The organism is Pseudoalteromonas sp. D15MCD-2 (genome assembly GCF_038562745.1).
In the GTDB taxonomy this organism is placed as follows: domain Bacteria; phylum Pseudomonadota; class Gammaproteobacteria; order Enterobacterales; family Alteromonadaceae; genus Pseudoalteromonas.
The window spans coordinates 902,281-959,951 of sequence record NZ_JBCFQE010000001.1; the positions used below are offsets into that span (position 1 = coordinate 902,281).

Annotated in this window: 44 protein-coding genes, 7 tRNA genes and 1 other RNA gene (2 of these 52 only partly in view); 35 read left to right on the forward strand and 17 right to left on the reverse strand. The window is 41.4% G+C overall.

The genetic code is table 11. The features are described 5' to 3' along the window. The 3 genes from alaS to csrA all read left to right on the forward strand — a co-directional run. Nucleotides 1-1,011, forward strand: partial view of an alanine--tRNA ligase gene (gene alaS / locus AADY36_RS04105; RefSeq protein ID WP_342408539.1) — the end only. It extends 1,590 nt beyond the left edge of the window; only the last 1,011 of its 2,601 coding nucleotides appear in the window; its start codon lies off the left edge, out of view; the stop codon is at nucleotides 1,009-1,011. Nucleotides 1,012-1,017: 6 nt separating this feature from the next. After that, a complete protein-coding gene (locus AADY36_RS04110; protein ID WP_054551281.1) occupies nucleotides 1,018-2,235 on the forward strand; it encodes an aspartate kinase in 1,218 nt (405 codons plus the stop codon). A gap of 93 nt (nucleotides 2,236-2,328) precedes the next feature. After that, on the forward strand, nucleotides 2,329-2,520 hold the full coding sequence (csrA, locus tag AADY36_RS04115; protein ID WP_036970495.1) for a carbon storage regulator CsrA: 192 nt from the start codon (nucleotides 2,329-2,331) through the stop codon (nucleotides 2,518-2,520). 27 nt (nucleotides 2,521-2,547) lie between these two features. On the opposite strand, the gene AADY36_RS04120 is transcribed toward csrA, so the two are convergent. Further along, the gene (locus tag AADY36_RS04120) at nucleotides 2,548-3,015 is read right to left on the reverse strand and encodes a YcxB family protein (RefSeq protein ID WP_342408540.1); all 468 of its coding nucleotides are present in this window, start codon (nucleotides 3,013-3,015) and stop codon (nucleotides 2,548-2,550) included. 124 nt (nucleotides 3,016-3,139) lie between these two features. Between AADY36_RS04120 and AADY36_RS04125 the strand changes: the two genes are divergently transcribed. Continuing rightward, the gene (locus tag AADY36_RS04125) at nucleotides 3,140-4,063 is read left to right on the forward strand and encodes a hypothetical protein (protein WP_342408541.1); all 924 of its coding nucleotides are present in this window, start codon (nucleotides 3,140-3,142) and stop codon (nucleotides 4,061-4,063) included. 676 nt (nucleotides 4,064-4,739) lie between these two features. Here the strand turns inward: AADY36_RS04125 and AADY36_RS04130 are convergent. Both AADY36_RS04130 and AADY36_RS04135 read right to left on the reverse strand, forming a co-directional pair. Continuing rightward, the gene (locus tag AADY36_RS04130; RefSeq protein WP_054551284.1) at nucleotides 4,740-4,931 is read right to left on the reverse strand and encodes a hypothetical protein; all 192 of its coding nucleotides are present in this window, start codon (nucleotides 4,929-4,931) and stop codon (nucleotides 4,740-4,742) included. Nucleotides 4,932-4,982: 51 nt separating this feature from the next. Beyond that, nucleotides 4,983-5,156: a DUF1328 domain-containing protein gene (locus AADY36_RS04135; protein ID WP_064971747.1), complete on the reverse strand. Its 174-nt coding sequence runs from the start codon at nucleotides 5,154-5,156 to the stop codon at nucleotides 4,983-4,985. A gap of 534 nt (nucleotides 5,157-5,690) precedes the next feature. Between AADY36_RS04135 and AADY36_RS04140 the strand changes: the two genes are divergently transcribed. The 4 genes from AADY36_RS04140 (at nucleotide 5,691) to AADY36_RS04155 (ending at nucleotide 9,172) form a co-directional block, all read left to right on the forward strand. Next, nucleotides 5,691-5,939, forward strand: coding sequence for an OadG family protein (locus tag AADY36_RS04140; RefSeq protein WP_054560781.1), 249 nt, complete (start codon nucleotides 5,691-5,693; stop codon nucleotides 5,937-5,939). A gap of 15 nt (nucleotides 5,940-5,954) precedes the next feature. Beyond that, entirely contained in the window at nucleotides 5,955-7,727 is a 1,773-nt protein-coding gene (gene oadA / locus AADY36_RS04145) for a sodium-extruding oxaloacetate decarboxylase subunit alpha (RefSeq protein ID WP_342408542.1), read from the forward strand. Nucleotides 7,728-7,737: 10 nt separating this feature from the next. Further along, the gene (locus tag AADY36_RS04150; RefSeq protein ID WP_054560779.1) at nucleotides 7,738-8,868 is read left to right on the forward strand and encodes a sodium ion-translocating decarboxylase subunit beta; all 1,131 of its coding nucleotides are present in this window, start codon (nucleotides 7,738-7,740) and stop codon (nucleotides 8,866-8,868) included. A 127-nt stretch (nucleotides 8,869-8,995) separates the two neighbouring features. Beyond that, the gene (locus AADY36_RS04155) at nucleotides 8,996-9,172 is read left to right on the forward strand and encodes a hypothetical protein (RefSeq protein WP_200907848.1); all 177 of its coding nucleotides are present in this window, start codon (nucleotides 8,996-8,998) and stop codon (nucleotides 9,170-9,172) included. Nucleotides 9,173-9,295: 123 nt separating this feature from the next. Here the strand turns inward: AADY36_RS04155 and AADY36_RS04160 are convergent, their stop codons facing one another. Continuing rightward, nucleotides 9,296-10,612: a peptidoglycan DD-metalloendopeptidase family protein gene (locus tag AADY36_RS04160; RefSeq protein ID WP_054560778.1), complete on the reverse strand. Its 1,317-nt coding sequence runs from the start codon at nucleotides 10,610-10,612 to the stop codon at nucleotides 9,296-9,298. Nucleotides 10,613-11,011: 399 nt separating this feature from the next. On the opposite strand from AADY36_RS04160, the gene tyrS reads away from it, so the two are divergent. Further along, nucleotides 11,012-12,211 (forward strand): tyrosine--tRNA ligase, encoded by a 1,200-nt coding sequence (tyrS, locus tag AADY36_RS04165; protein WP_285220752.1) that lies wholly within the window; start codon nucleotides 11,012-11,014, stop codon nucleotides 12,209-12,211. Between the two features lie 59 nt (nucleotides 12,212-12,270). On the opposite strand, the gene AADY36_RS04170 is transcribed toward tyrS, so the two are convergent. From AADY36_RS04170 to folE2, 4 genes are all read right to left on the reverse strand, one after another. Further along, nucleotides 12,271-13,221 (reverse strand): cobalamin biosynthesis protein CobD/CbiB, encoded by a 951-nt coding sequence (locus AADY36_RS04170; RefSeq protein WP_285220753.1) that lies wholly within the window; start codon nucleotides 13,219-13,221, stop codon nucleotides 12,271-12,273. Between the two features lies 1 nt (nucleotide 13,222). Next, a complete protein-coding gene (gene mtnN, locus AADY36_RS04175) occupies nucleotides 13,223-13,930 on the reverse strand; it encodes a 5'-methylthioadenosine/S-adenosylhomocysteine nucleosidase (protein WP_342408543.1) in 708 nt (235 codons plus the stop codon). Between the two features lie 103 nt (nucleotides 13,931-14,033). Beyond that, the gene (locus AADY36_RS04180; RefSeq protein ID WP_054560775.1) at nucleotides 14,034-14,627 is read right to left on the reverse strand and encodes a DUF2726 domain-containing protein; all 594 of its coding nucleotides are present in this window, start codon (nucleotides 14,625-14,627) and stop codon (nucleotides 14,034-14,036) included. An 81-nt stretch (nucleotides 14,628-14,708) separates the two neighbouring features. Continuing rightward, nucleotides 14,709-15,629: a GTP cyclohydrolase FolE2 gene (folE2, locus tag AADY36_RS04185; protein ID WP_054560774.1), complete on the reverse strand. Its 921-nt coding sequence runs from the start codon at nucleotides 15,627-15,629 to the stop codon at nucleotides 14,709-14,711. A 173-nt stretch (nucleotides 15,630-15,802) separates the two neighbouring features. Between folE2 and arcB the strand changes: the two genes are divergently transcribed. Then, on the forward strand, nucleotides 15,803-18,130 hold the full coding sequence (arcB, locus tag AADY36_RS04190) for an aerobic respiration two-component sensor histidine kinase ArcB (RefSeq protein WP_054560773.1): 2,328 nt from the start codon (nucleotides 15,803-15,805) through the stop codon (nucleotides 18,128-18,130). Nucleotides 18,131-18,136: 6 nt separating this feature from the next. Here the strand turns inward: arcB and arcA are convergent, their stop codons facing one another. The 5 genes from arcA to trmB all read right to left on the reverse strand — a co-directional run bounded on the left by arcA (nucleotide 18,137) and on the right by trmB (nucleotide 22,992). Beyond that, on the reverse strand, nucleotides 18,137-18,853 hold the full coding sequence (arcA, locus tag AADY36_RS04195) for a two-component system response regulator ArcA (protein ID WP_054551295.1): 717 nt from the start codon (nucleotides 18,851-18,853) through the stop codon (nucleotides 18,137-18,139). Nucleotides 18,854-18,958: 105 nt separating this feature from the next. Further along, nucleotides 18,959-19,480: a YfiR family protein gene (locus AADY36_RS04200; RefSeq protein WP_054560772.1), complete on the reverse strand. Its 522-nt coding sequence runs from the start codon at nucleotides 19,478-19,480 to the stop codon at nucleotides 18,959-18,961. Beyond that, a complete protein-coding gene (locus AADY36_RS04205; protein ID WP_342408544.1) occupies nucleotides 19,480-21,102 on the reverse strand; it encodes an ATP-binding protein in 1,623 nt (540 codons plus the stop codon). Before AADY36_RS04205 ends, AADY36_RS04200 begins: the two co-directional genes overlap by 1 nt. A 118-nt stretch (nucleotides 21,103-21,220) precedes the next feature. Continuing rightward, on the reverse strand, nucleotides 21,221-22,249 hold the full coding sequence (rsmC, locus tag AADY36_RS04210) for a 16S rRNA (guanine(1207)-N(2))-methyltransferase RsmC (RefSeq protein ID WP_054560770.1): 1,029 nt from the start codon (nucleotides 22,247-22,249) through the stop codon (nucleotides 21,221-21,223). 17 nt (nucleotides 22,250-22,266) lie between these two features. Beyond that, on the reverse strand, nucleotides 22,267-22,992 hold the full coding sequence (trmB, locus tag AADY36_RS04215; RefSeq protein WP_054560769.1) for a tRNA (guanosine(46)-N7)-methyltransferase TrmB: 726 nt from the start codon (nucleotides 22,990-22,992) through the stop codon (nucleotides 22,267-22,269). Between the two features lie 218 nt (nucleotides 22,993-23,210). Between trmB and mutY the strand changes: the two genes are divergently transcribed. Both mutY and AADY36_RS04225 read left to right on the forward strand, forming a co-directional pair. Next, nucleotides 23,211-24,287 (forward strand): A/G-specific adenine glycosylase, encoded by a 1,077-nt coding sequence (gene mutY, locus AADY36_RS04220; RefSeq protein ID WP_446728732.1) that lies wholly within the window; start codon nucleotides 23,211-23,213, stop codon nucleotides 24,285-24,287. A gap of 15 nt (nucleotides 24,288-24,302) precedes the next feature. Further along, nucleotides 24,303-24,575 (forward strand): oxidative damage protection protein, encoded by a 273-nt coding sequence (locus AADY36_RS04225; protein ID WP_036970432.1) that lies wholly within the window; start codon nucleotides 24,303-24,305, stop codon nucleotides 24,573-24,575. Between the two features lie 40 nt (nucleotides 24,576-24,615). Here the strand turns inward: AADY36_RS04225 and AADY36_RS04230 are convergent, their stop codons facing one another. Further along, complete coding sequence (locus tag AADY36_RS04230) at nucleotides 24,616-27,381, reverse strand: ATP-binding protein (protein ID WP_342408545.1); 2,766 nt, start codon at nucleotides 27,379-27,381, stop codon at nucleotides 24,616-24,618. 263 nt (nucleotides 27,382-27,644) lie between these two features. On the opposite strand from AADY36_RS04230, the gene AADY36_RS04235 reads away from it, so the two are divergent. The 10 genes from AADY36_RS04235 (at nucleotide 27,645) to AADY36_RS04280 (ending at nucleotide 34,703) form a co-directional block, all read left to right on the forward strand. Continuing rightward, nucleotides 27,645-27,720: transfer RNA gene (locus tag AADY36_RS04235), tRNA-Phe, on the forward strand. A gap of 70 nt (nucleotides 27,721-27,790) precedes the next feature. After that, nucleotides 27,791-27,866, forward strand: a tRNA-Thr gene (locus AADY36_RS04240). A gap of 26 nt (nucleotides 27,867-27,892) precedes the next feature. Further along, nucleotides 27,893-27,968: transfer RNA gene (locus AADY36_RS04245), tRNA-Phe, on the forward strand. 57 nt (nucleotides 27,969-28,025) lie between these two features. Continuing rightward, nucleotides 28,026-28,101, forward strand: a tRNA-Thr gene (locus tag AADY36_RS04250). 26 nt (nucleotides 28,102-28,127) lie between these two features. Next, a tRNA-Phe gene (locus tag AADY36_RS04255) sits at nucleotides 28,128-28,203 on the forward strand. A gap of 51 nt (nucleotides 28,204-28,254) precedes the next feature. After that, a tRNA-Thr gene (locus AADY36_RS04260) sits at nucleotides 28,255-28,330 on the forward strand. Between the two features lie 87 nt (nucleotides 28,331-28,417). Then, nucleotides 28,418-28,493: transfer RNA gene (locus tag AADY36_RS04265), tRNA-Phe, on the forward strand. Between the two features lie 482 nt (nucleotides 28,494-28,975). Next, nucleotides 28,976-30,382 (forward strand): TolC family protein, encoded by a 1,407-nt coding sequence (locus AADY36_RS04270; protein WP_055022382.1) that lies wholly within the window; start codon nucleotides 28,976-28,978, stop codon nucleotides 30,380-30,382. Nucleotides 30,383-30,384: 2 nt separating this feature from the next. Next, entirely contained in the window at nucleotides 30,385-31,623 is a 1,239-nt protein-coding gene (locus AADY36_RS04275) for an efflux RND transporter periplasmic adaptor subunit (protein ID WP_055022381.1), read from the forward strand. Further along, nucleotides 31,623-34,703: an efflux RND transporter permease subunit gene (locus AADY36_RS04280; protein ID WP_342408546.1), complete on the forward strand. Its 3,081-nt coding sequence runs from the start codon at nucleotides 31,623-31,625 to the stop codon at nucleotides 34,701-34,703. Before AADY36_RS04275 ends, AADY36_RS04280 begins: the two co-directional genes overlap by 1 nt. Before the next feature lie 711 nt (nucleotides 34,704-35,414). On the opposite strand, the gene ssrS is transcribed toward AADY36_RS04280, so the two are convergent. Continuing rightward, a non-coding RNA gene (gene ssrS / locus AADY36_RS04285) (6S RNA) lies at nucleotides 35,415-35,598 on the reverse strand. Between the two features lie 194 nt (nucleotides 35,599-35,792). On the opposite strand from ssrS, the gene AADY36_RS04290 reads away from it, so the two are divergent. From AADY36_RS04290 to nagP, 5 genes are all read left to right on the forward strand, one after another. Next, the gene (locus AADY36_RS04290; RefSeq protein ID WP_054551315.1) at nucleotides 35,793-36,356 is read left to right on the forward strand and encodes a UPF0149 family protein; all 564 of its coding nucleotides are present in this window, start codon (nucleotides 35,793-35,795) and stop codon (nucleotides 36,354-36,356) included. Nucleotides 36,357-36,376: 20 nt separating this feature from the next. After that, nucleotides 36,377-37,702 carry a Xaa-Pro aminopeptidase gene (pepP, locus tag AADY36_RS04295; protein ID WP_342408547.1) on the forward strand — a complete coding sequence of 442 codons (1,326 nt, stop codon included), beginning with the start codon at nucleotides 36,377-36,379 and terminating at the stop codon, nucleotides 37,700-37,702. A gap of 8 nt (nucleotides 37,703-37,710) precedes the next feature. Continuing rightward, nucleotides 37,711-38,892, forward strand: a complete 1,182-nt coding sequence (gene ubiH, locus AADY36_RS04300) for a 2-octaprenyl-6-methoxyphenyl hydroxylase (RefSeq protein WP_342408548.1) — start codon at nucleotides 37,711-37,713, stop codon at nucleotides 38,890-38,892. After that, nucleotides 38,889-40,055, forward strand: coding sequence for an FAD-dependent monooxygenase (locus AADY36_RS04305; RefSeq protein ID WP_239963289.1), 1,167 nt, complete (start codon nucleotides 38,889-38,891; stop codon nucleotides 40,053-40,055). Before ubiH ends, AADY36_RS04305 begins: the two co-directional genes overlap by 4 nt. Nucleotides 40,056-40,263: 208 nt before the next feature. Further along, on the forward strand, nucleotides 40,264-41,568 hold the full coding sequence (gene nagP / locus AADY36_RS04310; RefSeq protein WP_342408549.1) for an N-acetylglucosamine MFS transporter NagP: 1,305 nt from the start codon (nucleotides 40,264-40,266) through the stop codon (nucleotides 41,566-41,568). A gap of 564 nt (nucleotides 41,569-42,132) precedes the next feature. Here the strand turns inward: nagP and AADY36_RS04315 are convergent. Next, on the reverse strand, nucleotides 42,133-44,283 hold the full coding sequence (locus AADY36_RS04315) for a TonB-dependent receptor family protein (protein ID WP_055022499.1): 2,151 nt from the start codon (nucleotides 44,281-44,283) through the stop codon (nucleotides 42,133-42,135). 923 nt (nucleotides 44,284-45,206) lie between these two features. After that, entirely contained in the window at nucleotides 45,207-46,052 is an 846-nt protein-coding gene (locus AADY36_RS04320; RefSeq protein WP_054560757.1) for a LysR family transcriptional regulator, read from the reverse strand. Between the two features lie 124 nt (nucleotides 46,053-46,176). Between AADY36_RS04320 and AADY36_RS04325 the strand changes: the two genes are divergently transcribed. From AADY36_RS04325 to AADY36_RS04360, 8 genes are all read left to right on the forward strand, one after another. Beyond that, the gene (locus tag AADY36_RS04325) at nucleotides 46,177-46,776 is read left to right on the forward strand and encodes a hypothetical protein (RefSeq protein ID WP_054560756.1); all 600 of its coding nucleotides are present in this window, start codon (nucleotides 46,177-46,179) and stop codon (nucleotides 46,774-46,776) included. Between the two features lie 180 nt (nucleotides 46,777-46,956). Further along, nucleotides 46,957-48,039: a glycine cleavage system aminomethyltransferase GcvT gene (gene gcvT / locus AADY36_RS04330; RefSeq protein WP_054560755.1), complete on the forward strand. Its 1,083-nt coding sequence runs from the start codon at nucleotides 46,957-46,959 to the stop codon at nucleotides 48,037-48,039. A 51-nt stretch (nucleotides 48,040-48,090) separates the two neighbouring features. Beyond that, the gene (gcvH, locus tag AADY36_RS04335; RefSeq protein ID WP_054551324.1) at nucleotides 48,091-48,480 is read left to right on the forward strand and encodes a glycine cleavage system protein GcvH; all 390 of its coding nucleotides are present in this window, start codon (nucleotides 48,091-48,093) and stop codon (nucleotides 48,478-48,480) included. A gap of 164 nt (nucleotides 48,481-48,644) precedes the next feature. Next, on the forward strand, nucleotides 48,645-51,536 hold the full coding sequence (gene gcvP / locus AADY36_RS04340; protein WP_217876115.1) for an aminomethyl-transferring glycine dehydrogenase: 2,892 nt from the start codon (nucleotides 48,645-48,647) through the stop codon (nucleotides 51,534-51,536). A gap of 439 nt (nucleotides 51,537-51,975) precedes the next feature. Then, the gene (locus tag AADY36_RS04345; protein WP_342408550.1) at nucleotides 51,976-52,731 is read left to right on the forward strand and encodes a hypothetical protein; all 756 of its coding nucleotides are present in this window, start codon (nucleotides 51,976-51,978) and stop codon (nucleotides 52,729-52,731) included. Then, nucleotides 52,724-55,015, forward strand: coding sequence for a UvrD-helicase domain-containing protein (locus AADY36_RS04350; protein ID WP_342408551.1), 2,292 nt, complete (start codon nucleotides 52,724-52,726; stop codon nucleotides 55,013-55,015). Before AADY36_RS04345 ends, AADY36_RS04350 begins: the two co-directional genes overlap by 8 nt. Before the next feature lie 349 nt (nucleotides 55,016-55,364). Next, nucleotides 55,365-56,369 (forward strand): hypothetical protein, encoded by a 1,005-nt coding sequence (locus AADY36_RS04355; RefSeq protein ID WP_342408552.1) that lies wholly within the window; start codon nucleotides 55,365-55,367, stop codon nucleotides 56,367-56,369. A 746-nt stretch (nucleotides 56,370-57,115) separates the two neighbouring features. Then, nucleotides 57,116-57,671, forward strand: partial view of a hypothetical protein gene (locus AADY36_RS04360; RefSeq protein ID WP_342408553.1) — the start only. The gene runs 1,313 nt beyond the window's last position; only the first 556 of its 1,869 coding nucleotides appear in the window; its start codon is at nucleotides 57,116-57,118; its stop codon lies beyond the right edge, outside the window.

Consider the following 57,671-nt stretch of genomic DNA (forward strand, 5'->3'; position numbering starts at 1 on the left):
GGCCGTATTGGTACAAACGATAAAGCAGAGGCAACAATTGATGCAGCACGTCGCGATAGCATCAAGAAAAACCACACTGCAACACACATTTTACATGAAACGTTACGTCAAATTTTAGGCGAGCACGTAAATCAAAAAGGTTCACTTGTTGACCCTGAGCGTTTACGTTTTGACTTCTCTCACTTTGAAGCGGTAACAAAAGACGAATTACGCCAAATCGAGCGCGCAGTGAACGATGAAATCCGCCGTAACTTTGCTCTTGAAACTGAGCTAATGGCTATTGAAGATGCTAAAGCAAAAGGTGCAATGGCATTATTCGGTGAAAAATACGACGACGAAGTTCGCGTAGTAACCATTGGTGACTACTCAATCGAGCTATGTGGTGGTACTCACGTTAAGCGTGCAGGTGATATTGGTTTATTTAAAATCGTATCAGAAAGCGGTATCGCAGCCGGTATCCGCCGTATTGAAGCGGTAACGGGTGCTGAAGCGGTTGCTTATGTAAGTGAGCAAGAGCAACAACTAAACGATGTTGCAGCACTAGTTAAAGGTGATAGCAGCACAGTACTTGAAAAAGTAACTGCGTTACTTGAGAAATCAAAAGGCCTAGAGAAGCAAATTGCACAGCTTAACGACAAGCTAGCAAGTGCGGCTGGTGCATCGTTACTTGACTCTGTTGTTGAAGTGAACGGTATTAAACTACTGGTTGCTGATGTTGCAGGTACTGAGTCTAAAGCACTTCGTGGCATGGTTGATGACCTGAAAACGAAGATTGGTTCAGGTGTTATTGCCCTTGGCGTAGCTAATGGCGACAAAGTAAGCCTAATTGCAGGTGTAACTAAAGACCTAACAGGTAAAGTGAAAGCCGGTGAGCTTGTAAATCACATGGCTGCACAAGTCGGCGGTAAGGGCGGTGGTCGTCCTGATATGGCGCAAGCAGGTGGTACTAAGCCAGAGAACCTAGCTGCAGCCTTAGAAAGTGTAACTGGTTGGTTATCTGAGCGTTCTTAACTACTAGTGGCACTTATCGTCCAAAAATTCGGTGGCACCTCAGTTGGCTCAATAGAGCGAATTGAGGCCGTCGCCGACCTTGTTGTAAAAACCAAGCAACAAGGCCATCAAGTTGTGGTGGTGCTCTCGGCGATGTCGGGAGAAACTAACCGTCTAATTGAACTCGCTAAACAAATCGATTCTCGACCCAGTGCTCGTGAGCTTGATGTATTGCTAACTACCGGTGAGCAAGTGTCAGTCTCTCTGTTAGCAATGGCTATCATTAAACGTGGTCACTCAGCGGTAAGCTTACTTGCTGATCAGGTCAACATTCGCACCGATAACATGTTTGGTAAAGCGCGTATTGAAGAGATTGCTGCGACTCGTCTTAAGCATGAACTTGAGCATAACCGAATTGCCATTATAGCGGGCTTTCAGGGCCGTGATATCGAAGGCAATATCACTACGCTTGGGCGCGGTGGTACAGATACCTCTGCGGTTGAGATTGCAGGCGCTATCAATGCCGATGAATGTCAAATTTACACCGATGTTGATGGGGTATACACGACCGACCCGCGCATTGAGCCAAATGCGCGACGTATGAGCCATGTCACTTTCGAAGAAATGCTCGAAATGGCCAGTCTTGGTGCTAAGGTTCTGCATATTCGTAGTGTCGAAGCCGCAGGGAAATATAATATACCGCTCAGAGTGTTATCGAGTTTTAACCCGGATCAAGGGACCTTGATCAGTTTTGAGGAGCCGGATGTGCAAGCAAACATTGTGTCGGGTATCGCCTTTAATCGTGACGAAAGTTTGATTTACGTTAATGGCGTGCACCAAGGAACGGAAAACCTTGCAAAAATTTTGAAACTTTTTGCAGAATTCGGCATCGAAATAGATATGATTAATCAAGTTAATCATAACTTTGAAAAAATAGACTATGCTTTTACTGTGCACACGAATGATTTTGAGCAAGCGCTTGAAATTTTGACCAGTAACCAAGATGGTATCAGCGCAGAATCTATTAAAGGGATCAGCAATGTTGCCAAGGTGTCTGCAGTAGGTGTAGGGATGAAATCTCACTCTGGTGTGGCAAGTTTATTTTTTAATGCCCTTGCCGATGAAAACATCAAAGTGATGCTTGTATCGACATCAGAAATAAAGATATCAGTTTTAATTGACGAAAAGTATTTAGAACTGGCTGTACGTGCGCTGCACAAAGTTTTTTTAACTGAAAATGAATAAGATCTAGAGTTTTTACTTACTTTTAAGTCTATATTTCATTAGAATGTTTTTGACGCGGAATCTTTTAATTTTTTGGAACATGGGAGCAAGAGAATGCTAATACTAACTCGTAGAGTAGGTGAAACCCTTATGATCGGTGACGAAGTAACAGTTACTGTTCTTGGTGTTAAAGGAAATCAAGTTCGCATTGGTGTAAATGCACCTAAAGATGTATCAGTACATCGTGAAGAAATCTACATGCGAATCCAAGCAGAGAAATCTAACCCAAATCCGGGCAACGTTTAATCAGCGACAGATATTTTTAAGAGCCACTCACTGAGTGGCTCTTTTATTTAGGTCTGCTGTCATTTCATCATTTAGCGCTTGTTTAGAAATATATTGCATACCGCGCTGAGCCTTTAAAATATAACCTCGCTCAGTTTCAATAATCTCACTAATTTGTTGCCAGCTTAACTGGTAGCTTTTATGCGGGTTTTCGGCTTTAACGCCTTCATCATCAAATACGACAGTCACTTCGCTACCCGATGCACGACTCATCATTTGTCTTGCGACCCACCATGGGCGTTTGTAGTAAAACGATAAGCACTCAACCACGGCAAGCATAATCATAAAGCTGCCTAAATAATGATTATCTAATTGATAAAAAGCTAATAAGCCTAAGGTTATTAATAATACCAATAGCGGGTATTTAGGCTTAGCTTGTGATGAATAAGGTAAAGACTCATCAAAGCATTCGTAATAATACGGTTTATCTAATTTGTAAGTTGTACTTAAAGTCATTTGTGGGCTCACTTAATTTGCTGGCGGCAGTTTAACATTGATAGAAAAAATCTTCCGTAGTTGGTTTTCATTTAGTTGTCATTGTGAGAGCTTAAGGTATGCGTATTTTAAAGGTGTAAGTTGTATGTTTGTTAGTTCAATGTCATTAGCACTTGCAATGACCACAAATACTTTTTTAGTTATGGGCGATATGCCATACACCCCGATTGATGAAATCAATCTCGCCAAAGACGGAAAAATTACCAAGGCAATCGCAGCAACACCTCATGGCTTTTTAATGCATCTTGGTGACATGAAATCGGGAGCGCTTGCTTGCACGAATAAACTTTTGCAAAGTAATAAAGCGTTATTAACGTCGTTGACCACACAGCCTTTTATTTATACCCCCGGTGATAATGAATGGACCGATTGCGACCGAGAAAAGCTATCGGTGCGTTTTGATGAGCTTGAACGCCTAAGCTTTGTTAAAGGCTTGATGTTCGACGATGCTTATACAAAAAAAGTACAGCAACTTCAGGGTTATGCAACCCAAGCTGAAGTGCTAGAAAATGCCCGCTGGCAGTTTGATGGTATTGAGTTTCGTACCTTACATATACCGGGCACTTTTAATGGTCGCTCACAAATTTTAAAAAGTGATAAAAACGCTGCACTAGATGCCGCCGACAAGCGTGATAAGTACAACTTAACTTGGTTAAAACAAGCGCTTGTTCAACAAGACGCTAAGGCCTATGTATTTGGTTTTCAGGCTGATATTTACCACCCGACCAGTAAACCTGCTTGCAGTGAATCACAACGCTCTAATTGTGATGCATTTAAAATATACCGAGATGCTATCAGCGATTTTGCAAAGCACACCAATAAGCCTGTACTTGTAATGCATGGCGATACCGGCCCATATTGCCAGCAGCAGCTAGCGAGTAACTTAACGCGTTTAAATGTACCTGGCGACTTTGCTGTAAGTGATGTCGCAAAGGTGAGTTTTATCGACGGCCAGTGGCATATAGCGAGTTTAACGACAAATGTGCCCCTCACTAAGGTATGTGAGTGATAACGTTGGGTAGATCGGAGACGCACTCAGAGCCATCAGCTTTCAGCCGTCAGCTATCAGATTAAAACCCAACAAGTTAGCGAGTTTGAGGCTCACGTAGGCGTGAAATTTATTTCGCGCGATGTTTCTTAAATCTACGTGTAAGTCGTAGGTCGGGCTTTAGCCCGTCAATGTTAACGGTTATGTGTCGCCATAAATGACGACCTACGTGACGTAGGTTAGAGCGGAGCTGAACCCAACAAGTTAGCGAGCTTCTAGGGGAAAGAGTAAAGTTAGCGAGTTTGAGGCTCACGTAGGCGTGAAATTTATTTCGCGCGATGTTTCTTAAATCTACGTGTAAGTCGTAGGTCGGGCTTTAGCCCGTCAAGTATGAGTGATAAAATATGTGTCGCCATAAATAGCGACCTACGTGACGTAGGTAGAACGGAGCGAAACCCAACAAGTTAACGGGTTTCTAGGGGAAAGAGTAAAGTTAGCAAGCTCCTTGACACAAGCAGCAGGCAGACTAGAGTTGCTAACTTGCTAACTTGCTAACTTGCTAACTTGCTAACTTGCTAACTTGCTAACTTGCTAACTTGCTAACTTGCTAACTTGCTAACTTGCTAACTTGCTAACTTGCTAACTTGCATACACAAAAAAGCGGCACTTGGCCGCTTTTCTTAAGTAAGGTGTGTTGTTAGCAGTTAGTTTCTTCTGCGTTAACACCTTCTTTTACTTCTTCACATGCATCTTCAACTGCATTTTGTGTATCAGTAATTGCTTCATCAATACGCTCACCTGCGTCTTCAGCAGAGTTGTCTTCACAACCCATGATGAATAAACCTGAAAATAGGGCGATAGTAGCGGCTTTTAAAGTTGAATTTTTCATAATGAAATTCCTTGTAAATTTAAAATAAAGTAAGTGGTTATCTGCTTTTAACTACTTAGGGACACTGCCTCTAAGTGCTCCTGATACCAGCGAAATAACTAGTAATACTAAAAATATAAAAAAGATAATCTTAGCGATGCCTGCAGCGGCTCCTGCGATACCGCCAAAACCTAACACTGCTGCGATTAACGCGATAACTAAAAAAGTAATTGTCCAGCGTAACATAGTGGTCTCCTTGGCTATTTAAATTTTCTTAAGTTCGATGTAACTAAAGCGAGTTCTGTGCCATAAGTTTTATTTTATATATTTCAACGGGTTGGGTGTTTTTGTTGTTCTTGAGAGGGTTCATCATTTGGTAACTTTTACGAGTAAGCATGTAACTTATTCATAGTGATATTTTTTCATATTGAGCTGAATGAAGAAAAAGAGTATTTCTGCGATTATTGGTAAGACCAATTTAACTTTATTGTAAGGTAATAGCTCTAACACCTTGTTGTGCGTGGTTTTTAGGCTTTTTACTATGATTGGTTAATAGCTGAACATATAACGTTTGGCTATATTGACTATTTATATCATCTATAACGGGGCTTTAAATGCGCTAATAGTAGGGTGTTAATTATATGTGCGTCATGTTATTTTAAATTTAATTGGTTTTACCAATTTACAATGGTGCTATACAAATGAATTTTGTTTGTTATTATTGGTGCATAATTATTTAACAAAAATAACTTTTTATTTTAAGTAAGCGAGGGGAGTCGTATGGATATAGGTGGATTACTCACCACTGCGGCCAGTTTGATGGTGACAGGCATGGTAGGCGTGTTTGTTTTTCTGACTATTTTGATTTCAGCAGTCACTTTAATGTCAAAGGTAGTGGGTCGATTTGATGATCCTGCAACTGCAGAACCTACGCGTACAGCAAAAATTCAACCTCAACAGGGTGTGCCACAGGCACATATTGCAGCAATCAGCGCTGCAATTGCTCAATTTCGAAATAAACAAAAATAACGGGGCAGCTTAAACATGGCTAAATTAAAATTAACCGAATTAGTATTGCGTGACGCACACCAGTCTCTTTTGGCAACGCGTATGCGCTTAGACGACATGCTACCCATGGCAGAAAAACTCGATAATGCGGGTTACTGGTCAATTGAATCATGGGGTGGTGCGACGTTTGACTCGTGTATCCGTTATTTAGGTGAAGATCCTTGGCAACGTATTCGCGAGCTAAAAGCGGCAATGCCAAACACTAAGCAACAAATGCTACTACGCGGACAGAATCTTCTAGGTTACCGTCATTATGCTGATGATGTAGTCGAAAAGTTTGTTGAGCGTGCCCACAAAAACGGTGTTGATGTTTTCCGTATTTTCGATGCGATGAACGATGTACGTAACCTTGAAACTGCCATTAAAGCTGCAGTTAAAGTAGGTGCTCATGCCCAAGGTACTATTTCGTACACAGTAAGCCCAGTCCATACGCTTGATATGTGGCTTGAGCTTGCAAAACAACTAGAAGATCTTGGTTGTCATTCAATTTGTATTAAAGATATGGCAGGTTTATTAAAGCCATATGATTGCGAACAGTTGATCAAAGGCTTAAAAGACACTGTATCTATTCCTATCGCAATGCAATGCCACGCGACGACAGGTTTAAGTACTGCAACTTACCAAAAAGCAATCGATGCGGGTATCGATATGCTTGATACGGCGATTTCGTCAATGAGTATGACCTATGGTCATAGTGCCACAGAAACTATTGTTTCAATCGTAGAAGGCACTGAGCGTGACACCGGTCTTAATTTAAATGAGTTAGAAGAAATTGCCGCTTACTTCCGTGATGTACGCAAGAAATACGCTGCTTTTGAAGGCAGCCTTAAAGGTGTTGATGGTCGTATCTTACTAGCCCAAGTACCTGGCGGTATGTTAACTAACATGGAAAATCAGCTTAAAGAGCAAGGTGCTGCTGATAAGCTTGATCAAGTATTACTTGAGATCCCGCGTGTTCGTGAAGACTTAGGTTACATTCCTCTAGTTACACCAACGTCGCAAATTGTAGGTACTCAAGCGGTACTTAATGTGTTGACTGGCGAGCGTTATAAAACCATCACTAAAGAAACTGCGGGTGTACTCAAAGGCGAGTATGGTGCAACACCGGCGCCAATGAATAAAGAGCTACAAGAGCGTGTACTAGAGGGGGCTGAAGCAATTACGTGCCGTCCTGCTGATAAGCTTGAACCTGAACTTGAGAAGCTTGAAGCAGAGTTATTAAGTGAAGCTAAAGAGCAAGGTTTAGAGCTTGCTAATGACGTGATTGATGATGTGCTTACTTACGCATTATTCCCTCAAATCGGCCTTAAGTTTATTAAAAACCGTAACAACCCTGATGCGTTTGAAGCAATTCCAACGGGTGAAGTCGCTAAGTCAGAAACTAAGCCAGCCTCTACAAGCCCTGCAAAAGCAGAGCAATACAGCGTTAAAGTTGATGGCAAAGTTTACGATGTCGTTGTAGCGCAAGGTGGTGAGCTCAAAGAAGTAACCCTAAAAGACAGTGAGTTAATTCCTCAGTCAGCTTCAGCGTCTGTTAGCGAAACCTTAAACGCGCCGTTAGCAGGCAATATTTTCAAAGTGAAGGTAAAAGCTGGCCAAACAGTAAATGAAGGTGATGTGGTTATCATTATGGAAGCGATGAAAATGGAAACAGAAGTTCGCGCTGCACACTCAGGCACAATAGCTGAAGTATTAGTAGCAGAAGGCGACTCTGTTGCCACTGGCGATGCGCTAATCGCACTGGCATAGGAGACAGAGGATGGATGGTGTTTTAAACCTCTGGCATGCCACGGGTATTGCTAACTTTACTTTTCCAGCATTGATCATGATTGCGGTTGGTTGCTTGTTACTCTATTTAGCAATCGCCCGTAACTTTGAGCCACTGTTGTTATTACCTATCGGCTTTGGGGCTATTTTAACTAATATCCCAGTTGCTGGGTTATCTGAGCCGGGTGGTCTTTTATATTACGTGTACCATATCGGGATTGACTCTGGGGTATTCCCACTTTTGATCTTTATGGGCGTGGGTGCACTCACAGACTTTAGTGCCCTGATAGCTAATCCGCGTATGTTGCTGTTGGGCGCGGCTGCGCAGTTTGGTATTTTTGCTACTTTATTTGGTGCAATTCTACTTAACTTTATTCCTGGCTTTGAATTTTCGCTACAGGATGCATCGGCCATCGCCATTATTGGTGGGGCAGATGGTCCAACAGCTATTTTCTTAGCATCTAAGTTGGCACCTGATTTACTTGGTGCAATCGCAGTAGCGGCTTATTCATACATGGCACTTGTGCCAATTATTCAGCCGCCAATTATGCGCGCACTAACAACGCAAGAAGAGCGCGAAATTCAAATGCCGCAACTTCGTACAGTATCGAAAAAAGAGAAAATTGTTTTTCCATTAATGGTGCTTAGTTTAACTATCTTGTTTTTACCTGCGGCAACACCGCTGGTAGGTATGTTCTGCTTAGGTAACTTGATGCGTGAATCAGGTGTGGTTGATCGTTTAAGCAATAGTGCACAAAACGAAATCATCAACATTACCACCATTTTCTTAGGCTTAGCGGTAGGCTCAAAGCTTGCAGCCGATAAGTTCTTAACCGTAGAAACAATCGGTATTTTGGTGTTAGGTGCTTTAGCCTTTGCAATCGGTACAGCTTCAGGGGTATTTATGGCAAAAGGTCTTAATAAGATCTCTAAATCGCCAATCAACCCATTAGTAGGCGCAGCAGGTGTGTCAGCGGTACCAATGGCAGCACGTGTGGTTAATAAGGTAGGCCTTGAGAGCAACCCGCATAACTTCTTGTTAATGCATGCCATGGGACCAAACGTAGCAGGGGTATTAGGAAGTGCCGTTGCAGCAGGTATTTTGTTAGCGATTGTTGGCTAATAACACGATTAAGTCGATTTACTTCCAACCGACTGGCGCAGTAATTTTACTGCGCTTTTTTTTGCCTATAGACTAGGGTCACCCTAAAGAAATTGTAGTTAAATGATAGTTGTGTAAGGAAGCCGCCATGAATGTTTTTATTATCTTATTATGCCTTTTTGTTGCTTTGGTTATTTTAATACCGCTACTTGAAAAGTATCAGTCTAAAATGGGGCTTGATGGCGCGACAAAGTATGCAAAGTATATTTGGCCACTGGTGATGATTTCGCTGATTATTCAACTTATCTATGTTCTTTTAAGGTAATAATAGTATTAACCCGCAGTGCTATCAGTACTGATTTTAGTAAAGTCTATAATAGTTTTAGCCAGATTTATTCTGGCACAAAAAAGCCGCTTCAATTGAAGCGGCTTTTACATGTTTACTTAACTACTTATTTAACGCTAATTGTAACTCACGGTTACGCTGTAATTGCGCTAAGAAGTTATCAGCAATCGGTTTAAACTTAGCTAACTCATCGCGCGGTAGAGGCTCTGATTTAGGTAGTTTGACCGTTTTAGGGTTACGGTGAACACCGTTTACTAAGAATTCATAGTGTAAGTGTGGGCCCGTCACACGACCTGTCGCACCAACAGTACCAATCTTCTGGCCTTGTTTCACTTTCTGACCAGTTCTAACCATCTTTTTGTTTAAGTGTAAGTACTTAGTCACATACTGTGTGCCATGGCTAATAAATACATAATTACCATTGTATTTACTGTAGCCTGCTTTAATCACTTTACCATTACCCGATGATACAACTGGCGTACCGGTACGCGCTGCGTAATCGATACCGTTATGAGGTTTTACCGTTTTGGTCACTGGGTGTAAACGACGCGGATTAAAGCTCGAGCTAATATACTTAAAGTTAACTGGCGCACGTAAGAAGGCTTTTTTCATGCTACGGCCTTCAGGTGTGTAGAAGTTACCATCAGTATGGCGAATAGCGGTATAACGCTCACCTTGGTTAATAAATTCTGCGGCAATAATTTTACCATCACCAATGTACTCACCATCAACATAGTGAGCTTCATAAATTAGACCAAATTGGTCACCTTTACGAATGTCATTAGCAAAGTCGACATCCCAACCGAAGATGTCAGCAAAATTCATAATTTGACGCTCGCTCAAGCCAGCGGCAATGCCTGACGTCCAAAAACTATTAGAGATCTCGCCGCCAGCCGACTTACTTAGCGTTTCGATTTCTTTGCTATCGATAGAAGTGTCGTAGTTACCTTCGTCATTTAATGTAACGTATAAGGTATCTGTTTTTGAGATCACATAACGTAGCTGCGCTAGAGAACCATCTTCAGCCGTTGCAAAGCTTAAGATTTCGCCTGGGTGAATTTTTGTTAACTTACGAGTTTCAGCGTTGGTGTTAACTAGTTTGTGTAATGTTTGCGCTGAGAAACCCGCACGTTTAAAGATAAGTGCTAAATTATCGCCATTACGTACTTCATGGTCGATAAGCTCGTATTCTGGAAGTTTTGCTGCTGCTTGCTGTGAATTAAGCTCAGTTAGTTTTTCGTTATCATCAACTTTAACTTGTAATTCGTAGCGTTTGCCAATTTCAAGTGCTTTTGCACTGTTATCCTTTGAAGCGGTGGCTTTTTCAGAAGGCAATAATGCCAAGCCAACAATAGCAGAAACCAAACCGAGAATAAGCAGTTTGTGTTTTTTGGGAAGTTTGTGCACTACGTGAACCATATCGTGCCTTTTCTGCTGTCAAGAAATTTAAATACTAATATCGCAGGATATACCTAAAATAGAGCAAATACCAGTGTTTTGTAGATTTAAACTGGCGCTATTTTACGCTAGAATTGCTCAGCGCGTTAAACTTTTTTGGTTAAAATTGCAGCAGATGCCTATGGTTAAACTAAATCTATATTAGTTAACTAAAGTACCTTCATTAAATTGCAATAACGCGGTATAAAGAACAATCATGCGCGCTGCCTTCAGGGCTGTTTCTTAAACTATTTAAGTTAGGCTTTTTTCTAGTGTCGCTTTTTGGTGCTAACTAGCTAAATTTTAAAGTTTTTAGCTCTATATTTTATAACCCTGATAGGCCACCACGCCCCGGTAGCTGAATTTTTGGAGTAATACACAGTGGATTTACAAACCGCTCTAGCTGAGATAAAACGCGGTGCAGAAGAGATATTAATTGAAGACGAATTAGTCGAAAAGCTAAAGTCTGGTAAGAAACTTAAGATCAAAGCGGGTTTCGATCCAACTGCGCCTGATCTGCATTTAGGTCATACAGTTCTTATCAACAAAATGAAAACCTTCCAAGACCTAGGTCATGAAGTGATTTTCTTAATCGGTGACTTCACCGGTATGATTGGTGATCCAACGGGTAAAAACGTAACACGTAAACCGTTAACTCGTGAAGATGTTTTAGCTAATGCTGAAACCTATAAAGAGCAAGTATTTAAAATTCTTGATCCTGCTAAAACAACGGTTGCATTCAACTCTGCTTGGATGGAGAACTTAGGTGCAGCAGGTATGATTAAACTGGCTGCGCGTCAAACAGTAGCACGTATGCTAGAACGTGATGACTTTAAAAAGCGTTATGCCAACGGTCAATCGATTGCTATCCACGAATTTTTATATCCACTGGTACAAGGTTGGGACTCAGTTGCATTAGAAGCTGATGTTGAGCTTGGCGGTACAGACCAACGTTTTAACCTATTAATGGGTCGTGAATTACAAAAAGACGAAGGCCAAAAGCCACAAACAGTACTTATGATGCCACTGCTTGAAGGTACTGACGGCGTTCAGAAAATGTCTAAGTCATTAGGTAATTACATTGGTATTACTGATGAGCCAAACGACATGTTTGGTAAAGTAATGTCTATCAGCGATGATCTAATGTGGCGTTACTATGACTTATTAAGTGCTTTATCAATCGAAGAAATTGCTGCGCTTAAACAGCGTGTTGCTGATGGTGCAAACCCGCGTGACATCAAGATTGAGCTTGCAAAAGAAATGATTGCACGTTTCCACAGTGAAGAAGCAGCCGAAGGTGCTCATCAAGATTTCATCAAGCGTTTCCAAAAGAATGCATTACCAGATGAGATCCCAGAAGTGACAGTAACAATTGCTGAAGATACTGTGTTTATTACTAATCTATTAAAAGAAGCTAACCTTGTAGCTAGTACGTCAGAAGCAATGCGTATGATTAAACAAGGTGCTGTAAAGATTAATGGTGAAGAGAAAGTAACGGATACTAAGCTTGAAATTGCTAAAGGCACAACACAGATTTACCAAGTAGGTAAACGTAAGTTTGCTAAAATCACCTTAGCTTAATAAAGCTAATTGGTATAAAAAAACCAGCTGCGGCTGGTTTTTTTGTGCTTATATTTTGATTAGTTTGTGAATAGGCCAATTACTTCAATCCCGACTATCAGTAGTAACCAAAATGCTTTCGCTTGATTTAAGCGATTCACTAAGGCAGGAATATCATCGGCATCTGGTAAGCGATCGGTCCCAACACGCATTTTATTAAAGCGCTCACCTTGGTAAAGGGCAGGGCCGCCTAATTGCACTTGCAAAGCAGCCGATGTAACACTTAACAGCCATCCTGTATTGGTTTGATAAAAGTGTCTGCCATAGTGTTTTATATAATGAATACATTGTTTACTGGCATTGGTTGCTGCAATCGTTAATGCAACTAATCGAGTGGGTAACCACTCCAATACAAACAGTAACTTAGAAATGGGAGCCAAAAACGGGTTGTTGGGTTTTAGGTTTTTTCGCCATGCTTGATGAATTAATGTGAGTAAACGATAAACCAAAGCAAGGATAGCGCCGCCAAGTAGATAAAAGAATATAACGGCAAAATAATGCCGCGCACTTTGTAGCACCAGTGACTCCATGGTTGCTTTGCAAATGCCTGGGGCTGATAAACGTGATACATCACGGGCAACGAGGCTAGCTAGTAGCTCTCTTGCAGTCGCTTTTTGGTTGAGCTTGAGTAATCTGGCAATACGTAATGATTTCTTCTCTTGAGCGCGGCTACTGAGTAACAAATATAAAATTAAGCCATTTAATAGCTCAGGGTAAAAAGCAAACTCTAAAAACAGCACAACCAATGTCACTATCACTAAAATGGTGAGAGTAAAAGCTAAGGTTGAGGCTAAATATTGATAGTTTTTGGGGTTCGTTGGGTTGTATAAACGCTCGCTAAGCGCAGAGAAAATAACGGTTAAAAAGGTATTAGGATGATACCAACTAACCAAAGGAAAGAAGCGCTCAGCTAAGAGCGCGACAAAAAATACAATAATGTCCAAATGGTTTTGAACAATATTTGCAATCACCTTATAAACTCACCGATGTTAGCTTCTCTAAAAGAGCAACAACCATTTTAGATGAGTTGATAGATGCAGTTTCGATATACTCTTCAAATGATTGCGGCGACTCTTTGCCAGCAATGTCAGACATTGAACGAATAACAACAAATGGTGTTTCTAGCACATGACAAGCTTGTGCAATTGCTGCACCTTCCATTTCTACTGCAAGCATAGTTGGGAATTCAGCACGTGTTTTTTCAATTCGTACCGGGTCACACATGAATGAATCACCAGTACAAATTAGGCCAATCATGGTTTTAACATCGCTGATTTGACTTACGCTTTGCTCTGCCGCTTCAATCAGTTTAGGGTGCGCAGCAAAGCCAGCTGGCATTTGTGGTACTTGACCGATTTCGTAACCGAATGCAGTTACGTCTACATCATGGTGACGAACTTCTGAAGAAATAACCACATCGCCTACATTTAGCGATGGCTCAAAACCACCTGCAGAACCTGTGTTGATCACACAATTTGGACTGAAGTTATCGATTAGTAGTGTTGTTGCTACTGCAGAAGCCACTTTACCAATACCAGATTGAACTAAAGTAACTGTGTTACCCGCTAGTTCACCGGTGTAAAAGGTAAAACCAGCTTTAGTCATGATGCTTGGGTTTACCATTGCTTCGCGTAAGATTTTTACTTCTGGCTCCATCGCGCCAATAATACCAACGTGCATAATATTTGATTCCTTAGATTGAATAGGATGATTATACCTAAAAATGCCTGAAACAAACAAAAAAGCAGACCTTAAAGTCTGCTTTAGCCAATATTATGACAGGTTATATTTCTGCAAGCGCCGTTGAGTGTGCTTTTGCTTGTGATGGTGATAATACCGCAGGTTTAGTAACGCGGTTGCGTGCAGGTCTTGCAGGCGCTGCTGCAGGTTTACCAAGTTTAAACATGATTGCATCACGCACTTCTCTTGGTTGATAACCTGATTTTACCTTCATGCGAATATGCGGGATGCCTGCCGCTTCTAGCGCGCCACTAACAAACCAGTCACGTTGTGCTTTATGGCCGTCGCGGTTGGTGTTATTGACTAAATCAACGGCGGCAACAATAGTAAGTTTGTCTTTGTCGATAAGCACGTAATCTAACTGTTTGTTTTTGGCTTTAGCCATTGCAGCGCGCTTAGCTTTGACAGATAAGCCTTGCTTACAGTCGATTAAATCAATGAGTTTAACGCGGCTGACGATTTTATATTGGTCGCCTACAGCACGTTCTAGAAGATGTAAAAAAGCACTCTCAACTTGCGTAAAAACAGTTTGCTTACGAGTGAAAGGATAAGGGTTTCCGCCTTCATCGGTAAACTTTGACGCAACAACAGAGGCTACTACGACTAATACTAAAATTGATAATAAAGCGAATTCCATACGGTAACTCCACAACAACAAATTGACACTGAAAATTAATAGCAATTAGCGTGCCTAAGTGTGTGAAGTCACCCGAAATTTTTAAGCCGTGTATCCGCCAGCAACCCCTTTAACAGCGATAGCTACTGCGTCGTGGGCATGAAGTGATTCATAGTGGTTTATTTGCAGCCAATAATCTGCGTAGCTTTGCTGTTCAAGTAAACCTTTAATTTTACGAGCAGCATCTTCGCAGAACATGAGGTTTTGACCATTTAAGCGGGCAAACTCTTGCTCATCTTCACGTTTGACAGCCGCTTGTACAGGCGTTTTTAGCTCAGCTTCTAAAGCATCAATTAAGCCAACCACATCAAAACTGTCAATTTTGCTGTCGAGCTTTACTTTCACGTTTGCAATTGAACGTTGTGAGTGTGGTGTAGCAACAATGCCGTCAGTTGTGCCTAGCCATTCTAAAACAGTTTGCTTATCAATATTTTGCTCTGCAAACTTTTCGCTAAAGGCATTTTGAATTAATTGACGAGCAAGAGCCGCTGAACATGGGCATGTTGACGAGTAAGTCACATCAACCATTAACTCAAAACTTACAGTGCCTTGGTTGATCTTAGCGATCAAATGAACAGGGTAGTTTTTCCAACCTACTTTGCCACTTAATAAAGATTTACGACGCAGAGGTAGCTCAAATTTAAATTCGATTTGTGCTTGGTCACTTAAATCATCATGGCTGCTAATAAAGGCATCAAGTGCTTGTTTAAGAGTTTGTGGATTAACTTGCTGCTCGGTTGATAAGGTATCAAGGGCTAAAAATAAACGCGACATATGAATGCCTTTTGCGTCTTCTTTATGCAAGTTTACAAAAGCGCGTGCCTTGGCAATTACATTTACAGGGGCAATATTGCGAGTTTCAAAAATGAAAGGAAGTTCAATTTCGCCCATGCCAACCCAGTCTAATTTACCTGTTTGTAAGGCGGGAGCCGTATCAGCAATATCTGGCATTGTGGTTTGCATGGTAATACTCATTCTTTGCAATTATTAAAGCGCGGTATTTTACATGAAAAAATATAAAAAAGCGGCGTTGATGAAAAAATTCTATGTTTATCGCACAATATGAATATTTCTAAAGGAATAGTGATAAAATTAGCTATGCTGTTTTTTTTCGATTATGTGCCTAAGCTTTATATATGATTGATTCTTCTTTGAGTCCGTGGGCTCGCACACTCTCAAGCTTTATTTCTAAGTATGGTGAGTTTAAAACTGCCGCCGCCTGTTATGCCTTATTATTGGTCATGTCGCTGATCTTATCGTGCATGTTTTATTATGTAGCAGTTGGAACGGTAACTTTAGTTGATGTTTTAGCGGTGATGTTCTTCACTGCGGTGGTATCGCCGATTTTAATAACTGTACTGCTTAACTCAATTCGCCAATTAGAAGCCTCTTATAGCTACCTAGATAGCGCAACCAAACAAGAAAAACTGCTCAACCAAACGCTAAAAGATAATATCAGTCGCTTAAACGAAGAGATTGATGAGCGTAAAATGGCGTTTCATGCCAAGCACAGAGCAATAGAAGAACTTAGACGCGAAATCGCCGAGCGTAAGAAAACCCAACAAGAGCTTGCGCAACAAGGCATGCTATTGCGCTCTATTGTCGACTCATCTCCCGATTTATTTTATTACCGCGATAACAATGGTGTATTTGCTGGCTGTAATAAAATGTTTGAACAAGTGATAGGTAAAAGTAGCGATGAGCTAATTGGTAAAAGTGTCGAAGAAATCTACCCAAGTGATTATTTACCAGAAGTACTGCGCACCGACAAAAAAGTATCTCAAACCCATCAAGCTCTGACGCTTGACGTTGAATACCCCGTTGATGGTGAAAAGCGCTGGTTTGAAATGCGTAAGTTACCTTTTATTAATGAAAAAGGTGAGTACATAGGTTTACTTGCCTTTGGCCGTGATATCACCAGTCGTAAAGAAGCAGCACAAGCCCTTGAAGCAGCTTATAAAGATAAAGGGAAATTCATTGCAACTTTAAGCCATGAATTAAGAACGCCGCTTAACGGTATTGTGGGTTTAACCCGCATGCTACTTGATACTGAACTCGATAAACAGCAACGTAGTTGGTGTAACACGGTGTTTTCAAGTGCCGAGACCCTTGGCAATATTTTTAATGATATTATCGACTTGGATAAAATTGACCGTGAGCAGCTCGATATTGTTGCTGACTCAGTCAATGTGGCCGACTTTATTAATGACGTAGTGAATTTTGCAGGCTTAATTGCTGAACAAAAAGGCCTTGAGTTCAATATTAAACGTAAAGGCACACTGGATGTTTACGCATCTCTTGATCCGACCCGTTTACGCCAAGTTGTTTGGAACCTTATCAATAATGCCGTTAAGTTTACTCAGCAAGGCCATGTAGAGCTTGAATGTCGTCGTGAGAATCGTGCCGATGGTCCGTGGTTAGTGATGCGTGTGAGCGACACGGGGCAAGGTATTCCACAAGAGCAGCTGCATCGTATTTTTGACATGTACTACAAAGCACCAGATATTAACGGTACCAATGCTATTGGCTCTGGTATCGGCCTTGCGGTAACAAAAGCACTTGTTAGCGCAATGAAAGGTGAAATTAATGTCAGCAGTACTGAAGGTGAGGGCAGTGTTTTTGTTGTTGAAATACCGCTTAAGCTTTGTATTGCGCCTACCGAGCAAAGTTATGCGGTACGCAGCTTAAACATTCTTTTAGTGGAAGATGTGCCGCTAAATGCTGAAATTGCTACTAACTTACTTGAGCAGCGTGGTCACGAAGTTATTTGGGCTGAAACTGGTGAGGATGCGCTGTCGTTTGTCTACACAGAAGATGACTTAGACCTAGTTTTACTTGATATGCAATTACCTGATATCAATGGTGATGAAGTTGCTCGTCAAATTCGTGACGATGAACACTTTGATAACTTACCAATCGTTGCCTTAACTGCCAACGTGCGTAGCGCCGAAGAAGAGCTTGCAGGTATTAATATTCAAGGTGCACTCGCTAAGCCTATCAATACCACTAAACTCGATAAAATGCTCGGTGAGTTATTTGATATCAAGCAGCAACAAAACTGTCAGCCTGAGCCAATCAAAGCTGTGACTGAAAAAGATTTATCGGGTATTCGCGTTGAGCTGCTCGATATAGAAACCATCGAAGACTTTGTAGGCTCAATGGGGCTGGTTATCTTTAATCGCAGTTGTGAGTTATTTAATAAGTTAAATCCTCAGTACCAAACTGAGCTGGCAGATGCGTTAGCGGCAGATGATAGAGAAGAGTACAAATCGGTGGCACATAAATTAAAAGGTGCAGCTGGCTCTGTAGGTTTAAACGATGTGCAGTTACATGCTAAGAAGATGGAACATGGCGCGCTTGAAGAAAGTAGTGAAGAGTTACAACAGTGGCTTGATGAACTCGCAGTGAAAATAAATGAAGGGCGTGACGCCCTCCAATTATTCTTACAACAGTTAGAAGATTAATTCTAATTAGCTGTCGATTTTACCAATGAAGCGATAGCCTTCACCATGGATGGTGCTGATCAGCTCAGATGTGCTGTTATCGCTTTCAAAGTGTTTTCTGATACGACGAATTGTTACGTCTACAGTACGGTCGTTAGCGCGAAGCTCACGGCCAGTCATGTGCTTGATTAATTGCTCACGGCTGAAGATACGGCCCGGTGAGTCAAGCATTAAGCGTAGCGCGCGGTATTCACCTTTAGGTAAACGTTTAGCGTCGCCGCTTGGAGATGTTAAACAACGGCTGTTTTCATCAAGTTCCCAACCGTTAAATGTGATAACACCATTTGTTTCGATATTCGCTTCTTCGCCACCTAGAGCTGTGCGCGAAATAAGGTTACGAGCACGAATAGTTAATTCGCGAGGGTTGAATGGTTTTGTGATGTAATCATCAGCACCAATCTCAAGACCTAAAATGCGATCAACGTCGTTGTCACGACCTGTTAAGAAAATTAAACCAACGTTACGTTTTTGACGTAATTCACGCGCTAAGATTAGCCCGTTTTTACCTGGTAGGTTGATGTCCATAACTACAAGGTTCACATCATCATTATTTGTAAGCTTGTCATGCATATCATCGCCATCAATGGCTTCAATAACTTTGTAACCTTCAGCTTCAAATAAACTAACGAGGTTTAGTCGAGTTACGTCTTCATCCTCTACGATCAGAATGACTGGCGTTTGCATTGTATATTAACCTTTTCGGAAATTTTATTTACAAAAATTCGGTATTATCAAGCAAAACCGAATACTAGAGATTATAGGATTAGATCCAATTGTTAACAAGTAAAATCAATTTGGATAAAACTTAGCCATAGCTAACAATCGAGATTGCACTTTAAAGTTATGCTGCAATACGTGCTGCTTATTGATATACAGTCGGATTTTATTTCCTTCTTGAACCAGAGAGGCTATACCGCCATTTTCTAAAAAGCTGATACTTTCACCTATAGTTAAAGTATCCAATGAAATTGTATCGGTCCAAAGTGGAAGTATATCATTTTCTAATGTTTCATCAATGTATGTGATATCACAAACTTGAGAAAGTTCAGAAATTTGCTGGGTTTTTTTCACTAATATAACGTTAATTGGTTTTTTGTTAATTTGCAGTTCATTTCTGTCTTTAAGGAACGCCCCTGGACCTTTATCTAAGTCATAAAAACAGAATGAAATAGGAGGAGGGTTCACTTGGTCATTAAACTTCGTGAACTTAGCAATTTGATACAAAAAGGCTGATTTAACTTGGTCTGGTGATTTGGCAAATGCAGGGCATACAACAAGCAAAGCTAATAAGATACAACTTACTAATCTCATTACGCTGCACCTTCTTGCAATGGCAGAGTAATAATAAAGTGAGCCCCTTCGTCAGCTAGTTCATCGTATACGATGCTACCACCAAGTGCTTGAGTCACTAAGTTATAAACTAGGTGCATGCCCAAACCACTGCCACCTTCACCACGTTTAGTAGTTACAAATGGGTCGAAAATACGTTTGCGAATTGATTTCTCAACGCCAATACCATTATCGAAGTAGTGAATACTCAAGCTACTTTCGTTGCGATCAACATTAAAGGTGATTTCATTATCTTGGTTATCGCTAAATGCATGTATAACAGAGTTGCTTAGCAGCTGTTGTAGTACTTGTTGTAAAGGCCCCGATTTGGTTTCAATACTAACGTCATTGCTACAGTTAATCGTAATTTTAGGATTACGATATTGAATCTCTGAGCGCATCGACATCACCACATCATTTAATAAATCATTTAAATTGATTTTGGTGCTGACTTCTACATCTTGATTAACAGCCACTTTCTTAAAGCTAGATACGAGCTCTGCTGCACGGTTAAGATTGCGATAGATAAGATCGAGGTTTTCAATGCCGTCATTAATAAAGCGTTTTAAGTGTGCTGAAGTTAAAGTTTTTTGTTCAAACTGCGCGTGAATTTCTGCCAGCTTATCACGTAACAGCGTTGAGCCTGTAATACCTAACCCAATAGGTGTGTTAACCTCATGAGCAACACCTGCAACCATTTGCCCCAGTGACGCCATTTTCTCATTTTCGACGATTTGGTTTTGGTATTGGTGCATACGCTCAAGGGTATTGAGCAGCTCTTGGTTAGCCTCACGTAATGCGATTGTTCGTTGATTTACTTTTTCTTCAAGGCTTTGGTTAAGTTGTTTTATTTCTTGTTTGTCTTTTTCGTGGCGCTCAATTTGTTTTTGAGTGCGCGAGAGCATAATATTTAAGCTGCCCGCTAGCTGGTTTATTTCATCAATATTGGTTTTTTGTGCGCGAGTATCATAGTTATGGTTTTTCGACACGTCTTGCAGTAGGTTACTTAGCTCATCAATAGGGTTTGCAATGCGTTTTTGAATACGTCTAGCAACAAAGTACACCAGAACTAAAACGAACAAGGTGAGTAAAATATCAATGATAATTTTACGATTGATATATTGGTTTAACCTGTCTAAGCCGCCGCGAATATACACGTAACCTATAGTGTCGCCTTCGTATACGATAGGCGTTATTAGCTCTATATCTTTATCTGTGAAGCGTGGCTCTAACAGGCTATCTATGCTGCCAACCTTAATGGGTACTGGTGGGGTTCGGTTGGCATTAAAGCTACTAAAAAATACTGGCTCGTTTGATAACTCATCGATTGAATAAATATGGATATTTTTAATAAGCGGCACAGATTCAAATGACTTTAAGCGCTCAGATTCGGTCTCGTTATCGTCAAATAACACGGTGATTTGGGCGTTGTAGGCAATTATTTTCGATAGGATAGAGATTTTATCGACAATCAGCGCTTTTTGCTCTTTTACGTCTAGATAGGTCGAAATAGAAATAGACAAAGACAAGCATAACGCAGTGACTAGCATTACCGCATTGGTCAACGCTTTACGAATACTTGTTTGTGTCGAAAATATCGGCATGCGCTATAGAAGGCCAGAATTTTTGTTATTAGTAAGAGTTTAGTCTAGCAAAGACATTTGAAAGTAACTAAATATTTTAAAAAATATTTTTGCTACGAATAAGCTATTTACTCAACTTTTATTTAGCTGAGTAAACGGCAAATTTAGTATTTTTGAAATCTGTGCTGTATTGGCCAAATTGTGCTTCTAAAATCGGTGGGTATTTTAAGAAGCTGTTTGCAACTATGGTCAATTTACCTTGCTTGCTCAAGTGTTGCTTTGCTGAGCTAAGAAATGCTTCGGCAATGGTGTAATCTGTGGCAATCCCCGTATGGAACGGTGGATTACTGATGATTAGGTCAAATTTACCATTAATATCAGTTAAGCCATCACTCAAAATTGCTTGGCCTTTGAGGTCATTTAACGCAAGCGTTTGCTCAGTGGCGTAAGTTGCAAGAGCACTTACATCGCTACATACAAATTCAAGCTCAGGCTGCTTTAAACCTAAGTAAGTAGCAATAATGCCAGCGCCACAAGCAAAGTCGAGTACTTTACCCTTGCTAACAGTTGGCGCATTATTCAGAAGTACCGCAGTGCCTACATCAAGCGCACCGTGGTTAAATACGCCTGGAACACTGATCGCAGTAAATTCAATATCGCCGGCTTTTACTTGGAATTGTTTGTGGTAACGGCTAATAGCAAAGTTATCGTTTAGCGTAAGTTCAGAGAATAAATACAGAATACAGTGCTTGGCACTATCGATCTTGTTACTAAAACCACAGTGGTCTTTTAGTTGTTTCTCTGCTGATTTAACACCGCTTTTATTTTCACCTACTACAAATAGTTGCGCATCTTGATGACAAACAGCACGAATGTTATCAAGGCACATTTGTGCTTCTGGCTTTGCTTTTGGATAATAGTAGATAACTAAATCGTAGTTATTATTTGGAATAGTGTGATCAACCACTGCATGTATCCCGGCTATTTTGCTGGCATACATAGCATTTGCATGGTTATAACTGAACGCAGTAATTTTTGCGTCGGGATTTAGCGCTTTAAGTTCGCGTAAAAAGCCATCTTGCTCAAAGTTAACCACTAAAATCGATTGCCCAACAAGTTCGTCTTCATTACGAAGCAATAGTAAACTTGGGTTGGTTAACTTACTCATGCTGCTTTTACCTTTTATTACTTAGTACGCTCGAACATTAGATCCCATACGCCGTGACCTAAACGGTGACCGCGCTGCTCAAATTTTGTCAGTGGACGTGAATCTGGGCGAGGAACGTAATCGTTAGTTTCTGATTGGTTTTTGTAGCCTTCAGCCACTTGCATTACTTCAAGCATATGCTCTGCATAATTTTCCCAGTCAGTCGCCATATGGAAAACACCGCCAATTTTTAATTTGCTACGTAATTTTTGTGCAAACTCTGGTTGTACGATACGACGCTTATGGTGACGTTTTTTATGCCATGGATCAGGGAAGAATAATTGCAGCTTAGATAAGCTTTCATCGGCAATACAGTCAGCAAGCACTTCAACCGCATCATGCTCGAATACGCGTAAGTTTGTTACACCAGCTTCATCGGCATCCATTAAACAAGCACCTACACCTGGGCGGTGAACTTCAATACCAATGAAATTAAGTTCTGGTGCGTTTTTAGCCATTTCAACTAGCGATTTGCCCATACCAAAACCGATTTCTAGTACCACATCGTTATCGTTACCAAACACTTCTGCTAGGTTTAGCATGCCATTTTTGTGCTCAAGGCCCATAGTTGGCCAACACTTCTCGATGGCTGCCGCTTGGCCTTTTGTTAGGCGACCTTCGCGCTTAACGAAACTACGAATCGTGCGGATGTATTTACCCTCTTGCTTTGCTTGCTCGAGGTTTGGGTTACTTGAGTCACTCATATATTTTGGCCTGATTAAAATACTGACTATAGAAAAAGGTTGCGTATTATCCCTGACCTGCGCCTTGAGTACAATAGTCAGGGCCTGTTTATCTTTCGAGATTAATATTGCGATCATGTACGAGCTATTTAGATAGAGCAGAGCCTCTTCGGCTTGCTTGGCCTAACTAACTGCAATAGACTTGGCCGAAATGAGCTTCAGCAAGTAAAGATGTTATTTTGAATTTAAGCAATAAGGAGTCAACCTGGTTTGCAAACCAAGTGGTTGACTGGTACCACCTTCACGGTCGTAAAACTCTGCCATGGCAGCTAAATAAAACCCCTTATAAGGTATGGATCTCTGAGGTCATGCTACAGCAGACCCAAGTAGTAACTGTTATTCCTTACTTTGAAAAGTTTATGCAAAGCTTTCCTGACATCATTGCGCTTGCTAATGCGGATGAAGATCAGGTGCTTCACCATTGGACTGGGCTTGGCTATTACGCCCGTGCGCGCAACTTACATAAAACGGCAAAAATTGTTCGTGATAAATACCAAGGTAAATTTCCAACCACGCTTGAAGAGGTGATGGACTTGCCGGGTATTGGACGTTCAACTGCTGGGGCAATTTTGTCTTTATCACTTGGCCAACATCACCCAATTTTAGATGGTAATGTTAAACGAGTACTGGCACGCTTTTTTATGGTTGAAGGCTGGTATGGAGTGAAAAAGGTCGAAAATCAGCTTTGGTCATTATCATCGCAATTAACGCCTAAAGAGTCGGTCACTGAGTTCAATCAGGCAATGATGGATTTAGGTGCAAGTCTTTGTTCGCGAAGTAAGTTTGACTGTGAGCCTTGCCCTTTAAATAGTAAATGCCTTGCTTTTAAAGAAGGTAAAGTTAAAGAGTTCCCGCATTCAAAGCCGAAAAAAGCTGTGCCGAAAAAGTCATGTTATCAACTTATACTAGCCTGCGATAATAAGGTGCTTATGGAAAAGCGCCCAAGCTCAGGGATATGGGGTGGTTTGTTTGGCTTTTTTGAGTTTAGCGAATTATCTGAGCTAGAAACATTTTTAGCCCAGCATGGTTTATCAAACAATACGCAGGCACTTGAAGCCTTTACCCATGTATTTTCGCATTTTGAGCTAACCATCAACCCACATGTTTTAACCTTGCCGAGTATTCCAGATCTTATTAATGAGCGGCAACTAGTTTGGTATCCGCTTGATGAGTCAGTTGAGGTTGGCCTTGCAGCCCCAACGAAAAAGCTGGTTAAACAATTAAGCGCAATAGATTACAATAGCATCACGCAATAAGAGTAGAGAGCAATTATGGCACGCACAGTATTTTGTCAAAAGTTACAAAAAGAAGCTGAAGGCTTAGGCTTCCAACTATACCCAGGTGAACTAGGTGAAAAGATTTTCAACAACATCAGTAAAGAAGCATGGGGCCAATGGCAACATAAGCAAACGATGTTGATCAACGAAAAACATCTGAACATGATGGACCCTGAGCACCGTGCTTTTTTAGAAGAGCAAATGGTAGGTTTCTTATTTGAAGGTAAAGACGTGGAAATTGAAGGCTACCGTCCTCCAGAAAAATAAACGAAGAAATTAAAAGTAAAAAGGGCCAATAGGCCCTTTTTTAATGTGTTGCTTCTTGCTCAGCTCTTTGTATTTGCTCTTTTAAGAATTGAGCTACTTTGGAGTATTCAATTTCATAACTATCGCGCAGTTCAATTAAATCATCGCTTAACAGTTCATCTTCTTTGCAGCGTTGTTCAAATACCGCTGCTAGTTCTGCAACTTTCATTGCACCAATCGTTTTTGAGATTGACTTGAGCTGATGACAGGCTGAAATTATTTTCTCTAAGTCTTGCTCAATAACACCACTGTTGATTTCTTTACTAAGTTGATTACTTTGCTCTAAATACATTTTGAAAAAGCGTAGTTTCTTTGCTTCATCATTGTTTACATAGTTAGCAAGCATCGCCATATCAATAGGGGCTGTGGGTCTTTTAACTTCAAGTTTAGTGGCTTCAGGGTTCGTTTTGTATGCACATTTGTGCAAAGTGGCCTCGAGCACATTTAGCTCAACAGGCTTGGTGATGTAATCATTCATCCCTATGCTTAAACAGCGTTCTTTTTCGCCCTTAAGGGCATTGGCGGTGATAGCAATCACATAAGGTTGCGCGTTAATATCTTCAAGCTGCGATGCTTCATGACGAATTTTTTCAACCATATCGTAGCCTGACATTTTCGGCATGTGTAAATCGGTCAAGATAATTGAGTGTTTACCTTCACGCCATACTTCAAGGCCTTTTTCACCATTTTCAGCTACTTCAACACCATAACCTAATAGATGGAGCTGATCAGTTAACACTTGCTGATTTAATACGTTGTCTTCAACAAGCAATACAAGTTTGTTCTCTTCGCGGGCTTTATCAACACTTAAATAGTCGTTAAATGACTTAGCCGAAGCAATTTGTTTTGGCTTATGTAAACCTGCAGCCACTAGTAGCGACATCATAAAGTTAGACTTACACAGCGGTGCAGCATTTAGATAGAAGATATTTTTATGATTAACAGCGGCTTCATCTAGTTTACTTAACACAATTACTTGCTGTTTATTGTCTTCTAAGGTGTATAGCAAGCGACGTAAGATATAGTTAATATCTTCCATGGTTTCGATACCATCGAGGATCCAAATAATATCTTTTTTATCTTGTTCAGCTTCGATTTTGTCGCTGCTATCAGCAATAACAGGTGTTGCCCCCATAAATGATAGATAACGAGTAAGTAGTTTTTTTCGGCCATCATGATTGGTTACAACTACAACACGTTGGTCTTTCATAACCTGCTTGTGAGCATATTCAACTTTACCTTGTGTACTAAAAGGTAACTCGACAACAAACTCACTACCAATACCTAAATCACTTGTTACAGAGATGGTACCTAGCATTAGCTCAGTTAAGCTTTTACAAATCGATAAGCCTAAACCAGTACCACCGTATTCACGGGTGATTGAGCCTTCAGCTTGAATGAATGGGTTAAAGATTTCGCGAAGCTGTGCTTGCGTCATACCCTTGCCGTTGTCTAATACGCTAAAACGCAGGGTGTAGTGATCAGTGGTGTTTTGAGCCACCTCTACCGAGATTTTAACGTGGCCTTTATGTTTATCATCAGTACTAGTGAACTTAATTGCATTACTGCATAGGTTATAAAGTACTTGGCGAACACGCACCGTATCACCAATCAAATTTGTAGGGATATCTGGCGCAATTGCCAGCTCTAATTCAAGGTCACGCTTTTTGGCCACCGATGATAAAACACGAGCGACTTCTTCAATGGTGTCTGACACTGAGAAAGGAATATTATCGATATTCAGTTTACCTGCTTCGATTTTCGAGAAATCGAGAATGTCATCTAATATGCCTAATAAAGAAAATGCAGAATCACGAATAATTGTACTTAATCTGTGCTGCGCACCATCAAGCTCAGTTTGGCGAAGTAAGTCAATGGTACCGATAACCCCATTCATAGGGGTGCGAATTTCATGGCTCATGGTTGCCAAGAAAGTCGTTTTGGTCTCGTTTGCCTGTTCGGCTTTGAGAGTTGCTTGCTCAAGAGCTAGAGTACGGTTTTGTACTTCGTTTTCTAGACCACTTTGTAGTTTCTGTAAATCTGCCTGAGCAGCTTTGTTTTCTGTTATTGCTGATTGAACTTTATTAAGTAATAAATTGATATTTTTTGCTACTGAATCCAAACCAAAATCTAGGTTTTCATTTACTTGGGCTTGGTAGTCAGCATTGTCTGTGATGGCCATTAACTCACTGCTTAATGACTCACTACTTTTAGTAAAACGCTTATTAATAAAGATACTTAAGGCAAAAGATAAAATAGCCAGTGCTACTAAAGTCAATGCGGCTAAACCATATGCAAGACCTGCAGACTGCGCAATGGGTTCAGCAATCGGGTGTTGCTTTATAACTAGTTCACCAACTGGTTGATCATTAAACTCTAACACCGTATGAATAAGGGTGTTTTGTTCTAGCTTTTGATTAACTTTACTGGCTTCGATTAGCTTCTTATTACTGGCGTATACAAGCGATACATCGCCGTTGAATTCATATCGATATAAATAGTAATCAAAGCCATCATTAAGCAGGTGACTTAAATCGAGAACCTCTTTTACTTTATCTTGGCCAGGCATAGTTAATGCGCTGATTAGAGGTGCTGAAAGCTGATTTGATAATTGCTGCGCTGTGATAGTTGGTTTGCTATCTTGCTGAGTTACTTCACTTGTTGGATAAAAAGAGTAAGCAACAACCGCAAGTAGGGTGATGACAAGATTCGTGATTATAAAAAGCGGTAGTAGGCCTTTTACAGGTGAATTTGATTTACTTGGCATGGCTTTAGTCCAACAAATTATACAGCATCATTAAGCATATTCTTGATTATTGGACAATCCTACCATCTATGAAGAAAAATTCACCACGTTTTTAACATAGGTAACCCTTTTATGATGAGGGTCAACCAAAAAGCACAAAGTTTGTAGATTAAATAAGCTAAAAACTATTAAAAACAGCAATCTTGATTGAAAACTGTGCAAACAGTTAGAATCCTCAAAAAAAAGTTGACTTGAGAAGGCAAAACCCGTTTAATACGCCGCACGCCCAGATAGCTCAGTCGGTAGAGCAGAGGATTGAAAATCCTCGTGTCGGTGGTTCGATTCCGCCTCTGGGCACCATTATTTAATATATTGGTGTTTAATTTATGCTTTAAACATCAGTATCGTGCATAGCACACAGATTTAGTGTGCCGACTTAGCTCAGTTGGTAGAGCAACTGACTTGTAATCAGTAGGTCATCCGTTCAACTCGGATAGTCGGCACCATTTATTTTTAAACGAAAGTTTAAAATGCCCAGATAGCTCAGTCGGTAGAGCAGAGGATTGAAAATCCTCGTGTCGGTGGTTCGATTCCGCCTCTGGGCACCATTATTTGATAATCTCTTTTAAAGTGATTATAGTGCACAACGCACGCGATTTTAGTGTGCCGACTTAGCTCAGTTGGTAGAGCAACTGACTTGTAATCAGTAGGTCATCCGTTCAACTCGGATAGTCGGCACCATTTATTCTTAAACGAAAGTTTAAAATGCCCAGATAGCTCAGTCGGTAGAGCAGAGGATTGAAAATCCTCGTGTCGGTGGTTCGATTCCGCCTCTGGGCACCATTATTTATAATCACAATGTGATTAAGTGCTAAACGCACACAGGTTTAGTGTGCCGACTTAGCTCAGTTGGTAGAGCAACTGACTTGTAATCAGTAGGTCATCCGTTCAACTCGGATAGTCGGCACCATTTATTTTGCCCAGATAGCTCAGTCGGTAGAGCCATCGGGAATTGCATTGAAAATCCTTGTTGATATTCTGCATAAAACTAAATATTGCCCAGATAGCTCAGTCGGTAGAGCAGAGGATTGAAAATCCTCGTGTCGGTGGTTCGATTCCGCCTCTGGGCACCATTGATTCAAAGCCTCGCAATCGCGAGGCTTTTTTGTTTCTGTCCCTCCAAATCACGATTTTACATCCTGTAGATGTGAAGTTTATTTCGCGCGATGAACATAAGAGCTATCAGCTTTCAGGTTTTAAATACATAAGTTAGCGAGTTAGCAAGGGGAAAGAGTAAAGTTAGATTGTGCCCGCACATTGCTATGGCTAAACCCGGTACCGTAGGCGTGAAATTTATTTCGCGCGAATAAGAATAATAAGTTCTTGTATAAGAGAATAACTACATGGAAGATTTTCGATAGCTGATAGCTGATAGCTGATAGCTGATAGCTGATAGCTGATAGCTGATAGCTGATAGTTTGCAACTTACCTCCATTTCCCTACCGTTCATCGTCCCCAAATGTAAGGCAGTGTAATGTTATGTAAAGTCAGTTGAGCAAAACTTAACGTGGTGCTTGAATTACACTCATAAATAGATGTTTTTCAGGTTTTTAGAATGAATTGGCAATATAAGCCGAGTTTATTGGCTTTAAGTGTAATTTTGCTAAGTGCATGTGCGAGCAAGCCGACTCACAATGAACGAGTTGCTGAGCTTGATACTGTACCAAGTGCATGGCAGCAACTCCCTTCTGGCGACAAGGCGCTTGCTGTTGAAGATAACTGGTTGCAGCAATTACACGACCCTCAAGTTTTTACTTTAGTTGAGCAAGCATTAGCCCATAACCAAGCGATTTTACAAGCGGGCTATGATGTCGCGATTAAAGAGCAGCAGCTTATTGCTGCTGGGGCTGATTTATGGCCAAGCCTTGATTTATCAACACGTGCCAGCCGTAGTAAAGATAACCGCCCTGTTAGTTATAACAACGCTAGTTCTGCATCATTAGAATTAAGCTACGAAGTTGATTTATGGGGTAAATTATCGGCCTCAGAACGACAAGCAAACCTTGAATACCTAGCTGAAAAAGCCACCTTTGCACAAAGCAAACAACAATTAGTCGCTGATGTGGTAGCGGGTTGGTTTGATGTTATTACGAACCACAAATTACTTGAGCTATATAAGCAGCGTGAGCAAAACGCTGAGAAAAATTTAGATATTATTGAGTCAGGTTATCGCCAAGGTTTAAATGAAGCACTTGATGTTTATCTTGCTCGTAATGAGCTAAATACCGAGCGCTCGAACATTGCAGCGCAGCAAGCAACGTTAACTAAATCGATTCGCGATTTAGAGCGTTTAACAGGCCAATACCCAACTGGCGCGTTAAGCGTTAGTGCAGATTTACCTCTACTCGATAGTGCTATTCCACTTGGTTTACCTTCAGAGCTTATTACTCGCAAACCTGAGTTAATGGCAAGCTGGTATCAATTACTTAGCACCGATGCTGGTCTTGCTTATGCGCATAAACAGCGTTTTCCGAGCTTAAATCTTTCTGCATCAATGAGTGATAGCACAGATAGAGTGAGCGACTTATTTTCGCCATCAAGCTTAGCGTGGTCGCTGATTGGTAGTATTTCGATGCCGCTTTTTGAAGGGGGTCGCTTAAAAGCCAATGAAGAACAAGCAAGGCTAAGCGTTAAGCGCCAAGAACAGGCGTATCTTGCCACACTTTATGATGCGTTTAACGATGTTGAAACAGCCATCAGTCAAGAGCAAGCGCTTAAAGTACGCTACGAAAAAACCTTAGAAGCGCAAGAAAATGCCATTACCGCAGAGGCATTAGCGTTTGAACAATATCAAAGTGGCTTGGTTACCTACACCACGGTACTCGATGCACAAGACCGTTCGTTCAATGCGCAAAGCTCGGTAATCGAAATTAAAAACCAGTTAATTATTAATAGAATCAACTTACATATTGCCCTTGGTGGTGATTTTAGTGAAGCAAACAGCGAAGTAGCAGAGCAATAATCATGAATAGCAAGACACGTAAAATTTTAATTCCATTGGTAGTAATTGTTGTGACGGTACTGCTTGTCATGTTTATTAAAGGCAACCCGCCTCAAGCAAACCGTTTTTCTTCACCTCCAAAAGCAAAAGTAAATGTGGCAGTTAAGACCTTAACACCAGAAACCTATCAGGTGATGATTGATAGTTTTGGCACCGTAAAGCCACGTACGCAAAGTATGCTAGTCGCGCAGGCTTCAGGGCAAATTATCGAAATTAGTGAGCAATTTCGTGAAGGTGGCTTTTTCGAAAAAGGCGATGTGTTGTTGCAACTAGATGATCGAGATCACCGCGCCGAAGTAAAATCAGCGCAAGCGGCTTTATTAACCGCTGAGCAAAGCCTACTTGAAGAGCAAGCTCGTGGTCGTCAAGCTATTACTGATTGGGAGCGCTTAGGCAAGGGTGAACAAGCAAGTAGCCTGGTATTGCGTAAGCCACAACTTGCAGCAGCCGAGGCAAGTGTATTGTCTGCCCAAGCGACGCTTGAAAAAGCCAAACTTGATTTAGAGCGTACAAAAATAACTGCTCCATACGCGGGGCGAGTTTTAAGCCGCAGCGTAGATTTAGGCCAAGTGGTGAGTAATAACATGGAACTTGCCAGCATTTATGCGATTGACCGTGTTGAAATTCGCTTACCAATCAAAAATAAAGATCTGCCGTTCATTAACTTACCAGAACAATTTCGTGATGGTGCTAAAAATAGCGCAGGTTCACTCGTTAAATTTAGCTCAGATCTTGTTGGTAAACAGCAATGGCAAGGTCAAGTTATTCGCACCGAAGGGGCCATTGATGAAAGCGCGCAGCAGCTTTACGTGGTTGCACAAATTAATGACCCTTACAAAGCCACTTCTGCGAATCAGTATCCAATTAAAATTGGTCAGTACATCAAAGCGCAAATTACCGGCAAAGCGGTTGAAAATGCCATTGTGATCCCAAACAGCGCAATTTACCAAGGCACGTACGTTTATATTGAAGAGCAAGGTGTATTACGTCGTAAAAACATCTCACTGGCTTGGCAAAACGCGACTCAAGCTATGGTTGCCGAAGGCTTATCAGCAGGAGAACACTTAGTGATTACTCCGCTTGGACAAGTTAGCTCAGGTACACAAGTTACCGTTATGGGTAGTGAAGCATATCAAGCTACGCGTGGTAAAGCACAGCGCCCAAGCAATCAAGAGCCGCCTAAAGAGCAAGGAGCGCAATAATGATCGCTTGGTTTACAAAGAATCATGTTGCAGCAAACTTATTGCTGATCAGCATTTTATTAGCGGGGCTATTTAGCGTTTCGACGCAAATACCACTCGAAGTGTTCCCTTCATTTGAAGCAGACCGTATCAGTGTTAGCGTGACCTTACGTGGCTCAACACCTGAAGATGTTGAAAAAGGTGTCGCTATCCGTATTGAAGAAGCGGTGCAAGATCTCGAAGGGATCAAGCGTATTACTAGCCGCTCATCAGAAGGCTCTGCCTCGGTATCAATTGAAGTAGATACCGGCTATGACCCACGGGAGCTATTAGCCGATATAAAAAGCCGGGTTGATGCCATTAACACTTTTCCGGTTGATGCCGAAAAACCAGTTGTAGCCCTTGCACAGCGCACTCGTGAAGTAATAGCGGTAACCGTGTCGAGTGAATACGGCGAAAAAGAAACTTTAGAATACGCCGAGCAGGTACGTGATGACTTATTACGCTTGCCAGAAATCACTCAGGTAGAGCTAAGTGGGGTGCGTGATTACGAAATTGCTATTGAAGTAAGCCAAGATACATTACGCCAATATGATTTACGCTTATCGGACATTTCTTCAGCAATTAGTAATTCAAGTACCGATGTTTCTGCAGGTAACTTAAAAACACAAGGGGGTGATGTACTCATTCGCTCAAAAGGCCAAGCCTATCGTAAAGATGAGTTTGCCCAAGTTGTGGTGAAGTACCAAGCTGATGGTACCATTATTCGCCTAGGTGACATTGCTCGTATTACTGATGACTTCGAAGAAACCCCAGTTCGCACGCGATTCAATGGTAAGCAAGCGGCGTTTATTGATGTGTACCGTATTGGTCCGCAAAGTGCGATTGAAGTTGCTGATGCGGTAAAAAATTACATTACCGAGCATCAAAGCCAGCTACCTGAAGGGTTTGAGTTAAGCTTTTGGGATGACGACTCTGAAATCGTGAAAAGCCGTATTGCTACACTGACAACCAATGCTATTCAAGGTGGTATTTTAGTTCTTGCATTACTTACCTTGTTCTTGCGTCCTGCCATTGCGTTTTGGGTGTTTATTGGTATCCCTGTGTCATTCATGGGCGCGTTTTTAGCAATGCCAATTTTTGGTATTACGCTTAATGTAATGAGTTTATTTGGTTTTATTTTGGTACTTGGTATTGTTGTTGATGATGCCATTGTGACCGGTGAAAATGTCTACACCCACCTAAAAACAGCCGAAAGTGGTGAGCAAGCTGCTATTCGTGGTACGCAAGAAGTTGCGACACCCGTTACCTTTGGTGTACTTACAACGGTTGCTGCATTTTTACCATTAGCCTTTATCGAAGGTAACCGTGGTGCCTTATTTGCGCAAATTCCTGTTGTCGTTATTCCGGTATTACTGTTCTCTTTAATAGAGTCTAAATTTGTTCTGCCGGCTCACTTAAAGTACTTAAAACTACGAAGTGAAAAAAGTAATCCGTCAAAACTGCAGCAGTTTCAGCAGCGTTTTGCCGATGGCTTTGAACACGCCATTATGAAGTACTATCAGCCGCTACTAAATGTTGCACTAAAGAATAAATTAGCAACTGTCAGCTTGTTCGTAGGGGTTTTCTTCATCATTTTGACCCTGATCACCAGCGGTTGGACGAAGTTTATATTCTTCCCACGTATACCAAGTGAAACCGTTCGCGCAGAGCTAACATTCCCTGCTGGAACACCGTTTGAAGTGACCAACAAGTACATCATTAAAATGTCAGACAAGGCAAAAGAATTACAAGACAAGTATCGCGATGAAGATGGTCAAAGCGTGATTTTAAATATTTTGGCAACCACGGGTGGCCGTGGTGGTTCGTCAAATACAGGTAGTGTGCGCTTTGAAATCACACCAGCCGAAAAACGTGAATCAGATATCGGCTCTCGAGAGCTTGCCAGTGAATGGCGTGACCTTATTGGTATTATACCGGGCGCAGAGAGTGTGACTTTCCGTGCTGAATTTGGTCGCAGTTCAGATCCTATTGATGTGCAGCTAAGTGGCAGCTCAATCGACACCCTTGAAGCTGTGGCAGAAAAGGTAAAAGAGCGTTTAGCAACTTACCCAACTGTGTACGAAATTGCTGATAGCATGTCAGATGGTAAAGACGAGCTGCAAATTGAGCTAACAGAGCAAGGTTTAGCGCTTGGTTTAAACCGTGTTGATGTATCACAGCAAGTGCGTAATTCCTTCTTTGGTGCGCAAGTTCAACGTATTCAACGTGGTCGTGATGATGTGCGTGTAATGGTGCGTTTGCCAATTGAAGAACGTCGCTCAGTTGCTGATTTAACCGATATTTTAATTAAAACCCCAACGGGTGGCACAGTGCCATTGTCGCATGTGGCGACCTTAGTACCGGGGCAAAGTCCATCGTCTATTTATCGTATTGATCGCTATCGCACGTTGAATGTGACAGCCGATGTTGAAAAATCAAATACCAATATGACGGTACTGCAAGCAGATTTAAAAACCTACTTAGATGAGCTCATGGTGCAATACCCAGGGGTTGATTACTCTCTCGAAGGTGAAGCCAAAGAGCAGCGAGAGTCATTTGGTTCATTGGCTTGGGGCCTCGTGTTTGTATTCTTTATTATTTATGCGTTATTAGCGATACCGTTTAAATCATACTTACAGCCATTAATTGTGATGAGTGTTATTCCGTTTGGCATGATAGGTGCGGTAATGGGCCACTGGGTAATGGGCATGGAGTTAACCATTATGAGCTTACTTGGCATGTTAGCCCTGATAGGTGTTGTAGTGAATGACTCTTTGGTACTGGTTGATTTTATCAATAAGAAACGTGAAGAGGGCGGTGATTTACTTGAAACCGTTAAGCTTGCCGGTGCGGCACGTTTTCGCCCTGTTATGCTAACCAGTTTAACCACCTTTATTGGCTTAATGCCGCTGTTATTTGAAAAAGCAACGCAAGCACAATTCCTTATTCCAATGGCAGTAAGCCTTGGTTTTGGGATTATCTTCGCAACGCTTATCACCTTGCTATTAGTGCCAGTTAATTATCTATTAATGGAGCGTTTTCAAGGGTGGTTTAAGTAGGGGCGATAGGTTAAAAGCATGTGTGTTGGGTAGAGTGAAGTGAAACCCAACGCACAGGAGCTTTCAGCTTTCAGCCCTCAGCTATCAGAAAAACAAATAAGTTAACGAGTTAGCAAGGGGAAAGAGTAAAGTTAGATTGTGCCCGCACATTGCTATGGCTAAACCCGGTACTGTAGGCGTGAAATTTATTTCGCGCGATATTTCTTAAATAACGGGTAAGACGTAGGTCGGGCTTTAGCCCGTCAATGTTAGCGATTATGTGTCGCCATAAATGACGACCTACAGTGCTTGACTCATTAGCTCGTAGGTTGGTTAGAGCAGAGCGAAACCCAACATACAGGAGCTATCAGCTTTCAGCTATCAGAAAAACAAACAAGTTAGCAAGGGGGAAGAGTAAAGTTAACGACTGCCGAGATGTAGGAGGCGTTTCAACGCCGAAAACTAAAATTTCTTGTAAAAGGGAAATATAAGGAAAGTATTGATAACTTGAAACTTGAAACTTGAAACTTGAAACTTGAAACTTGAAACTTGAAACTTGAAACTTGAAACTTGAAACTTGAAACTTGAAACTTGAAACTAAATAGTACCGTAGGCGTGAAATTTATTTCGCGCGAATAAGAATAATAAGCTCTTGTATAAAAGAAAAACTACATGGAAGATTTTCGATAGCTGATAGCTGATAGCTGATAGCTGATAGCTGATAGTTTGATGGTGTTCCCCAAGTATGCGGTGCCCGGTGTCAGTCCTGAAACCTTGAGGTTTCAGGGCGGGGATCTGCGGTCTACCGTAGGCTTCTCGGTACATGCCGAGCTTGCACAATAGTAAACGAACAGAAACCCTAACATAAAATTTATCGGCTCAGGGACTTAACCAAGCTCCTGCACCCTAGGGAACAACTTCAGTATATAAGACAAGTTTCAATCCTTAAACCATAGAAGTAAAAAAAGCGGATCGTTCGCGTAGTTTTTCCCCACCTTTAACTGCTTATTTACTTTTCAGATTGCTTTTTGACCTCAATCATACAATTAATTGGAGTTGCGATTTATCGAGTGGTAGCATGGCGTTACTTAGCCGAACAAAGAAAAAGTTATGAGCACGTTACCTGATTACCAACAAGCCCAATTGTTATTAGAAAAGAATGAAATTTTTGTCGCACCAGCAGAAGCCCATGGTGTGATCAGTGGTTTATTAGCCTGTGGCATCAATATCGAAGCCGACGAATACTTAGGTTTATTAAGCGATGTATTCAATGATGGCTTAGCCTTCAATAAAGATTTAAAAGCATTTTTTGCTGATGTATATTCTCAGGTTGTTGCCAGCTTTAGCGATGAAGAATTTCAGTTTGACCTATTCTTACCAAGCGACGACGAAACACTGATCGATTTAGCCAATGGCTTAGTATCTTGGGTATCGGGTTTTATGCTTGGTTTTGGTTTAAAACAAAAAGATTACGGCAAGTTATCTGCTGATGTGAAAGAAGTGATCAGCGATTTTAGTGAAATTACCCGCCTAGACACCATGTTTGAAGAGACCGAAGAAGACAGCCAAGCACTGCACGAAGTGATTGAGTATGTGCGTGTTTCTGCGCTTTTATGTTTTGCTGAGCTAGGTAAAGAACCAGCCGATAAAAACCCTAAGAAGACCCTTCACTAATCAAATTACAGAGGTTTAGCATGTCGTCTATTGCAATCGATAAAGCTGAATTCAAATCCCGCCGCGAGCGTTTACTTGCGATGATGGATAAAAATAGCGTGGCTATTATTCCTGCGGCAGGAGAAGTAACACGTAGCCGTGATACTGAATATGCATTTCGTCAAGACAGTGACTTTTTCTATCTAACTGGGTTTAACGAACCAGATGCGGTTTTAGTACTGTGCCCGTCAAGCGATACACCAAGTACGCTGATTTGCCGTAACAAAGATAAACTAGCTGAAATTTGGCATGGCCGAAGAATTGGCTTCGAAAAAGCTAAATCTGAGTACTTATTCGACGCAACTTGCCCACTTAGTGAACTAGATGAACAATTATTAGATTTGGTGAACGGCCAGCAGATTTTATTTTATGCACAAGGCACTTACGCAAATTTCGATGCAAAGGTTTGGGACTTATTAAACACACTTCGCGGCGCACCTAAAAAAGGCTATAAAGCCCCACATACCATTAAAGATATTCGTGGTTTAGTGCATGAAATGCGTTTGTTTAAATCTGACGCAGAATTAAACATTATGCGCACAGCTTGTGAAATTAGTGCACAAGGCCATATTCGCGCTATGCAGTTTGCCAAACCTTGCGCAACTGAATACCAATTAGAAGCAGAGCTTCACCACCATTATGCAATGAATGGTGCCCGTCATCCTGCTTATGGCACGATTGTCGGCAGTGGCGACAACGCCAACATTTTGCACTACACACAAAATGACGCTGAGCTAAAAGATGGCGATTTAGTGTTAATTGACTCTGGCTGTGAACTTGAAGGTTATGCGGCAGATATCACACGTACTTTCCCAATCAATGGCAAGTTTAGCGAACCTCAAGCGGCGCTTTACAACATTGTATTAGCAGCTCAAGAAGCAGCATTCAGCCAAGTAAAGCCGGGCGGTAGTTTATCGAAAGCGAATGAACTGGCCTCAACGGTATTAACGCAAGGGCTGATTGATTTAGGCATTTTAACTGGCGAGCTTGATGAGCTAATGGCAAACCAAGCCTGCAAAGCATTTTACATGCATGGCCTTGGTCATTGGTTAGGGTTAGACGTACACGATGTTGGCGAATATAAGCTTGATGAAAAAGAGCGCGTATTTGAGCCGGGCATGGTGCTCACAATCGAACCAGGTTTATATATTAGCGAAGATGCAAAAGCACCAAAGCAATATAAAGGCATCGGTATTCGTATCGAAGATAACTTACTTGTCACTCAAGATGGCCATGAAAACCTGACCATTTCGGTTCCAAAAACCATTAGTGACATTGAAGCAGTGATGCAAGCAAACAAAGGCTAGGAGCAAGCGTGGCAAAGCAGTTTGATGTTGTCATTATCGGCGGTGGAATGGCGGGTGCAAGTTGTGCACTTGGCCTAAAACAGAGCAATAAGCAGTTATCAATCGCTGTAATTGAAGCAAATGAAGTAAGCGCAGACTATCATCCAAGCTTTGATGATAGAAGCATTGCGCTGGCTCAGCAGTCTGTTCAGTACTTAAAATCAATCAATGCGTTTGATTGCCAAGCACCATTTGCGGCAGCGATTAAAAAAGTCACTGTGTCTGACCGTGGCCATTTTGGTAAAACGCATATTGATTGCCAAGAATATGGCCATGATGCCCTTGGTTATGTGGTCGAAGTGAACCCATTTGGGCGCAGCCTTCATCAGCAACTTACGCGTACTGATGTTAGTTTGTTTTGCCCTGATACGGTTGCCAAGCTTGAATACCAAAGCGATTTTGCCAACATCACGCTGAGCTCGGGCGAGCAGTTAAGCGCAAAGCTTGTGGTGATTGCTGATGGCGCTCATTCGCAAAGCCGTAAACTGGCTAATATTGAATTTAATACCCGCGCATATCAGCAAGCGGCGATTATTGCCAACATCGAAGTGGCTGGCGGTCATCATAATCATGCCTTTGAGCGTTTTACTGAGCACGGCCCAATGGCACTGTTGCCAATGAGTAATAACCGATATTCACTGGTGTGGTGCATGGAGCCTGAGCAAATTGAGCACACTATGGCGCTTGAAGACGATGCCTTTTTAGCTGCGTTACAAAAAGCATTTGGTTACTGCGGCGGCGCATTTAGTAAAGTGGGTATGCGCGCAAGTTATCCGCTTGTGTACGGTAAAGCAGAATCACTGAGCAGCCACCGTACGGTATTAATTGGTAATGCAGGGCATGCTATTCACCCAATCGCAGGGCAGGGCTTTAATTTAGGCCTACGTGATGTGCAATTATTGTGTGATATGGCAAACCGAAGCGACCTTGGTGATTACGCTTTTACGCGTAATTACAGCCAAACTCGCAGTAAAGATATTACTACCGTGATGACACTCACAGACAGCCTAGTGCGTTTGTTCTCTAACTCATCACGATTGCTCGCGCTTGGTCGCAGCATTGGCCTTTTCTCAATGGATTTATTCTCCTCGTTAAAAAACCCGCTGGCAAAACAGCTTATGGGTCAGGTTAAGCAAGGTAAACGGATATGAAACAAGCACAAGTTTGTATTGTCGGTGGTGGCTGTGTTGGCCTTACGCTAGCACTTGGTTTAGCAAAAGCAGATATCAGCGTTGTGGTGATTGATGCGAGTAAAAATCAAACCTTACCGGGTGATGATTACGCACTTCGCGTGAGCGCATTGAGCTTGGCTAGTCAGGGCTTATTCGAGTCTTTAAATGTATGGCCAGAGATCATTAAACAACGTGCTACACCGTATACCTCGATGGATGTACGTGATCAAGACAGCTTTGGCAAAATTCATTTTGATCATAACGATCTCGATTTGCCGCAGCTGGGTCATATCGTCGAAAACGATATTATTCGCTACGCTTTAATTAGCGAACTTGAAAAGCAAAGTAATGCTACTTTACTGTTCGAAACCCGCTATCAGCAAATTCATCAAACTGACTCTGATGTGTTTATTACTCTTGAAAGCGGCGAGCCTGTGATTGCTAAGTTATTAGTAGCGGCTGATGGGGCTAACTCGGCTATTCGCAAGCAGTTCAATATGCCAATTACCTTCAAAGATTATGACCATCACGCCATTGTTGCCACGGTTAAAACCGCTGATGAGCATAACAACACAGCACGCCAAGTGTTTTTACCAACCGGGCCGCTGGCGTTTTTACCCTTGCCAGATAACCATACGCACTCAATTGTTTGGTCAACAAGCCCAGAGCATTGCGACACACTTTTAGCGCTTGATGATAACAACTTTAATAAAGCGGTTATGGCAGCCCTCGATGGCCAATGTGGTTTATGTGAAGTGCAAAGTGAGCGCATGGCGTTTCCACTTAAGATGCGTTATGCCCAGCAGTGGGTGTCGGGCAAAGTAGTATTAATGGGCGATGCAGCGCATACCATTCATCCATTAGCTGGTTTAGGTATGAACCTTGGCCTAAAAGACGCCGCTTATTTAATTGAGCTATTAAGTAATGAGCAAGGCGAGTTTGCAAGTGCACGCACGCTGCGTGATTATGAACGTACTCGTAAGCTTGATGCACAAAAACATATTGCCATGATGCAAGGCTTAAAAGAGCTATTTGCGGGCGCTAATCCACTGAAAAAGCTTGTACGTGGTGTTGGTTTAAGCCTTGTAGACAACCTTGGCCCAATTAAACATTTGTTCGCAAAAGAAGCAATCGGTAAATAACACCTAACTAGTTGTTACTATTTAGTTTAAGTCGCAGCTAAGCAATTAGCTGCGGCTTTTTTGCACTTATATGAACGCAAAATGATAGCGCTGTCATTTTTGTTAGTGTATGATTAAATTTTTGTGATTGGTATGGAAATTAAACAGCTTTGTTAAGTTGTATACTAGATTCCAACCAAATAAAAATAATTAAACTAAGAGAACAATTATGGAAGCAACGGTTGAGTGTGACAACAACACAAAACAAAGCATCTGGCTGCCAATGGTATTGGCCGGCTCAATGTTTTTTATCTTAGGGTGTATAACGTGGCTTAATGGTGCAATCACACCGTTTTTGCAGCAAATGCTTGAGCTTTCGCCGTTACAAGCTTCGTTTATCATCTCTTCTTTTTATATTGCGGTAACAGTTGCCGGTATCCCATCGGCTATGCTGATCAAGCGCGTTGGTTATAAGAATGGTATGGCGATTGGCTGTGGGATTATGGCTTTATCGGCGCTGATGTATATTCCGGCTGCGAAACTGCAAATGATCGAAATTTTCTTGTTCGCACAGTTAATGATTGGTGTTGGACAAACCGTGCTACAAACCGCAGTTAACCCATACGTGGTGAAAATGGGCTCTGAAAAATCAGCCGCTGTGCGCGTGTGTATCATGGGCTTATTAAACAAATTTGCGGGTGTTATTGTGCCTGTTATTTTCGCGGCAGTGGTGGTTAGCGGTGTTGTTGATGGGGCAGGTAAATTATCGCAAGAGCAAAAAGACATGATGGCAAATAGCCTTATCATGCCTTATGTGTTGATTGCTGCTTTAATCATGTTATTTGCTGCCTTTGCTAAATTTGCACCTTTACCTGATTTAGTGTTTGATGAAGACGAAACATCAAATGGTAAAGGTGAAATTAAAGAAACCCTAGCACACCCTCACTTAGTTTTAGGTGTAGTGGGTATTGCTTTATACGTTGCTGTTGAAGTGATTGCAGCAGACACCATTGGCTCTTACGCATTACAAATTGGCGTTGCTGACTACTCAGTTATGACCTCTTACACTATGGCGTGTATGTTGATTGGTTACGCAATTGGTATTTTGACGATTCCACGCTTTATGAGCCAACAAACGGCGTTATTAATGTCGGGTATTGCCGGTATTATCACGGTGTTGTTAGTGGTACTTGGTAGCAATGACTCGTTTATTATTTCAAACCTACTATTAGTGCCATTTGGTGGCCCACAATTACCAGACCCATTGTTATGCATTGCGTTATTAGGCTTTGCTAATGCCATGGTTTGGCCTGCAATTTGGCCACTAGCTTTAGCTGGCTTAGGTCGCTTAACAGGCACTGCATCAGGGTTATTGATCATGGGTATTGCTGGTGGTGCACTTGGCCCATTATTAATCGGTTTAGGAAACGTAGCAGGCCTAGGCGCACAAGGCGCTTACATTGTGATGATCCCAAGTTATGTATTCATTTTATTCTATGCCCTAAAAGGCCATAAGATGAGAAGCTGGAAATAACCCAGCAAACTAATTTTTCAAGTTAGGCAAAGCCGCGGTACGCCCATCACCGCGGCTTTTTTGATCGTAAACTAAAGCTATCAGCTTTCAGCCGTCAGCTATCAGATTCAAAGTTAGCGAGTTAGAAAGAGTAAAGGTACGAGTTTCGAGGGACGAGATGCGAGTTGTAGGAGGCGTTTTAACGCCGAAAAAAGAGATATTAGATATCAGTGGTTAGAAGTTAGATTAAAACAACAGAGCTGTAAGCTTTAAGCTATAAGTCAGTTCAGCCTGCACACAGTCTCAGTGAAGTGCATGCCTGTAGGCGTGAAATTTATTTCGCGCGATGATCTATTTAAAACGTGTCATGTAAGCAGAACGACTACATATTTCATTTACTACGCGATATAAAATCGCTGCTACAATTTTGAAAACTCGCAACTCGCAACTCGCAACTCGCAACTCGCAACTCGCAACTCGCAATTCGCAACTCGCAACTCGCAACTCGCAACTCGCAACTCTCACCCACAAAAAAGCCGTGGGATTTTCATCACACGGCTTTTGATATTTCGCTTAGTCGTTTTATTAGAACGAGTAGCTGTAACCTAGTTGTAGGGTACGTGGTTTACCTGGTTGAATACCGCCGTTTGCACGGTTTGCAACGTAGGTTTTGTCAAACAGGTTATCTACTGTTAGGTATACTTTTTGTTTGTCGTCGATTAGGTATTTAGCTGCTAAATCCCATACAACGCGGCTGTCGATTGCATTGCGACCTGAGTCTGTTAAGTCAGCGTGTGCATCAGACACATAACGCATTTGCGTATCGAATACGAAGCTTGAGAACTCAGCACCCACTGAAAGCGCTAATTGGTTTTCAGGCACGTATGGCATTGCATCGCCTTTTTCTACGCTACCCCAAAGATCTGATTCAAACGCATTGTCGAACTCAGAATCAGTGTAAGTGTAAGTTAAGCGAACTGGGAACGAGGCTGCGTTAGTAGCAAATACTTTACCTGCGCTTAGCTCAAAACCAGACACAGATACTTCACCGTAGTTGTATTGGTCGCCAATGTTGTCATCGCTACAACCTACAGCCGCAGTACAGTTACCGTGCATGTTTGTGTAGTCAGAGTTAAAGTAGATTACTTCACCTTGAATGCCTGCGTAATCGTAACGACCACCTAGTTCAATGTTAACACTCTCTTCTTCTTCTTGATCCGCATTACCAGGTGCCGCTGGAGCGTAACCCTTTTGAATACCAGCAAGAAGCGTTAGGTTGTCGCTTACTGTGTAAGTAGCACCTAGTGATGGTACTAAGATCTCAGTGTCGTTGCTGATATCTTTTGTTAAACCATTTTCACGACTTGGATCAGACTTAGCCCATTCAACTCGTTTGATTGTGATGTCTTCGTAGCGAAGACCTGCGCTAATAACTAATGCATCAAGTGACCACTCATCTTGAATGAATAGGGTAGTTGCTTCAGCGCTATCTAAACGGTTGCTGTTTGAACCTGGAACGCCTTTTTCTGTAAGCGTCATTGATAGGTCTTGGTTAAGCGTGTACTTGTCTTCCCATTGGAAACGATCCATTTCATCTTCGTGGTAACGTGCACCAACTGTGATGTAGTGGTTGCCCGCAGGGATATGGAATTCAGTTTGTAAGCCTTTCGCTTGGTAATCACGGTTATTCGCTTTTACGCCAACACCTTCAATACCTTCGCTCGTTGGGTTTGCTTCAAACTCGCTGTATTGCTCAAGGTAGCTGCTGCTTACTTTGCTTGCTTTATACCAGTTACGGTGGAAATCGTTCAGGTAAGCTGTAGCAAGTAGCTCGTAACCTTTACCAAAGCGGTATGCATAGTTGATTTGGTATGCATTGTGTTGTGTGTTCATTTCATCGTTTTGCGATGCAGCATAACGACGGTAAGGGTTTTCTTTGTAATCAGCGTCAGTTAAACCCATGTACGTTTCGTCAGAGCGCTCGTCTGAGTACTTTAACTTCATTTCTAGGCTGTGTGCTTCGTTATCACCAAAGTCAAAGCCAAACTTTAATAAGAAATCGTTCTTTTCAAAGCCTGTGTTGTCGCTACCTACTGGTAAATCTTTAAAGCCATCTGCACCGTAAGTAAATACTTCTACAAGGCCCGCAGCATTGTTTTTCTTTTTACCGAAGTAAGCATGACCTTTGTAGAAACCGTCGCTACCAAGCTCAGCGTTAAGTAAACCTTTAGACCCTTCAGTTGGTAAGCTACGAGAAACTAAGTTTAAAACACCGCCTGTTGTACGTGGGCCATACTTAACAGAAGCTGCACCTTTAAGTACTTCGATTGACTCCATACGACCCATAGTAGGGAAGTAGTAAGCAGAAGGCGCTGAGTAAGGTGCTGGTGCTACAAGTACACCATCTTCCATTACTGAGATTTTGTCGTTACGACCCGTACCCGTACCACGCATACCGATGTTAGGACGAAGGCCGTAGCCGTCTTCTTCTTGTACATATACACCCGGTACAGCACTTAAAACACGAGAGATATCAGTATATTCAAACTTTTCTAGTTCTTGTTCATCAATAAAGGTAGCAGAGCCAGGAATATCGTTAATTGCAGATGCAGAGCCAATTACAGTGATTTGCTCGAAGTTTTTCTCTTCTTTAGTTACATCTTTTGCAAAAGCATTAGCGCTTAAAGATAAAGCGACCGCAGTCGAAAGCGTAGAAACAATAAACTTAGGTGTCATTGTGTGTCCTGTATATGTTTAGATTTTTTTAACCGGCGCAATTAAAACATGTAAAAAAATGCGAATCAATCCTATTTGTAATAAAACAGGTCTGAACTGTAAGTTTATGAAATAAATCAAATATAATGAATATAGTAGTATTGTAATACCAGTCTGGGGTTTTGAGTGGTGTTAAGTAAAACTTAACAAGGCGGAGCAATCAGCTTTCAGCCGTCAGCTATCAGATTGAAAGTTAGCGAGTTAGAAAGAGTAAAGGGGAAAGTTTGCGAGATACGAGATGCGAGTTGTAGGAGGCGTTTTAACGCCGAAAAAATGGAGATATTAGATATCAGTGGTTAGAAGTTAGATTGGATTGTGTCAGCACATAGTTAAATTGAAATGCGTACCCGTAGGCGTGAAATTTATTTCGCGCGATATTTCTTAAATCAACGGGTGAGTCGTAGGTCGGGCTTTAGCCCGTCAATGTTAGCGATTATGTGTCGCCATAAATGACGACCTACAGTGCTTGATTCATTAGCTCGTAGGTTGGGAAGAGCGGAGTGAAACCCAACGCTTGGAGCAATCAGCTTTCAGCCATCAGTTATCAGATTGAAAGTTAGCGAGTTAGAAAGAGTAAAGGGGAAAGGTACGAGTTCCGAGGGACGAGATACGAAATGCGAGTTGTAGGAGGCGTTTTAACGCCGAAAAAAGTCGATTTGGTAGGGAGCTCCCTTTACCAATTCGAAACCAACACTATGCTGTTAGCACCTAGCACCTAGCACCTAGCACCTAGCACCTAGCACCTAGCACCTAGCACCTAGCCCCTAGCATACGCGATATAAAATCGCTGCTACAATTTTGAAAACTCGAAACTCGAAACTCGAAACTCGAAACTCGAAACTCGAAACTCGAAACTCGAAACTCGCTAACTCGCTAACTCAAACCTACGTTAAACGTAGGGCGATGAACTCGGCGAGTTTGTCTACGGCGGTGCCGGGGTCGTCGGTGCGTTTAATTAAACTAATACCTATTTGACCAAGCTCGGGGAGATCTTTGGTTTGTAGTTGGTAGTTAAGCTCATTCGGTACGGTGCTTTTTGCAAGCACTGTAATGCCTAAACCTTCTTTTAATGCCGCAGTTAGGCCTGTTAAGTCGGCATTACTGTAAGCAATGCGGTATTTAATACCCGCACTTTGTAGTGCTTCAATTGCGCGGCGGCGATAAATACATCCCTCTGGGGCGGTTACAAGCGTTACCACATCGTTTTGTGCAAGGTTTAAATCACCCACCCATACTAGTTGGTCTTGCATAAAAATAGGGAACTTGGCAGATTCTAGCTCTTCGTTTAATGCCAATACTAAATCGAATTGGTCTTGGCGCGAGACCGACAACAAATGTTTACTCAAACGAGAGCGCACTTCAAGCGATACGTCAGGGTAGAGGGCCACGAAGTCACCAATGATCGAAGGTAGAATACGTGCGGCAAATTCACTGGGGATCCCCAAGCGCACTTTACCGGTCACGTTTTCGCTGGTGAACTGCTGCAAAATGGCATCGTTTTGTTGCAGCATTTGCTTAGCTAATGGCATAAGCAATTCGCCGTATTGATTAAGCACTTGGCGCTGGCCTTGCTTTTTAAACAGCTTATGGCCCAGCATATCTTCAAGGCGCTTTATTTGTAAGCTCACAGCTGGTTGCGATAGCCCCAATAATTCACCTGCTTTGGCAAATCCGCCAACTTCAACAACAGTGACTAAAGTACGTAAACTATCGGTAGAAATGTTTTTCATTAAAAAATTCTATTTATAGGGCTATGTATATAAGCATTATTTATCAATTGATAAATAATTACAATTTGTTGTTGCCAGCACGGCGCAATATACTTCAAGCATTAACGATTGATAGGTGTCACATATGACTTTTACGCCAATAATGTTTGCTCGCCACAGCCAAGCTGAGACCCCAGCAGACAACGTGCTACAAGCTAATAGCGATACTGCCATTATGGATTTTAGTGGCACTGAAGCAATCCCATTTTTAACGGCTATTTTAGGTCTTGATATTAATAAGCTAACCGCCAGCGGTTTAGGCTTACGTAGTTCATTAGACGATGACCTAACAAGCAGCTACGCTTATGCCCTGTATTACTTTAACGAAACTGCATTTCGTTTTGTGCTAGGTAAAGATGCCAGCGTGCAATTACAGTCGCTTATTAATGAGCAACAACTACGTTACGACATTGATTATGTAATGCGTGACGATTTAAGCGCGCTAACCCTAAGTGGTGAGCAAGCGTTTGATGCCTTGGTCGACAGCTTTAAGCTAACGCCGGGGCTACGTTTATCAGACATGCGCAGCTGCTATGGTGCACAAAGTGGTGAGGTATTTATTACCGCCATAGATAACCAAGCAACACAGCAATTTCAGCTGGTGGCGCGCCAAGCAGAGCTTGATAAATGGCAAACGCACTTGCAGCAGCTCGGCTTTGATTTAGCCTTAGCCAACGTTGCTTAAAAGATAAAATTTTTAAAACAGCTACGCACTTGGGTGTTTAGCTGTTTTTTAGTTACAAAATCGCAATTTGGGTGTGACAACTGTGCAACTAATGTATAATCGCCGCCCATGTTATTCCCCCTCATTAAATTGAGGCCACGCCCCACAACTTGTGGGTTAATTTAAAAGTGAAGGAATATTATGACTTCTAAAACAGTTTTACATGCTAAGCACCTTGAAGCTGGCGCAAAAATGGTTGATTTCCACGGCTGGGAAATGCCAATCAACTACGGCTCACAAATCGAAGAGCATAATGCGGTTCGCACAGATGCAGGTATGTTTGACGTATCTCACATGACTATTGTCGATATTCAAGGCGAGCAAGCGCAAGCGTTCTTACGTAAGCTAGTTGCAAACGACGTTGCTAAGTTAACTGTACCAGGTAAAGCACTTTACACAGGTATGCTTAACGAAGAAGGCGGCGTAATCGACGACCTAATCATCTACTTCTTCTCAGAAACGAACTACCGTTTAGTAGTTAACTCAGCAACACGTGAAAAAGATTTAGCGCATTTAGCTAAAGTTTCGGCTGATTTCGCCGTAACGGTTACTGAGCGTCCAGAGTTTGCAATGATTGCCGTTCAAGGCCCTAACGCACGTGCTAAAACAGCAACAGTACTTAACGCAGAGCAACAAGCTGCTGTTGAAGGTATGAAGCCTTTCTTTGGTGTGCAAGCAGGTGATTTATTTATTGCGACAACAGGCTATACTGGCGAAGATGGTTATGAAATCGTAGTACCTAACGATCAAGCTGCTGATTTATGGCAACAACTTCTAGACGCAGGCGTAGCGCCAGCAGGTCTAGGTGCACGTGATACGTTACGTCTTGAAGCGGGTATGAACCTTTACGGCCTAGATATGGACGAAAGTGTTTCTCCACTTGCTGCAAACATGGCGTGGACAATCGCATGGGAGCCAGAAGATCGTAAGTTTATCGGTCGTGAAGTATTAGAACAGCAACGCGCTGACAAGAGCACAGACAAACTAGTTGGTTTAGTGCTTGAAGAAAAAGGCGTATTGCGTAGCGGTTTAAAAGTCATCGTTGAAGGTGGTGAAGGGGTGATTACCTCTGGTACATTCTCACCAACCCTTGGTCACAGTGTTGCGCTAGCACGCGTTCCGCGTTCAACTGGCGAAACAGCCCAAGTAGAGATGCGTAAAAAACTGGTTAACGTTAAGGTTGTTAAACCTTGCTTTGTACGTAACGGCAAATCAGTTATCTAAACTATAAAAAATTTGGTGTTATCACCCAATATAAACCAAAGGAACAAAAAGATGAGCAATATCCCAAGCGAATTAAAATATGCTACTTCACACGAGTGGGTTCGCGACGAAGGTGACGGTACGTTTACTGTAGGTATCACTGAGCACGCACAAGAACTTCTTGGCGACATGGTATTCGTTGAATTACCAGAAGTTGGTGATGAAGTTGACGCGGGTGAAGACTGCGCAGTAGCTGAGTCTGTAAAAGCAGCATCAGACATCTACGCACCAATCGGCGGTGAAATCGTTGCAATCAACGAAGAGCTTGAAGATTCGCCTGAAACAGTAAATAACGACCCGTACACTGACGGTTGGTTATTCCGTATCAAAGCATCTGACACATCAGAGCTTGATAACCTGTTAGACGCTGAAGGCTACGCTAACACAATCGACGAAGACTAATTAATTAGTCACGCCGACTAAAAGCCCCTCATAAGTGGGGCTTTTATGATTTTATAGCTTACTTTTCCATACGCTGTAAGTTACTGAATCAACCTGTTTTTAAGTTATTGCCAGTTACCCATTGGCAGTAACCACTTTTTTTTGGATCATAGGAATCTGGACAAATGTCAAACGCCAAATCTCTTGAACAATTAGAGCAAAAGCAAGATTTTATTCGCCGTCACATTGGGCCAAGCCCAGCGCAAGTAAGCGACATGCTGAGCGCTCTTGGAGTATCGAGTGTTGAAGAGCTGATCGGTCAAACGGTACCTGCAAGCATTCGCTTAGAGCAAGGTTTATCAATCGGCGAAAGCCGCACTGAAGTTGAAACACTAAGCTACTTAAAATCAGTAGCAAGCAAAAACAAAGTGTTCAAATCATACATCGGTCAAGGCTACCACCCAACTCACGTACCACACGTAATTTTACGTAACGTACTTGAGAACCCAGGCTGGTACACTGCGTATACACCATACCAACCAGAGATTGCACAAGGTCGTTTAGAATCATTATTAAACTTCCAGACTATGACCCTAGACCTAACTGGTCTTGATTTAGCAAGCGCGTCATTACTTGACGAGTCAACGGCTGCTGCAGAAGCAATGGGCCTTGCAAAGCGTGTTGCTAAAGCTAAAAAAGCAAACATCTTCTTCATTGCTGATGACGTACACACACAAACAATCGACGTTGTTGCTACACGTGCAGACCAGTTTGGTTTTGAAGTAGTAGTTGGTCCTGCAAGCGAAGCGGCTAACCATGAGATTTTTGGTGCATTATTCCAATACCCATCAACAACCGGTGAAATCACTGACGTAACTGACCTAATCGCACAAGTACAAGACAAAAAAGCGATTGCCTGTGTTGCTGCAGACATCATGAGCTTATTAATGCTTAAAGCACCAGGTAAACTAGGTGCAGACGTAGTACTTGGTTCAGCACAGCGTTTTGGTGTACCTATGGGTTACGGTGGTCCACACGCTGCATTCTTCGCTACACGCGACAAGTACAAGCGTTCACTACCAGGTCGTATTATCGGTGTTTCTAAAGACCGCTTAGGTAACGACGCATTACGTATGGCAATGCAAACACGTGAACAACACATTCGACGTGAAAAAGCCAACTCAAACATCTGTACAGCGCAAGTACTACTAGCGAACATGGCAGCGTTCTACGCGGTATACCACGGTCCACAAGGCCTTAAAACGATTGCTGAGCGTATCCACCGTTTTGCAGACATCTTAGCGGCAGGCTTAAAAGCGAAAGGTGTAAACCTTAAGCACGACACATGGTTCGATACACTGACTGTTGTTGCAGATAACAAAGACGAAATCGTTGCACGTGCAGTAGAGCACGGCGTTAACTTTGCGTCTAACCGCGCAGGTGAATACTCAATTTCTGTATCAGAAACAACAACCCGTGCAGACGTAGCTGAGTTATTCGACATCATCTTAGGTGAAGATCACGGCCTTAGCGTTGATGCACTTGCAAACGAAATCGAAGTAAACGGCAGCAACTCAATTCCTGCAAGCCTAGTACGCGATGACGAAATTTTAACGCACCCTAACTTCAACTCGTACCACAGCGAGACTGAAATGTTGCGTTACATCAAGCGCCTAGAGAACAAAGACTTAGCGCTTAACCACTCAATGATCTCATTAGGTTCATGTACTATGAAACTTAATGCGACAGCTGAGATGATCCCAATCACTTGGCCTGAGTTTGCAAATTTACACCCATTCTGCCCACTTGATCAGGCAGCGGGTTACCAAATCATGATGACAGAACTACATGATTGGTTAGTAAACATCACAGGTTACGATGCAGTTTCACTACAACCTAACTCAGGTGCACAAGGTGAATACGCAGGCTTAATCGCGATTCGTAAATACCACGAGTCACGCGGTGAAGGTCACCGTAACGTATGTTTGATCCCAAGTTCAGCACACGGTACAAACCCAGCGTCTGCACAAATGGCAAGCATGAAAATCGTGGTTGTTGACTGTGATAAAAACGGTAACGTTGATATGGCAGACCTTAAAGCGAAAGCCGAAGAGGTATCTGAAAACCTATCTTGTATCATGATCACTTACCCATCTACACACGGTGTTTACGAAGAAACAATTCGTGAAATCTGTGACATCGTGCATGAGCACGGTGGTCAAGTGTACATGGACGGCGCAAACATGAACGCGCAAGTAGGTGTTACAAGCCCAGGTTCAATCGGTTCTGACGTATCGCACCTTAACCTACACAAAACATTCTGTATTCCACACGGTGGTGGTGGTCCAGGTGTTGGCCCAATCGGTGTTAAATCTCACCTAGCGCCATTTATGCCTAACCACAGCGTAATTAATGTTGCTGGCACAAACATCGGTAACGGTGCGGTTTCTGCTGCCCCTTACGGCTCAGCAGCTATTTTACCTATCTCGTGGGCATACATTGCTATGATGGGCTCTGAAGGCTTAAAACAAGCAACAGAAATGGCTATCGTGAACGCTAACTACTTATCTGAGAAGCTAAGCGAGCACTTCCCAATTTTATACCGTGGCCGTAACAACCGCGTTGCGCACGAGTGTATTGTTGACCTACGCCCACTTAAAGAGCAAACAGGCATCACTGAAATGGACGTAGCTAAACGTCTACAAGACTACGGCTTCCATTCACCAACTATGTCATTCCCAGTCGCTGGCACACTAATGATTGAGCCAACTGAGTCTGAGTCTAAAGTTGAGATCGACCGTTTCATCGAAGCAATGGTGTCAATCAAGTCAGAAATCGACCGTATCGCATCTGGCGAATGGTCAATTGAAAACAACCCGCTAGTGTTTGCACCGCACACACAAGCAGACGTACTAGGCAATGAGTGGGATCGTGCATACGACCGTTTCTACGCTGCATTCCCAGTACCAAGCGTAGCAAAAGACAAATTCTGGCCTACAGTAACCCGTATCGACGACGTATACGGCGACCGTAACCTAGTTTGTTCATGCCCAGCGGTTGAGACATACCGTGACTAAGGTTTGATTAAATTCAAATGCCAAAAAGCCGTTGCAGCAATGTAACGGCTTTTTTGTGTTTTGGAGAAAGTTAGCGAGGGGAAAGTTACGAGGAACGAGTTTCGAGTTGTAGGAGGCGTTTAACGCTGAAAAAAGAGTTGTTAGATATCAGTGGTCAGAAGTTAGATTAAAAATACCCAAGCTAGCGGGTTAGCAAGAGGAAAAGGGTAAAGGAGCTTGATCAGCTTTAAGCTATAAGTTTTAAGTAAGATTGTGCTTTCACACAACCAAGGCTAAACCCGATGCCGTAGGCGTGGAATTAATTTCGACAAGTAAGTGGGAAAAGTCAAATGGAAATAACTTATCTAGGATATTAATAGTTAACCATTTGTATATATTGATAAATGTTCTTCTATATGTGATATTTGTATGTCTTATAGACAAGGATTAGGTATATAGTATGAGAAAATTATTTACAGAACCTGCATTTACTCAGGGCGCCATTTTTAATGGATTAAAAGTCACAGATAGTTTAACTACCCGCGCTATCATTATTTCTGCTCGTTGTGATTTAGAGAGAGTCAAGTCAAGGTACGTTCTTTGTTTACCTGTTTTTAGTTTAAAACAATGGATTGAATTCCATGGTAATGATTTAATTTTCAATCAAAAAGTCAAAGGTCTGTTGAGTGAGATTAAGAAGAGGGGCAAAGGTTTAGATTTAAACCCGCATGTACTAGATACTTTTCCTTTTGAGAGCTTTAAAGAAAAGCTCGGAAAAAATGAAGAGTTGATTAAATTGGTTCGGTGCTATCAGAATAAAAAGTGTGATTTTAGTTTCAATTTTATGCAAAAAGAAAGAGATAACCTCTTAGGTAAAGTGATTGATAATAAAGAATTGTCATTCTATTTTTTAGAGCGGGTTCTCGACAAAGAAGAATTAAGTCCACATATCGTTGATGTTTCAAACCCTATATCTTTACCTACTGATGTCGCACTAAGTATATCTAAAAGAATTAATAGGAAAAAGTATAATGAATGTAATGTAATAAAAAGCTATTTAGATTTTAGTGGCGATATTGTTGAAATAAAATCAACGTTGGCGTCACCTTATATTGAATTGCTTTTACAGAAGTTCTCAAATTATTACTCAAGAGTTGGAACTGAAGATATTTCAAGTAAAACAAAAGAAGAGTTAAAAGGATTTTATAATGAATAAAATTGATTTTGTTACTATTAGCGAAGAAGCGTGTAAGCATATTATTCAATCAAGAAAGCTACAAAGTTTAGACTTCAAGGATTCGAAGTTCATTATTGATATTGCTGATGGCTTGATAAGTAGTAAAAGTGAGGTTAGCGACCTTGATGTTAATGTTTTTATCGACAATAAAGGGGTTATTCTTTTTGGTGGTAAAGAAGTCTATTCATCTGTAAAGAATACTATAACTTTTGATTTTAACCAATTAGATTATAGTTCTCTTACAGAAAATATGAAGATTACTGTAATTCAAAAAACATTAAGGTTTTGCATTAAATATTGGGGTAAATTAGGCCACAATAGTTCAGAGATAATACCATTAGATTCGACTAAGGGGGTTGTTTTTCCGTTTTCTAATTCTAATGGGGGGCAGTATAGGCAAGTTATCGAGCTCCAACCTTTTCAGCTAAAAGAACACAAACAAAGAAAATTTAAAGGTAAGCATCTTCTAGCCTATAAGTTTAGTGACTCACCAGGCGCTGGGAACAGAGAAGTACCAGAAGTTAATGTTTTGTCAAAAGCATTAGATGTTATTTTTACTGTAGAGACATATAAAGAGCAATTTGAAAATGTTAAGAAAGAAAGTAATAGTCATTCATCCATAGTCTTGGATGAAGATAATATTATAAATACTACAAACTTGCTTGGTCAGAAAAAACCGGAGAGTCACCTTTCTGATAATCAATTAGATTTCTTTAATTCTGATTGGAAGCATCCAGCACGTATTAAAGGGGCTGCTGGTACTGGTAAAACTATATGTCTTGTGTTGAAAGCTCTGAAAGTTAGTCATGAAAATAATGGAGCTTTTAAAATATTATTTATTGTCCCGAGTATATCGATTAGAAATACTGTGGAATATTTTTTGAAAGTTAATTGTGATGCTTCGGATCTATATAATGATGATACTTACAATAGAATAAATGTAAGGACTATTCATCAAGTTTGTATTGATGTTTTGGGGGAGTCTCATGTTAATGATACTGAATTACTACATGAAGATAGCTTTGAAGCAAAAGAACAACAGTTACTTTATATAATGGAAATTGTTGAACATTTTAAAGCTAATATGGCTAATTATAAAGGGTATATAAATGATGAGTTATATAAGCTGATATTAGAGGAGGATTCATTAGCTCTTTCTGAAATATTAATTCATGAATTTGGTATAGCAATTAAAGGTCGATGTTTTGGTGAGAAAGAAGAGTATATAAAAGATGAAGTTCTTGCATACAGCTTACCAACAAAAACTGAAAATGATAGATACTTTATTTATGATATATACCAAAGTTATCAGAAACAACTTGATGACTTAGGTGTATTTGATCCTGATGATATTGCCTTGGAGTCAGCAGGAAGACTAATATCTCCTTTCTGGAGAAGGAGAAGGCAAAGTGAGGGATATGACTTTATTCTAGTGGATGAATTGCACCTTCTAAATTTCAACGAGTTAAGTCTAATACACTACTTAACTAAAGATAATACTATTGCTCCAATCTCATTCGCAGTAGATGCTACTCAAGCTATTGGTGATATTGCATGGAAAAACGAATCAATACTCAGCTATTTAAATTTAGATCAATTTCAAGAGAAAGAAGAAACAACAGATTTGACAGCGATGTTTAGGTGCTCTGAGAGTATTACTAAGCTTGCCTCACTAATTACTAGTTCTGGAGCTGGTTTATTTACTAACTTTGAGGATCCTTTAAGAGTTAGCGCAGATGTACAAACTGATTTAGAATCACACACGCCTTTGTATGTTCTGCGAGATTTGTCTAATGAGAGCATTCATTCTGTAGCAATGGAGTTAGCAGAGGAAGCCAGAGCAGAATTAAATTGCTTAAAGCATAAAATCGTTTTGATCTATTTTGATAGGATCTTATTTGAAGAAGCAAAGGAATCTTTTAAAAATAAGTCAGTAAGTTGCTTGCTTGACCGTGGTGACATTTCTGTTCTTGAAAAAGCAAAGAATAATAATGACTTTATAATAGCAATGGCAGATTATGTTGGTGGTTTGGAGTTTGAAGCAGTTATACTTGTTGGGGTTGACAAAGGAAGGTTACCAGTAGAAGGAGCCCATTCATCTAGAGCAAATGAGATCTTCCAGAATTATACCGCTCATAATAAAATTTATGTAGCCATTACAAGGGCCACTCACATGGTTAAAATTCTTGGAGATAAACGACGAGGGTGTTCACCCCTATTAATTTATGCTAACGAGCAAAAAGCACTTGAAAAAGTAGAATAAATTATTATCAATCTTTTCTTCTAGGAAGTTATGGTATAATTTAAGGGGTCAGGACTTTTTCCCTGATCCCATTACCAACCAACACTATGCTGTTAGCACCTAGCACCTAGCACCTAGCACCTAGCACCTAGCACCTAGCACCTAGCACCTAGCACCTAGCACCTAGCACCTAGCACTGTAGGCGTGAAATTTATTTCGCGCGAATCCATTAAAAAACAACTTTGAAAGAATTTTTGTATTTATATGGGTACGAGGATCAAATAACCTGTATTATGCATGCTTTGTTGTTGGGTGGTGAAACCTCTTAATTAACCACCTGATTATGTTGTTGAAATTTTAAGGTGAAATAATGCTAAAAAGGAACTTTGTGCGCATTAACATGGCTTTGGCCTGTTTGCTTGTGTTTAATCTTGGGGTTGCTGGAGCTTCGGCTAATGACGATACACCAATTGAGAGCGTGGTTGCAGATGCTAATTTCTTAACGTGTTTACAAGAAAGTGGCTATAAAACGGTGGGTGAGGTGACAAAAATACATTGCAGAGATCGCGGTATTACTTCAGCCAAAGGGGTTGAGCATTTTAGTAACTTAACAAAACTCGTCCTCAGTAATGAAGGGGATAGCTTCATAGTTGGTGAAATTGGTGGCATTACAAGTAGACCTGCCGATAAGAAAGTGCCAAACCAGCTGACCGAAATCGACATAAGCCACAACAGCCTGCTTTTCCATGTTGATTTAAGCCAAAACAGCCTTGCGAGTATTGATGTAAGTAACAACGAAGAGTTAGAGACTTTAATGCTGAGTGGCAATAAGCTTTCAAAGCTTGATGTAAGCACTAACAGTAAGCTTACATGGCTTGATCTTAAAGATAATAAGCTGACAGGTGAATTGACGCTTGTTAATTCTGAACTGTATCAACTTAACCTGTCGGGCAATAAGCTCACAAAAGTAAATATACCGAGTGGTATTCGTAACCTTGAGCTTGCAAATAACCAGTTAAAAAACCTAGATTTAAGCAAGTTCAAGATGCTCAGCGAACTAAACCTAGATGCCAACCAGCTTAGCGCTTTAGACATAAGCCATAATAAAAAGTTAACTGCACTTTACGCCAGTAATAACCACTTAAGCACTATCGATTTAACAGCAAACCCCATGCTTCAAGTGCTCTTTTTGTCGAATAACAAATTAAAAAACATTGATTTACGTGAACATGCAAATTTAGTAGATATTAGCCTTTTTAATAACCCACTAAAAAAAGTAGATGTTAGCAAAAGCTATAATTTAGAGCTGTTAGAACTCGACAGCCGTGTTGAGTGCATAGGCATAGGTTGTGCAACAAGGTTTGAAGGGTATTAATAACAGCGTGTAGGGTAGAGCACAGCGAAACTCGATAAGTTAGCGAGGGTAAAGGGGAAAGAAGCTATCAGCCGTCAGCTATCAGATTAAAACAAAAGAGCTTTAAGTCATAAGGTTTAGGTTAGATTGTGCCTGTACCTTGCTATGGCTAATCCCGATACCGTAGGTGTGAAATATATTTCGCGCGAAATAAATTTCACGCCTACGGATGAGCACTTCAATTTAACTATGTGCAGGCACAATCTAACCTGACTTCTAACGACTGATATCTAATAACTCTTTTTTCGGCGTTAAAAGCCTCCTACGACTCGAATTTCGCCTCTTTCCCCTTTATTCTTTCTAACTCGCTAACTTGTGTTCGTAATCTGATAGCTACAAATGTTGGGTTTCGCTCCGCTCTAACCAACCTACAAGCTGATGCTCTTATGTTCATCGCGCGAAATAAATTTCACGCCTACGGATGAGCATTCCAATTTAAGTATGCGTTGGCACAATCTAATCTGACTTCTAACGACTGATATCTATTATCTCCTTTCTCGTCCCTCGCACCTATTAAAAATTTTTATCCCTCCATAATTCATCCATTATTGTGATTTACCCTTTGAAATATGAACCTTTTGTACCCCAATTTGGGTGGGTTAAAGCTTAACCGTTTCGAAAATAAGTCGGTCGGACTTTGAGTAGAAGTATGAGTTTTATTAATTAATAGTTTGTCGAAATTAAAATCAATAATTAGGAATCGTGATATGAATCAGTGTAAAAGGATTAGTGCTGTGTTGGCTTTATCCCTACTTTCAATAGTTGGGTGTTCTGATGATGACTCTACCGAACAAGAAGCTGTTGCTAATGTAGCGTTGAAATCTATGACCCCAGTCTCTGATGATGTTTATCAACCAGGGCAACAGATCACTGTTGATTTCAGTACCGAAACAACCTTATTAACGAATGAACATGTTGGTGTTTCATTTATTTTAATTGAAAAAAGTAAAGTCGCTGAACTCGAAACTGAAGATGAGCCTGATGGCTACGATTTGGGTGAGTTTTATATCGAGCAGTTACAAGAAGGCGAGCAAAATCATACGGCAACATTAATTTTGCCAAATGAAGATCTCGTATCGGGTGAATTTATTATTGCCGCTTTTGTTGACACAAGCGGTGTGATCTCAAACGAAGTTGATGTTACAGATAATAAATCCCGTGGCATTGAGTCTGGTGACGAAAGCACCTATAGCTCAGTCACCATTAGCGATGGTCATTACCATGATTTTGTTTTAGATAAACTTAAAGTGGGCGACGGCTTTG

Excerpts from the sequence above, each read along its gene's own strand:
- AADY36_RS04270 (WP_055022382.1), top strand. The coding sequence starts at position 28,976 with ATGAATTGGCAATATAAGCCGAGTTTATTGGCTTTAAGTGTAATTTTG.
- AADY36_RS04155 (WP_200907848.1), top strand. The coding sequence starts at position 8,996 with ATGAATGTTTTTATTATCTTATTATGCCTTTTTGTTGCTTTGGTTATT.
- AADY36_RS04130 (WP_054551284.1), bottom strand. The coding sequence starts at position 4,931 with ATGAAAAATTCAACTTTAAAAGCCGCTACTATCGCCCTATTTTCAGGT.
- nagP (WP_342408549.1), top strand. The coding sequence starts at position 40,264 with ATGGAAGCAACGGTTGAGTGTGACAACAACACAAAACAAAGCATCTGG.
- pepP (WP_342408547.1), top strand. The coding sequence starts at position 36,377 with ATGTCGTCTATTGCAATCGATAAAGCTGAATTCAAATCCCGCCGCGAG.
- AADY36_RS04305 (WP_239963289.1), top strand. The coding sequence starts at position 38,889 with ATGAAACAAGCACAAGTTTGTATTGTCGGTGGTGGCTGTGTTGGCCTT.
- AADY36_RS04315 (WP_055022499.1), bottom strand. The coding sequence starts at position 44,283 with ATGACACCTAAGTTTATTGTTTCTACGCTTTCGACTGCGGTCGCTTTA.
- AADY36_RS04230 (WP_342408545.1), bottom strand. The coding sequence starts at position 27,381 with ATGCCAAGTAAATCAAATTCACCTGTAAAAGGCCTACTACCGCTTTTT.
- csrA (WP_036970495.1), top strand. The coding sequence starts at position 2,329 with ATGCTAATACTAACTCGTAGAGTAGGTGAAACCCTTATGATCGGTGAC.
- AADY36_RS04120 (WP_342408540.1), bottom strand. The coding sequence starts at position 3,015 with ATGACTTTAAGTACAACTTACAAATTAGATAAACCGTATTATTACGAA.
- AADY36_RS04135 (WP_064971747.1), bottom strand. The coding sequence starts at position 5,156 with ATGTTACGCTGGACAATTACTTTTTTAGTTATCGCGTTAATCGCAGCA.
- AADY36_RS04125 (WP_342408541.1), top strand. The coding sequence starts at position 3,140 with ATGTTTGTTAGTTCAATGTCATTAGCACTTGCAATGACCACAAATACT.
- gcvP (WP_217876115.1), top strand. The coding sequence starts at position 48,645 with ATGTCAAACGCCAAATCTCTTGAACAATTAGAGCAAAAGCAAGATTTT.
- AADY36_RS04205 (WP_342408544.1), bottom strand. The coding sequence starts at position 21,102 with ATGCCGATATTTTCGACACAAACAAGTATTCGTAAAGCGTTGACCAAT.
- AADY36_RS04275 (WP_055022381.1), top strand. The coding sequence starts at position 30,385 with ATGAATAGCAAGACACGTAAAATTTTAATTCCATTGGTAGTAATTGTT.
- trmB (WP_054560769.1), bottom strand. The coding sequence starts at position 22,992 with ATGAGTGACTCAAGTAACCCAAACCTCGAGCAAGCAAAGCAAGAGGGT.
- AADY36_RS04180 (WP_054560775.1), bottom strand. The coding sequence starts at position 14,627 with ATGGAATTCGCTTTATTATCAATTTTAGTATTAGTCGTAGTAGCCTCT.
- rsmC (WP_054560770.1), bottom strand. The coding sequence starts at position 22,249 with ATGAGTAAGTTAACCAACCCAAGTTTACTATTGCTTCGTAATGAAGAC.
- AADY36_RS04150 (WP_054560779.1), top strand. The coding sequence starts at position 7,738 with ATGGATGGTGTTTTAAACCTCTGGCATGCCACGGGTATTGCTAACTTT.
- AADY36_RS04225 (WP_036970432.1), top strand. The coding sequence starts at position 24,303 with ATGGCACGCACAGTATTTTGTCAAAAGTTACAAAAAGAAGCTGAAGGC.
- AADY36_RS04160 (WP_054560778.1), bottom strand. The coding sequence starts at position 10,612 with ATGGTTCACGTAGTGCACAAACTTCCCAAAAAACACAAACTGCTTATT.
- AADY36_RS04140 (WP_054560781.1), top strand. The coding sequence starts at position 5,691 with ATGGATATAGGTGGATTACTCACCACTGCGGCCAGTTTGATGGTGACA.
- oadA (WP_342408542.1), top strand. The coding sequence starts at position 5,955 with ATGGCTAAATTAAAATTAACCGAATTAGTATTGCGTGACGCACACCAG.
- AADY36_RS04290 (WP_054551315.1), top strand. The coding sequence starts at position 35,793 with ATGAGCACGTTACCTGATTACCAACAAGCCCAATTGTTATTAGAAAAG.
- AADY36_RS04345 (WP_342408550.1), top strand. The coding sequence starts at position 51,976 with ATGAGAAAATTATTTACAGAACCTGCATTTACTCAGGGCGCCATTTTT.
- AADY36_RS04200 (WP_054560772.1), bottom strand. The coding sequence starts at position 19,480 with ATGAGATTAGTAAGTTGTATCTTATTAGCTTTGCTTGTTGTATGCCCT.
- mtnN (WP_342408543.1), bottom strand. The coding sequence starts at position 13,930 with ATGCACGTTGGTATTATTGGCGCGATGGAGCCAGAAGTAAAAATCTTA.
- arcB (WP_054560773.1), top strand. The coding sequence starts at position 15,803 with ATGATTGATTCTTCTTTGAGTCCGTGGGCTCGCACACTCTCAAGCTTT.
- AADY36_RS04350 (WP_342408551.1), top strand. The coding sequence starts at position 52,724 with ATGAATAAAATTGATTTTGTTACTATTAGCGAAGAAGCGTGTAAGCAT.
- AADY36_RS04325 (WP_054560756.1), top strand. The coding sequence starts at position 46,177 with ATGACTTTTACGCCAATAATGTTTGCTCGCCACAGCCAAGCTGAGACC.
- AADY36_RS04280 (WP_342408546.1), top strand. The coding sequence starts at position 31,623 with ATGATCGCTTGGTTTACAAAGAATCATGTTGCAGCAAACTTATTGCTG.
- folE2 (WP_054560774.1), bottom strand. The coding sequence starts at position 15,629 with ATGCAAACCACAATGCCAGATATTGCTGATACGGCTCCCGCCTTACAA.
- gcvH (WP_054551324.1), top strand. The coding sequence starts at position 48,091 with ATGAGCAATATCCCAAGCGAATTAAAATATGCTACTTCACACGAGTGG.
- arcA (WP_054551295.1), bottom strand. The coding sequence starts at position 18,853 with ATGCAAACGCCAGTCATTCTGATCGTAGAGGATGAAGACGTAACTCGA.
- AADY36_RS04355 (WP_342408552.1), top strand. The coding sequence starts at position 55,365 with ATGCTAAAAAGGAACTTTGTGCGCATTAACATGGCTTTGGCCTGTTTG.
- gcvT (WP_054560755.1), top strand. The coding sequence starts at position 46,957 with ATGACTTCTAAAACAGTTTTACATGCTAAGCACCTTGAAGCTGGCGCA.
- AADY36_RS04320 (WP_054560757.1), bottom strand. The coding sequence starts at position 46,052 with ATGAAAAACATTTCTACCGATAGTTTACGTACTTTAGTCACTGTTGTT.